Consider the following 55,643-nt stretch of genomic DNA (forward strand, 5'->3'; position numbering starts at 1 on the left):
CGGCGAGCCGACCCTCGTGCCCCGCAGCGACCTGCGCAACCATCCCCGTGCCGAGCACGCCACGTCGGTGCGCAGCGACGTCGCGACCTTCGGGTATGCCGCCCCGGACGACCACACGCTCGTGACCCTCTCGCGGGGGCTGGGTGGGCTGACCGAGGTGGGAGTCGAGACCGACCCCGCCAAGGACCACGTCGGCGCCGACATCGTCAGAGACGCGTTGACGCTCCTGCCGGAGGGCGAGGTCGTCGTCGCCGCGTGCGCCCCGGGCAACGCCCGGGCCCTGCGCGCCTTTCTGGCGGCGGGCTTCGAGCCGGTCGCGTCGGTGCAGCTCTGGCGCCCCGAGCGCTGACCGTCCGGTGACGAGCAGGTCGCGCTGCGGCACGTACCGTGGGGCCATGCTCAGGGGATCTCGCTTCAGGACTCTCGTCTCCGTCTCGCTCACGGGTGTGCTCGCCGGCACGCTCGCGGCCGGCTGCTCGATGTTCGACTCACCGCCTGAGCCCGGCGACGCCGCGCGCGCCCTCGCCGCGGGCCTGGCCTCGGGGGACCTCGGCGCCGTGACGTTCAAGGGCACGACGCCGGCCAAGGCCACTGCGTTCGTCAAGGCCGCCTACAAGGACCTCGGCACGCTGCGGCCCCAGGTGTCGCTGAACGAGATGAGCCACGCCGAGGGCTCCGACCGTGCGACGGCGACGCTCGTCAGCCGGTGGGACGTCTCGGCGTCCCCGACCGACTGGACCTACAAGACCCAGGTCCCGATGACCCTCGTCGACGGCACGTGGCAGGTGTCGTGGAGTCCCGGCGTCGTGGCGCCGCAGCTCACCGCCGACGAGACCCTGCACGTCGCCCGCAAATGGCCCCAGCGCGCCGACATCGTCGACTCCGCCGGCGGCAAGATCATGACCGAGCGCGAGGTCGCGGCGGTCGGCATCGACAAGACGAAGGTGTCCGGGGCCGAGGCCACCGCCTCCGCGAAGGCGCTGGCGACCCTCATCGGCATCGACCCCGCCCGTTTCGCCGCGAAGGTCGGGGCGGCCGGCTCCAAGGCCTTCGTCCAGGGCGTGACCCTGCGCCAGACCGACCCGGTCCTCGAGCGGAACGGCGCTGCGATCGCCAAGGTCAAGGGCGCGCTCACGGTGCCGACGATGCAGGTGCTCGGCCCGAGCCGAACGTGGGCCGCCCCGATCCTCGGCACGGTCGGCGAGGCGAACGCCGAGCAGATCAAGGCCTCGAAGGGCACCCTCGAGGCGGGCGACTCGGTCGGCCAGACCGGACTGCAGTACCGCTACGACGCGCAGCTGCGAGGCACCCCCGGGCTCGCCGTCCACGCCGTCAAGCGCGGCGCCGACGGCAGCATCCTCGACAAGCGTGAGCTCTTTGCCGAGCCGTCCACCGACGGCAAGCCGCTGACGATCACCCTCGACCAGAGGGCCCAGACCGCTGCGGAGGCGGCACTCGCCCAGCAGACGGCGCACCCCACCGCCCTCGTCGCCGTGCGGGTGTCGACGGGAGAGATCCTCGCGGCGGCCGTCGGCCCGGCTGCGAACGGCTCGACCCTCGCCCTCGCCGGCAAGGAGGCGCCCGGCTCGACGTTCAAGATCGTCAGCTCCCTCGCCAACGTGCGCAAGGGCGCCACCGCCGACACCCTGCTGCCCTGCACCCCGACGCTGACGGTCAACGGCCGTCAGTTCAGCAACTACACGACCTACCCTGCCGCGCACCTCGGGGACATCCCGATGCGGACCGCGCTCGCCTACTCGTGCAACACGGCCTTCATCAGCCAGTACCAGAAGGTGGGCCAGAACGACCTCGTCGCCGCGGCGCAGTCGCTCGGGATGGGTGAGAAGCTGGACCTGCCGTTCACCGGCTTCCTCGGCTCGGTGCCGCCGACCGACGACGTCGTCGAGCACGCGGCCTCGTTCATCGGCCAGGGCCGCGTCGAGGCGTCGCCGCTGACGATGGCCCTCGTCGTCGCGTCGGTCATGAAGGGCCAGACGGTGCGCCCGCAGCTCGTCGCCGGTGCACCTGCCCTGCCCGCGCCCGCCACCCCGCTCGCCGCCACCGAGGCCGACGTCCTGCGCCAGGAGATGCGCGCCGTCGTGGCCGAGGGGTCCGGCACGGTCCTCAAGCCGCTCGGCGTCGAGTACGCCAAGACCGGCACCGCCGAGTTCGGGACGAAGAACCCGCCCGACACCCACGTCTGGATGGTCGCCGGCCGCGGCGACATCGCGATCGCCGCCTACAACGAGGTCGGCGACAACGGCGTGACGGGCGCCGCGCCCTTCATCGTCAGCTTCCTCAAGGCATACGACCTCCGCTGACCCCCACCCCCACCCCGCTGACCCCTACCGCTGACACCGTCGAAAGGCCACGTGTGGCCGGGTCCGGACAGTCGAAAGGCCACTTCTCGCGACGAGAAGTGGCCTTTCGATGTCGGTGAGGCGGCAAATCGTGGCCTCTCGACGGTTGGAGGGGCGGGTTACTGGGCCTTGACGACGTCGACGTCCGCGGCGCGCACGAACGCGAAACGGTGGCCGAGCGAGATCTGGTAGTAGCGGTCCTGACCCACGACGTCGAGGTGGTCGTTGGGGGTGTCGGGTGAGAACGTCACGGCGCGGTAGTAGTCCGTCGGGACCGTCAGGTCACCGACGGCATACCGCTGGCCCGCCGCGAAGGAGTACTGCAGCGGGGCGAGCGCCTGCACGGGGATGCCGGCCGGGTAGGCGGACGCCTCGGGGTAGGCGCGACCGTAGACGGGCGCCTTGGCGAGGCCAGCCTTCGGCACGACGTAGGAGCCCTTGACCGGGACGGCCGTCGGGGCGGACGCCGGGTTGAGGAACCAGCCCTCGACGCCGTTGAACCAGATCGCCGTCCAGTCGCCCTGGTGCTCGGCGACGGCGAAGGTCAGGCCGGCCTGGGCACGCGCGCCGATGTCGGAGACCGACGTCGTCGACGGTGCGCCCTTGGAGTTGCGACCGATGTCGTTGACGAGCGGCGCCGACTCCGACGGCGCGGTGTGCAGGTAGACGAAGTTCGTCGGCTGCGAGCCGCAGCTGTCGGCGACCGCGCCGTCGCAGTACGTCACGGTCTGCCGGTTGTCCTCGAAGCCGGGCAGGATGCGGACGAGGTCCTTGGCGGCACCGGAGGTGTGCGACTGCAAAGGGGCACCGAGCAGCTGGAAGTAGTGCTCCCAGTTCCAGTAGGGGCCCGGGTCCCAGTGCATGCCGGCGACATTCGCGGGTGTGACCCCGGGAATCTGGTCGTGGCCGAAGATGTGCTGCATGTCGAGCGGGATGTCGTACTCCTTGGCGAGGTAGCGCACCAGACGCGCCGACGAGCGGTACATCGGCTCGCTGAACCACTGCGCCCCCGTCGCGGCGAAGCCCTCGTGCTCGAGCCCGATCGAGTGGCCGTTGATGTACCAGTTGCCGGCGTGCCAGCCGACGTCCTTGGCCTGGAGGTGCTGCGCGACGTGCCCGTCGGAGCTGCGCAGGGTGTAGTTCCACGCGAGGTACGTCGGGTCGGTCGCGAGCTTGAGGGTCGTGTCGTAGGTCGCCTCCGTGTTGTGGATGACGATGTTCGTGATCTTGGGCGCGGTCGGGCGGTTCGCGAGGTCGTGGTTGCCGTAGTCACCACCGCCGAGGTCCTGGTAGGGCGCGGGGACCCACTCGCAGTCGAGTCCGGGCGGGCAGTCGACGGGGCCGGCGTTCTGCTTCTTGTGCAGACCGAGTCGGCCGACCTGGGCTGCCTGCGGCTTCACGCTCGAGGGGACGAGCGAGACCTGCTTGCCGTCGACGGTCCGCCGCGAGGCGCCGGAGGCGATGACGGAGTAGGCGTCGTCGGCGAAGGCCGCGGCGACGTCCTGCTCGGTCGAGCCGGAGGCGTCGGCGACCGCGGCGTACCACTGCCCCGCGTCGGTGGACGCGCCCGTAGGCAGGCCGAGCCGCTTCTGCGTGGCCGCCAGCAGGGCAGCACCGCCACGGATGTTGGCGCGCTCGTCGGTGCGCAGGGCGGCCTCCGGCAGGCCGGTCAGGGTCGCGGCCCGGCCGAGCGTGTCGGCAGCGGGTGCCGGCGCCGGAGCCGGCGCGTCGCCCAGGCCCCGGCCCTCGGCTGCTGAGCCGAGGTTCGCGTCGACGAGATGCATCGGCCCGTAGCCGCCCGACGTGCTGTGCCCCGGGTTGAAGTCCCAGCGGGTCTGCGCGTACGACACGGCCTCGAGGACCGTGCGCGGCACGCCGTACTCGGCCGAGGCGGCCGCGAAGGCGCGCTCCCGGCTCGCCGGGTCGCTGCCCGCGCTCGCCCCGTTGGACGAGGTCGGGTCGGCAGCCTGCGCCGACGGACTGGCCACGGCCATCCCGGCGGCGACTGCTGCGAGCGCACCGAGCGCTGCCACGGACCGCCTCACTCTGCGGGCCCCTGGAGTTCGGTGCGGTGTGGAGTTGGGTATCACTCGATCGTCCCTTTCGTATCCGTATGACCGCAGGATCCGCAGCCGTCGACAAGGGTCATCGGCGTCGTCGTCCTGCGACTGGGTGCGCGTCCGACCCGGTCGGCACACACCTCTGAGACCGAGCATTCCCGTGCACCTTGAGGCCCGCCACTTGAAACCGTCACCCACCCGTCATCCCCGATCCACCGCGTCCGGCATGCACCGCCTTCCGGGAGGGAGCACCATGGTTCACATGGGGCGCGCACACGTGGGCGCGGGGTTGGCCATCGCAGGACTCCTTCTCGGGGGCTGCGGGGCCGACTCGCCCGGCGACCAGACTGACCCGACCTCCTCCACCGCCACGTCGTCGACACCGGCTCCACCGCGCGTCGGCGGCGGTGGGAACGATGCCCTCTCCGCCCCCTACGGGCCGGCGTTCCCGCTGACCCTGCGCCGCACCGGCGGGATGGCCGGCTTCGACGACCACGTCGTCCTCGACCTCGACGGCCGGGTCCATGTCGAGACGCGCACGGTCCACGGCCGCGTCTGCACGCTCGGCGCTCCCCAGCTGCGTCAGCTCGTGGCGCTCCTCGCCACCTTGCGCCTCGGCCCGCGCCCGAGCGAGGACCTGCCGTCCGGCGACGCGCCTGCTGGGGAGACCAGCGCGGTCAGTCCCGACCCCGTGACCGACCCGATCACCATCTCGGTGACCGACCACGAGGCGCGCCGGGTCGACCTCAGCGACCCTTCGCTCGGCGAGGTCTCGGGCCTGGTCGGCACCCTCGTCAGCGACGTCACGCTCTCGGTGCCCGCGACCACCCGCTGCACGACGTCGGCGAAGCCCGCCGTCGCGCCCGCTCCCTGAGCGCTCGCGCCCTGGGCGCCCGCTCCCCGGCGCTCGCCGTCGAGGAGTCACCCGCCACACGCACGAGGTCGGTATGCCGCGGGGCTGAGCCCGCGGCATACCGACCTCTGGGGATGGTGCGCGTGTCAGATGACCGAGCGCTCGCTCAGAAGTTCGTCGCGACGTCGTCCACGACGAAGCTCGTCTGCAGCGAGGAGTCCTCGGTGTCGGCGAGCTTCAGCGTGACGTTCGTGCCCTTGTAGGCCGTCAGGTCGATCGTCTTCTGGACGTAGGACGCCTTCGGCGTGGACAGGTTCGAGTAGCTCTGCTTCGTGACGCCGTTGATCTGCACCGTCGCCGTGTCGTAGGCGCTGGTCGTCGACGTCTCGGACGTGTCGATCCGGATCCAGTAGGTCAGGGTCGGCGAGGTGGCCGTGGACGGGACCGCGAAGGTCTGCGACTCGTTCTCCGAGCCGGAGACCCCGTTGCCACCGAGCCACATCTTGTACGAGCCGCTGTGGGCCGGGCGACCCGTGTCGTTGGTGATCGGGCCGGCGGTTCCGGTCCACCCGGTCTGGCCGGACTCGAAGCCGCCGTTCGTCAGCGCAGCACCCGTTCCGCCGCCCCCGCTCGTGCCGCACGTCTCGGTGCTGGCCGGTGCGGAGATGGCGCCCATCGCCTTGTCGACGGCGGTGCACTCGGCGGAGCCGACGCCGTAGAGGTCCTTGGCCGCCTTGATGACACCGGTGCGCGCCGCGGCGTAGTTGCTCGACGAGGTGAGGTACGTCGAGAGCGTGCGGTACCAGATCTTCTCGGCCTTGACGTGGCCGATGCCCGTCACGGTCGAGCCGTCACACGTGGGGCTGTTGTAGCTGACGCCGTTGACCGTCTTGGCGCCCGAGCCCTCGGAGGCCAGGTAGTACCAGTGGTTGAGCGGACCGGAGGAGTAGTGCGGGTCGAGGCTGCCGAGGGTCGAGCTCCAGCAGTCCTTCGAGGCGCCGTCCTTGCTCGGCTTGTCCATGTAGCGCAGCGGCGTGCCGTTGCCGTTGAGGTTGAGCTTCTCGCCGATGAGGTAGTCGGGCGTGTCGTTGGGGTTGTTCGTGTACCACTCGACGCCCGTGCCGAAGATGTCGGACGTCGCCTCGTTGAGGCCGCCCGCGTCCCCGGTGTACGCGAGACCAGCGGTGTTCTCGGTGACGCCGTGGCTCATCTCGTGACCGGCGACGTCGATCTCCACCAGCGGGGCGGCGTTGCCGGCGCCGTCGCCGTACGTCATCTGCGTGCCGTCCCAGAAGGCGTTGGAGTAGTTCTGGCCGTAGTGGACCCGGCTGCGGGCGCCGGTGCCGTTGTTCCAGATGCCGGCGCGGCCGAGCTGGGTGTTGTAGTAGTCGTACGTCTTGCCCGCGCCGTAGTGCGCGTCGACGGCGGCCGACTGCCGGTTGCTCTGCGCGCCCGTGCCCCAGACGTCGTCGGCGTCGGTGAACGTCGTCCCGTTGCCGGACGTGGCCTGGTTGAGGTCCGTCGTGTAGTTCCCGTGCGAGTCCTTCATCGTGTAGGCACCGGAGCTGCCCGAGGTCGCGAGCGACACGTTTCCGACGAAGATGCCGTTGCCGGTGCCCTCCTTGACGTCGTCCCAGCTCGTCAGGGTCTTGCCCGTGGTGGCGTCGACGATCGTGTGGAGCTTGGTCGGGGTCTGGTCGGCCTTGATGCCCTCGGTGATGACCTCATACGCCAGCTTGGGTCCGGTGGCCGACTGGAAGACGACGAGCTCACCCGGGGTGGCGGTCTCCTTGTTGGCCTTGGCGGCGGCGAGACCGGCCTGGTGCGCCTGGCTCTTGGAGACGGTCGGCGTCATCGTCGACGGGGTCACGCCCTTGCGGACGTTCCAGGTGACGCCCTTGACGGCGCCCGAGGAGTCCTTGTGGCTGACGAAGTCGCCGCCGATGACGCGGAGACCGTCGAGGGTGCGCTCGTACCGGACGTGGGTGGCACCGTCGGGGTCCGCGATGACGGACTTGACGATGAGCTTTTCGCCCGAGGCGAGGCCGAGGGCGCTGGCGGATGCCGCGGCTCGGGACTGCTCGGTCGTCTTGAGGCTCTGGGACTCGGGGGCAGGCGCCTTGTCGCGCCCTGCACCGGCCGCTGCGCCCGCCGGGATCGCCGGCGAGATGGCGAGAGCGAGGGCGAGCAGCCCTCCGGTCGCCAGCCCGGACTTCAGTCGATTCACTGGTTGCTCCTTGTCGAGTTGCGGCAGGTGGCCGCTCGAGAGAGTTCCGCCATCCCACGACTTGAGATCGGGCCGGAACGAGCGCGACGCTCGCAGCCGCGGAGAACACCGGTCAACGGCCTTGCCAAGTCTTTGCCATATGCGTTCCAAGTCCTGAGCGGCGCTTGGCGGCAAGGCGATTCGCCGCAGGGCGCGACTTGGTGATCTCTCAGAGTCGTCGGGACCCGCCGTCAGCCGGAGGTCTGAGCACCTTCCGAGCGTGCTCGGGCGCGGGCCAGGTCGGCCGGGGTGTCGACGTCGAGGGCCAGCTCGGCGGGGTCGTCGACGGACTGCGTGCGTATGCCGGATGCCAGCTCGCGCATGCTCCTTCCGTAGGCGTCACCGACCTCGTCGAGCCGGGCCCGCAGGGCCGGGAGTCGCCAGGCCGCGCAGAGCCAGTTCGTGCGGCCGTCGCGGTCGACGGTGACCCCGAGGTCGGCGTCGTCCAGGGCGCCCAGCAGTCGGTCGACGTGGGCGGAGGTCACGAACGGCAGGTCGGCGGCGAGGACCACGACGGCATCCGGAGGGGGCGCGTCGGCAGCGGCCGTCAGGGTCTCGACGGCGGTGGCCAGGCCGGCCACGGGACCACCGCCGGGCACCCGCTCGAGCACGACGCGTACGCCCTCCGGGACTCCCTGGCCGGGCCCCACGACGAGCGCCGGGCGGTGACCGGCGGCGTCGAGCACGCGCGCGACGAGCGGTCGGCCGCCCACGTCGAGCAGCGGCTTGTGCGAGCCCATGCGCCTGGACGCGCCGCCCGTCAGGACGACGACGACTGCGGACGTGGCGGCTGGGGCAGGTGGCACTCTCGGAGTCTGGCACGGAGTCTGGCAGGCTGAGTCCATGGGACGGGTGACGGTACGGCGCAGGGTCACGACGATCGATCTCGCGACCCCGTCGACGACGACCCACCCCGACACGCTCACCGTCGAGGAGCCGCTCGAGCTGCGCGTCAACGGGACGCCGCTCACGGTCACGATGCGCACGCCGGGGCACGACATCGAGCTCGTGCACGGCTTCCTCATGGCGGAAGGGCTGATCCGGTCGGCCGACGACATCGCGCTGGCCCGCTACTGCGAGGGCGCGGTCGTCTCCGGCGAGAGCGGGTTCGACGAGAACACCTACAACGTCATCGACGTGACCCTGGCGCCGGGTGTGGCGGCCCCGGCAGCCTCTGCGACGCGCGCCTTCTTCACCAACTCGTCGTGCGGGGTCTGCGGCAAGGCGAGCATCGAGCAGCTGCGGGCACAGTCGGCCTTCGACGTGCGTTCGGACGCAACGGAGTTCGCGGCCAAGGTCATCGCCGAGCTGCCCGACGCGCTGCGCGGCGAGCAGCGGTCGTTCGACAAGACGGGCGGCCTGCACGCGGCCGGACTCTTCACCGCCGACGGCGAGCTGCTCGTCGTGCGCGAGGACGTCGGTCGGCACAACGCCGTCGACAAGGTCGTCGGATGGGCGCTGCAGAGTGGCCGCGTCCCCGGCGTCGGGTGCGTGCTCGTCGTGTCGGGTCGCGCGTCGTTCGAGCTGACGCAAAAGGCGATCATGGCCGGGATTCCTTGTCTCGCAGCGGTTTCCGCACCGTCGTCCTTGGCTGTGGAGTGCGCCGAGGACGCCGGCATGAGCCTGCTCGGCTTCGTGCGCGGGAGCCGCCTCAACGTGTATGCCGGCGCGCACCGCATCACGACCGACTGACCACCGACGTCCACCCGAGCACTTGGAGGCACCACCGTGGCGATCTTCGCGATCCACTACACCTACCCCGACGACGTCACCGAGATGCTGACGATCCGGCCAGAGCACCGCGAGTTCCTCGCCGGGCTGTCGGGGCTGCTCGTCGCAGGGATGTACCAACCCGGCATCGACGAGGTGAGCGAGGGTGAGCCGACCGACCAGGAGCCTGCGAACGCTGCGCTCATCGTCTACTCGGCCGATTCGCTCGAGGCCGTCGCGGAGACGTTCGACCAGGACCCCTACTGGCTCGGCGGGCACATCCTGCGACGCGTCGTGCGCCAGTGGGACCCGCCGCTGGGGCCCTGGGTCGCGGACCCGACCAACTCCCCGGGCTGACTTCGCAGGGGGCTCATCCACCTCCAATTCGCTTGTCTTTCAGGCGAACTGGTTGTGGATGAACCTTCTGGTGTCGCCTTCGGTCAGGTAGAATCGAACACATGATCGACGACGCGACGGTGGTGACGACGGAGGGCCTCGAGGCCCTCGTGTCGGCGCTGTCGCGGGTCGGGTTGGACGACGAGTCCGATCAGGTCCGGGTCGACCAGCTCACGGCGCTGGAGCGAGTGAAGTCCGCGGTGGCGGCGGCGCAGGTGCGGGTGACGGCGGCGTTCGTGGACTCCCAGGAGCAGGTCGCGCAGGCCTGGTCGGAGCGGGCGCGGGAGTGCTCCGACGCCGGGGACTTCGACGGGTGGCGGGCCGCGCGGGAGCGGGCCCGCGCCGCATCCTTCGACGACGAGAGCGCCGGCCGCGACGCCGACAGCCGCTCCCAGCGGCGACGGCGTCGGCCGTCGGGGCTGACCGGGGTCGCGGCCCAGGTCGCGCTGGCCCGGCACGAGTCACCGTTCCGGGGCGCCGGGCACGTCCGGCTCGCGCTCGCGCTCACCCGCGAGATGCCGCACACCCTGGCCGCGCTCGAGGCCGGCGAGCTGAGCGAATGGCGCGCCCAGATCATCGTCCGGGAGACCGCCACCCTCACGGGCGAGCAGCGGTCCCTGGTCGACGCCGAGGTCGTGGGTGACCCGACCCAGCCCGTGGCGGGACTCGGTGACCGCGAGCTCGGCCGCCGGGTGCGGGCCGTCGCGTACCGGATCGACGCCGCGTCGGTCATGGCCCGGGCTGCGAAGGCTGAGGCGGGCCGCCGGGTCACGCTGCGGCCCGCGCCGGACACGATGGCCTACCTCACCGCGCTGCTGCCTGTCGCGCAGGCTGTCGCCGCGCACGCCGCCCTGACCGCTGCCGCCGACACCGCTCGTGCTGCCGGCGACGAGCGCGGCAAGGGCCAGGTCATGGCCGACACCCTCGTGGAGCGGGTCACCGGGCAGGCGACCGCCGACGCGGTCCCGGTCGAGGTCCAGCTCGTCATGACCGACGAAGCTCTCCTCGCCGACGACGACACCCCCGCGCACGTCACGGGCTACGGCCCCGTCCCAGCACAGTGGGTCCGAGACCTCCTCAATCGGGCCGAGTCCGCCGTCGGCGCCGGTCCCCTCGGAGCGAACGTGTGGCTCCGCCGGCTCTTCACCCACCCGGTCACCGGGACCCTCGTCGCGATGGACTCGGTCCGCCGCACCTTCGACGGCGGCCTGCGCCGCTACCTGCTCACCCGCGACGCCGACACCTGCCGCACCCCCTGGTGCGACGCCCCAGCCCGCCACCTCGACCACATCCACGACCACGCCGACGGCGGACCCACCACCGACACCAACGGCCAAAGCCTCTGCGTGCGCTGCAACCACACCAAACAGCTCCCCGGCTTCACCGCCACCACCATCACCGGCCCGCAGCCCGGCGCACCCCACACCGTGCAGACCACCACTCCGACGGGACACACCTACACCTCCCACGCCCCACCCCTGCTCCCCGCCCGACCACCCCGCCCACCCGACCTCAGCCCGCCCGACCTCCGCGCGCCCTACCTCAGCCCACTCGAACGCGCCCTCACCCTCGCGCTGGCCGCCTGACGCGTCCCGGGCCCAGTCAGAGCTGCTGGGCCAGGCCCACCACGTGACCCTGGGGGTCCGCGATGAGCGCGAACGACACTCCCGGGACGGTGACCGGGTCCTGGACGACACGGCCGCCGAGCCGGGTCGCGTTCTCGATGGACTCGGCCATGTCGTCGACGCCCACGAAGAACGTGACGAGGTCATCGTCGCCCTGGAGCGGGCTGATGGCGGTGTAGAGCGCGTCCGGGACGCCGGTCTCGACGAACGTGTAGCCGGGGAAGGCTCCCTCATTGGGGTAGGTCCACCCGAACAGGTCGCCGAAGAAGGCGCGGGTCGCGTCGGGGTCGCTGGAGCGGATCTCGGCGTGGACGATGGGGTGACTCATGATGACCTCCTGGGGTTCGCGGCCACCGGCCGGTGACCGCTCACCTCCTTGACGAACGAGCGGCCCCGAAATCGACACCCGTGCAGCGTCAGAGGCGGGTGACCTGACCGGCCTCGACGTGCCAGCGCTCGTCGAGGCGCACGTTCTCGAGCAGGCGACGGTCGTGCGACACGAGCAGCAGCGCCCCGTCGTAGGAGTCGAGCGCCTCCTCGAGCTGCTCGATGGCGGGCAGGTCGAGGTGATTGGTCGGCTCGTCGAGGACGAGCAGGTTGACGCCGCGCGCCTGGAGCAGCGCCATCGCCGCCCGGGTGCGCTCGCCGGGTGAGAGCCGCCCGACGGCGCTGCCGACCTGGTCGGCCTTGAGTCCGAACTTGGCGAGCAGCGTGCGCCGATCGGCGGGGTTGATGTCGGGGACGGCCTCGCCGAACGCGTCGCCGAGCGGCAGGTCCTCGCGCAGCCCGGTGCGCGCCTGGTCGATCTCGCCGATGGCCACGCTCGCGCCCAGCGACGCGCTGCCGTCGTCGGGCGCGACCCGTCCGAGCAGCAGCGAGAGCAGCGTGGTCTTGCCGGCGCCGTTGGGCCCGGTGATGCCGATGCGCCGGCGCGCCTCGACCTGCAGCGACGCCGGCCCGAACGTCCAGTCGCCCCTGCGGACCACCGCCTCGTTGAGGGTCGACACGACCGAGCTCGACCGTGGCGCGGCCCCGATCGAGAACTGCAGCACCCACTCCTTGCGCGGCTCGGCGACCTCGTCGAGCCGGGCGATCCGCGACTCCATCTGTCGCACCTTGCGGGCCTGCTTCTCGGACGACTCGATGCTCGCGGCGCGACGGTTCTTGTCGTTGTCGGGGCTCTTCTTCATCGCATTGCGCACGCCCTTGGACGACCACTCGCGCTGCGTGCGCGCCCGCGCCTCGAGGTCGGACTTGGTGCCGGCATACGCCTCGTACGCCTCGCGGGCGTGCCGGCGGGCGACCTCGCGCTCCTCCAGGTAGGACTCGTAGCCGCCGTCGTGGACCGAGACGGAGTTCTGCGCGAGGTCGAGCTCGACGATGCGCGTGACGCAGCGGGCGAGGAACTCCCGGTCGTGCGAGACGAGCACGACGCCGCCCCGCTGGCCGTGGACGAAGGCCTCGAGGCGGTCGAGCCCTGCGAGGTCGAGGTCGTTCGTCGGCTCGTCGAGCAGCACGAGGTCGAAGCGGCTCAGCAGCAGCGCGGCGAGCGCCGCCCGCGCGGCCTGCCCACCCGAGAGGGAGGTCATGAGAGCGTCCGGCCCGACGTCGAGACCGAGCTCCGCGAGCATGGGCGGGATGCGCTCGTCGAGGTCGGGCGCTCCGCTGACGAGCCAGTGGTCGAGGGCGACGGCATACGTCTCGTCGGCCGTGGGGTCGTCGCCGCCGAGGGCAGCCGCGGCCTTCTCCATGGCGGTCGTGGCGGCCGTGGCGCCGGTGCGGCGACCGATGTGGTCGGCGACGGTCTCGCCGGGCACCCGCTCGTGCTCCTGCGGCAGCCACCCGACGAACGCGTCGGACGGCGCCGTCGTCACCGCGCCCGCTAGTGGAACGTCCTCGCCGGCGAGCAGGCGCAGCAGCGTCGACTTGCCCGCGCCGTTGGCGCCGACGACACCGACGACGTCACCCGGTGCGACCGTGAGGTCGAGGTGCTCGAAGAGGGTCCGGTGGGCGTGGCCCCCGGCGAGGTCCTTGGCCACGAGGGTCGCGCTCACGCCCCACAGCCTAGGGCCGCGCGGCCGGTGCCCCGTTCACAGCAGGTGGACCGTGACGACGTCGCCGTCGATGAGCTGGTCGACGGCCTCGGGCACCTCGATGAGGCAGTTCGCGGCGGCGAGCGCCGTGAGGTGCCGGGCGTCCGGGGCGCACACGGTCCCGTCGTCGTGGAGCACGCTCGTGAGGAACTGGACGCGCCCGGCGCGCGTGTGCCGGGTCCTGCCCGCGTATGCCGCGTGGCCGGGTCGCGCCGCCGGCACCCCGTGGCGTCGGTCGAGGGCGGGACGCACGAGGACGTGGAAGGCGACGAAGGCGCCGACCGGCGTCCCCGGCAGACAGACGACCGGCGTGGAGCCGAAGCAGCCGAGCCCCTGTGGCCCACCGGGCTGCATCGCCAGGTGCACGAAGTCGAAGGTCGGCAGCGGTGAGCACACCTGGCGGACGACCTCGTAGGCACCGGCACTGACGCCGCCGGTCGTGACGACGACGTCGATGCCCGGATCGGCGTCGAGCTCGCCGAGCAGCGAGCGGAGGTCGGTGGGCTCGTCGGAGCACACCTCGACCCGGCGCACGTCGCAGCCGGCGGCCTCGGCGAGCGCGGCCACCATGTCGGAGTTCGACTCGTGGATGCCCCCCGCGCCCGGGTCGGCCTCGGGCGGCGCGAGCTCGGCGCCGGTGGCGATGACGGCCACGCGCGTCGGCACGTGCACGTCGACGGTGGTGCAGCCGGACGAGCGCCCCAGGGCGATGAGCGCCGGCGTGACGGCGGACCCGGCCGCGGCGATGACCGACCCGGCCGTCACGTCCTCGCCGCGGGACCGCACGTGCTGACCCGGCGCCGGGTCGAGGTCGACGGTGACGTGCTGCGGCGCCGGTCCGGTCGGACTCGCGTCGGTGCGCTCGACCGGGACGACCGCGACGGTGCCGTCCGGCACCCGGGCCCCGGTCATGACCCGCGCCGCCTCGCCGGGCGCGAGCACGAAGTCCGGGGCGGAGCCGGCCGGCACGTCGCCGACCACCGGATAGCTGCGCTGGTCGGGCGCACCCGGGCACACGGCATACCCGTCCATTGCTGAGTTGTCGAAGCGTGGCAGGTCGTCGGCGGCGACGAGGTCGGCGGCCAGGCGCCGCCCCGCTGCATGGCGGTCCAGTGTCAACCGCTCCAGCGAGCCGTCGCCGAGGAGCCGCGCAACGGCGGCGCGGTGATCTGCGACGGACACGTGACCCACGTGCGCCAGTCTGTCGCATCCTGCGACGGCCGGGATCCCACCCCTCGCCGGGAGTACCGTCGAAAGGACCGGACTCTTCCGAGGAGGCTGTCATGCGCCTGAACCATCTGTGCGATGCGAACTGGACCTACGACCTCGTCCAGAGGGTCGAGCCCTCACCGGGTCGCGATGGCCGCGTCTACGGCCAGGGGACGGGCACGCTCACGGGGCGCCTGTCGGGGACGGCGACGTGGTCGAACTTCCCCCGCATCCGGGAGGGCTACGCCTCGCCGCACGCCCAGGGCGTCATCGAGGTCGACGGCGGCGGCATCGTCCTGTTCGCGCTGACCGGGCTCTCGTCACTGAGCGACGGCCGCGGCCTGCACGTCCTCACCTTCCAGACGGATACGCCGTCACACCTCTGGCTCAACGACGTGCTCGCGATCGGCGAAGGAGCCGTCGACCCCGTGCGCTACAAGCTCGCCATGCGCTACTACGAGTGCGAGGTCGAGCTGCCCCTGCCCAGCCTCGACGAGACCCAGGGCCTCAGCACTCGATGACGTTGACGGCGAGCCCGCCCCGCGCCGTCTCCTTGTACTTCACCTTCATGTCGCGGCCGGTCTCGCGCATCGTCTTGATGACCTTGTCGAGGCTGACGACATGGGAGCCGTCGCCGCGCAGGGCGGTGCGGGCGGCGGTGATGGCCTTGACCGAGGCGATGGCGTTGCGCTCGATGCACGGGATCTGGACGAGGCCGCCGACCGGGTCGCAGGTGAGGCCGAGGTTGTGCTCCATGCCGATCTCGGCGGCGTTCTCGACCTGTTCGGGCGTGCCCCCCATGACCGCGGCCATGGCACCGGCCGCCATCGAGCACGCCGAGCCGACCTCGCCCTGGCAGCCGACCTCGGCGCCGGAGATCGACGCGGTCTCCATGTAGATGACGCCGATGGCTCCAGCCGTGAGCAGGAAGCGGACGATGCCGTCGCGGTCGGCGCCGTTGACGAAGTTCACGTAGTAGTGCAGCACGGCCGGGATGATGCCGGCGGCGCCGTTGGTCGGGGCGGTGACGACGCGTCCACCCGACGCGTTCTCCTCGTTGACGGCGAGGGCGTAGAGGGTGATCCAGTCCATGCCACGCAGCGGGTCGTCGCTCTCTCCCTCGAGCTGGAGGCGCCGCGCCAGCTCGGGCGCGCGACGGCGCACGCGCAGCCCGCCGGGCAGAACGCCCTCGGTGGCGATGCCGTTGCGGACGCACTCCTTCATGACGCGCCAGATCTCGAGCAGGCCGGCGCGGACCTCCTGCTCGGTGCGCCACGACAGCTCGTTCTCGAGCATGATGCGGGCGATCGACTTGCCGGTCTCCTTGCAGTGGGCGAGCAGCTCGTCGCCGGTGCGGAACGGGTGCGCGACCGGGGTCGTGTCCTGCACGACCATCGTCGAGCCGTCGACGTCCTCGCCGACGACGAAGCCGCCGCCGACGGAGTAGTACGTGTGCTCGGCGAGCGTCAGTCCGGCGGCGTCGAGAGCCGTGAACGTCATGCCGTTCGGGTGCACCGGCAGGGTCTTGCGCCGGTGCAGGGTGAGGTCCTCGTCCTCGTTGAAGTCGATCTCGTGCCGCCCGAGCAGCGAGAGCCGCTTCGTCGCGCGGATCTCGGCGAGGCGCCCCTCGACCTTGCGCGGGTCGCACAGCTCGGGCCGCTCACCGGTGAGGCCGAGGAGGACGGCCTTGTCGCTCCCGTGCCCGTGACCTGTGGCGCCGAGCGAGCCGAACAGCTGCGAGCGCACCCGCGCGACCCGGTCGAGGACGCCCTCGTCGTGGAGCCGCTCCGCGAAGAGCGCCGCGGCCCGCATGGGCCCGACGGTGTGTGAGCTCGACGGGCCGATGCCGATCGAGAAGAGATCGAAAACGCTGAGCGCCATGGTGTCCTGACTTCGTGTCGTCGTTGACGTCTGTCGCCCAGGGGTGGCGGGCGACCCGATCGAGCCTACGTCCGGCGGGCCGTCCCACGCACATGCGTGGAGGGACCTCACCGTCGCAGGCCTGCCCCCTCCTTCGATCGAGGTGATCCGCGACCGTATGCCGTCGCGCATCACCTCGACCCGCCGCCCGTTCCCCCCGCCCCGCGTGTCAGGCGCGGGTGGTGGCGACGACCTCGTCGATGGGCTGGAAGCCGTCGTTGAAGGCAAGGATCCGACGGGCCGTCGACTCCGGGTGCTCGACGACCGAGCGGATGACGTGTGCGACGTTGTCGCGGGACACCTCACCGGCGACCATTCCCCCACCCGTCGCGATGTGGCCGGTGGCAGCGCCGGTCGTCAGCGCGCTCGGGCGCAGGATCGTCCACGCCAGGTCGGTGCCCTGCAGGTGCTCGTCGGCGGCAGCCTTGGCCTCGGCGTAGGCGTGGAACGCGTTGTCCTCGGGGACGCCGTGGTCGGGGCCGGCGCCGAAGTAGGACACCATGACGTAGCGCCCGACGCCCGCCTGCGTGGCGGCGTCCATCGAGCGGATCGCGGCATCGCGGTCGACGGCATACGTCCGCTCGGGGCTGCCGCCGCCGGCTCCTGCGGACCAGACGACGATGTCGCTGCCGCGCACGAGGTCGGCGATCTGCTCGGTCGAGCTGTTCTCGACGTCGAGCACGGTCGCTGTGGCTCCCGTCGCCTCGACGTCGGCCACCTGGTCCGGGTTGCGCACGACGGAGGTGACGTCGTGACCGTCGGCGACGAGCAGCGGGGCGGCGAGCAGGGCGACCTTGCCGTGGCCGCCGATGATGATCACTCGTGACATGGCCCCAGCCTCGCAGAGTCGCGCCTCAGAGACACGAGAAGCCGATCGAAAGAGCAATCCGTCCCCTCTGATGGGGACGGATTGCTCTTTCGATTGAGCGTGCGGGGGCGGTCAGCCGCCGCTGCTGCTGCCGCGGCCGATGAGCCAACCGATGACGATCCCGATGGCGGCGGCGACCGCATAGCCGGCGTAGCGCTGGATGAGCACCGGCATGACGGTCGAGCCGAGGTCGAGCGGTGCATCCTCCTCGAGGTCTGCCGGGACCCGGCGCGGCGGATGAGCCTCGTGCGCCGCCGCCGGGGCGGCGGGTCTCGGCGCGCCCGTGTCCGCGGCGAGCGCGTCGGAGCCCGTCTCGACGTAGGCGGTCGAGGCGGCCGCGGCCGACGTGTCCCCCACGACGGCCGGGACCACGGCCACCGGCACCTCCGGCTCCGGCGCGGCCGCAGGTCCCGTCAGCTGCTTCTCGATGCAGGCGACGAAGGCCTGGAGCAGCTTGTCCGAGACGTCCTGCATGACGCCGCGGCCGAACTGCGCCGGCTTGCCGGTGACGGCGAGGTCGGTGACGACGTCGGCCCGGGCGCCACCACCGTCGCCGTCGGGGCTCAGGGTGATGGAGACCGTGGCCCCGGCCGTGCCGTTGCCGCGCTTGTCCTTGCCCTTGGCCTCGATGACGGCGTGGTGCGCCGCGTCGTCACGCTCGACGAACGCGCCCGACCCGGTGTAGACGAGGGCGATCGGCCCGAGCTTGACCTTGACCATGCCGGAGAAGGTGTCGTCGGTCACCTCCGTCACGGTCGCCCCGGGGAAGCACCCGCCGACGCGTTCGAGGTCCATGAACAGGGCCCAGGCGTCGTCGACCGAGGTCGGCACGGTGAAGGAGTGCGTCAGCTCCATCCGGCGATCACGCTCCTGCCGCGGCGAGGACCGCGCGCCGCGTCAGCACCGTGGCGAGGTGCTTGCGGTAGTCGGAGTCGCCGTTGAGGTCCGAGGGCGGGTTGGTGCCCTCGGCCACCGACGCGACCGCCGCCCGGACGGCCTCGTCGGTCGCGGGCTGCCCGACGAGGGCCTCCTCGACCGAGCGAGCCCGCAGAGGGGTCGAGCCCATGTTGGTCAGGCCGACGCGTGCCTCGGCGATCGAGCCGCCCTCGCTGCGCACCGTTGCCGCCACGCCGACGATCGACCACTGGTGGCTGACGCGGACGAACTTCTCGTAGTGCGACCCCCAGCCGGTGTGCTTCGGGACGCGGATCTGCGTCAGCAGCTCACCCTCCCCGACGGCCGTCGTGAAGAGGTCCTCGAAGAAGTCCTCCGCCGCCACGGTGCGGGTCGAGCCGTCCGTGCCGGCGATGACGAGCTCGGCCCCCAGGGCGAGCGCCGGCGCACCGACATCACCCGCGGGGTCGGCGTGCACCAGGGCGCCGCCGATGGTGCCGCGGTGCCGGATCTGCGGGTCGGCGACGGTCTGGATCGCCTTGGACAGCAGGCCTGCATGGGTGGACACGGCCTCGGAGGCGAGGACGGCGGCATACGTCGTCATGGCGCCGATGACGAGGCGGTCACCGTCCTCGGAGATGCCCTGGAGCTCGGCGATCCGGCCGAGGTCGATGACGACGCCGGGTGCGTTGAGGCGCATCCGCAGGATCGGCAGCAGCGACTGGCCGCCGGCGAGCACCTTGGCGTCGTCGCCGTGCTCGGCAAGTGCTGCCACGGCCTCCTGGACGGTCGAGGGGGCGAGGTAGTCGAACTGGGCGGGGATCATGCCTGGCTCCCTTCACTGGCCGCACCGGGATCCTGGTTGGGCGCGCCTTCATCGAAGTGCGGTGCAGCCTCACGCTCGCCCTCGTGCGAGACGGGGTGGCCGGCCTGGATGGCCTTCCACACCCGCTCCGGCGTGCACGGCATGACGATGTCGTCGACGCCGAAAGGACGCACCGCGTCGACGATCGCGTTGACGACCGCCGGTGTCGAGGCGATGGCGCCCGCCTCACCGACTCCCTTGGTGCCCAAGGTGTTGTAGGTCGACGGCGACGTCGTGTGGTCGGTGACGAAGCTGATCGTGTCGGCCGACGTCGGCAGGGTGTAGTCGACGAACGAGCCGGTCACCAGGGTGCCCTGCTCGTCGTACTCCGCCCCCTCCCAGAGCGCTTGGGCGATGCCCTGGACGAGGCCGCCGTGCACCTGGCCCTCGACGATGAGCGGGTTGATGATGACGCCGATGTCGTCGACGCAGACGTACTTGCGCATCGTCGTGGCCCCGGTCTCGGTGTCGACCTCCATGGCGCACAGGTGGGTGCCGTGCGGGAAGGAGAAGTTGTCGGGGTCGAACGTCGCGTCGGCGTCGATCGTCGGCTCCACGCCTTCGGGGAAGTTGTGGCCGGTCCACGTCGCGAGGGCGATCTCGGCCATGCCGATGCCCTTGTCGGTGCCCTTGACCCCGAAGCGGCCGGCCGTGAACTCCAGGTCGTCGGCGCTCGCCTCGAGCAGGTGCGCGGCGACGACCTTGGCCTTCTCGATGACCTTGTCGGCGGCCCGGACGACGGCCTCGGCGCCCACGACGAGGGAGCGCGAACCGTAGGTGTCCATGCCCTTGGGCGCGATCTGCGTGTCGCCGTGCAGCACCTCGACGTCCTCGAACGGGACCCCGAGCCGGTCGGCGACGATCTGGCTCCATGCCGTCTCGTGGCCCTGGCCGTGCGGCGAGACACCGGTGATGACCTCGACCTTGCCGGTCGCGAGCATGCGGATGCTGGCGCTCTCCCAGCCGCCGGCGCCGTAGTTGAGGGCGCCGAGGATGCGTGACGGGGCGAGACCGCACATCTCGGTGAACGTCGAGATGCCGATGCCGAGCTGGACCGGGTCGTTGCTCTCGCGGCGGCGCTGCTGCTCGGCGCGCAGCTCGTCGTAGCCGAAGAGCTCCTTCGCCTTGGCGGTCGCCGCCTCGTAGTTGCCGGAGTCGTACGTCATGCCGGCGACCGAGGTGAACGGGAACTCGTCGTGCGTGATCCAGTTCTGCTGGCGGACCTCGAGCGGGTCACGACCGAGCTCGGCGGCGAGCTCGTCCATCATCCGCTCGATGGCGTAGGTCGCCTCGGGCCGACCGGCCCCGCGGTAGGCGTCGACCCACGTCTTGTTGGTCAGCAGCGTCCGCACGGTGAAGTGGTAGGCCGCGAACTTGTAGATGGAGTTGTACATCCACGCGCCGAGCACCGGGACGCCACCGCCGACGACGCCGACGTAGGCACCGAGGTCGGCGAGCAGCTCGACCTTGAGGCCGGTGACGGTGCCGTCCTTGCGGGCGCTGAGCGTCAGCTTCTGCCACTGGTCGCGGCCGTGGTGGCCCGAGAGCAGCGACTCCGACCGGGTCTCGGTGTACTTGCACGGCTTGCCCAGCCGGCGCGCCACGGCGATCGTCGCGAACTCCTCCGGCGTCGTCTGGAGCTTGCCGCCGAAACCGCCGCCCACGTCGGGCGCGATGATCCGCACCTTCGACTCGGGGATGCCGGTCGTCGCGGCGACGAGGAAGCGCAGGATGTGCGGCACCTGCGTCGAGCTCCACACCGTCATCTGCTCACCAGTCGGGTCGCACACCGTCGAGCGCGGCTCCATGAAGGCGGGGATGAGCCGCTGCTGACGGAACTCGCGCTCGATGACGATGCCGCCGTCACGGGCCTTGGCGATCTCGTCCTCGACGTCGGTGCCCGACCCCTGCGCCGCGGAGTCGAGGGTCCAGACGGCGGAGGTGTTGGTGCCGAGGTCGGGGTGCGCGAGCACCTCGTCCTTGACGGCCTCCTTGAGGTCGAGGACGGCCGGCAGCTCGTCGTAGTCGACGTCGACGAGCTCGGCGGCGTCGCGGGCCTCGGCCGCGGTGCGGGCCGCGACGACGGCGACGATCTCGCCGGCGCACGCGACGTGGTCGACGACGACGGGCAGGTGGTTCGGGGTCTTTTGCTCGTTGTTGAGCGGCCACGCGTTGGCGACGGCGCCCTGGACGTCCTTGATGTCGGCGCCGGTGACGACGGCGATGACACCCGGCGCAGCCTTGGCCTCGTCGGTGTTGATCGCCGTCACGGTGGCATGGGCGAAGGGGCTGCGCACCATGGCGAGGTGCAGCATGCCGGGCAGCTGGATGTTGTCGGTCCAGCGCGTCCGGCCGGTGATGAGGCGCTGGTCCTCCTTGCGGGTGCGCGCCTTGCCGATCTCGCCCGACGGCGTGTCAGCGCGGTCCTCGGTGATGGTCATGAGGACACCGCCTGCGAGCCGGCGCCGCTCATCGCGCCGGCCGCCTGCTGCACGGCCTTGACGATGTTGTGGTAGCCGGTGCAGCGGCAGAGGTTGCCCTCGAGACCCTCGCGGATCTCCTGCTCACTGGGGTCGGGGTTGTCCTTGAGGACGTCGCACGCCTGCATGATCATGCCGGGAGTGCAGTAGCCGCACTGGAGGGCGTGGCACTCGTGGAAGGCCTGCTGAACCGGGTGGAGCTCGCCATCCTTGGCGAGCCCCTCGATCGTCGTCACCTCGTGGCCGTCCGCCTGGACGGCGAGGACGTTGCACGACTTCACGCTCGTGCCGTCGAGGTGCACGGTGCAGGCACCGCAGTTGCTCGTGTCGCACCCCACGACGGTTCCGGTCTTTCCGAGGCTCTCGCGAAGATACTGGACCAAAAGGGTCCTGGGCTCGACCTCGTCGGAGTAGCTCACCCCGTCGACGGTCACATTGATACGGGTCATGCTTGTCGGTCCTCCTGCCACGCTGCAGTTGACATCGTTGACTTCCCCACGCGCAGTCTTTGTCACAAGTGACGAGTGCACAAGGGCTTCCCCGGATTCGAGGGCCCGAGCGAAGGGGGCAGACTGGGGCGCATGACTCTTCACGCCGACGACTACCAGGCCTCGCGCAGCCGCTACGACTCGATGACCTACCGCCGCACCGGCCGATCGGGCCTCGACCTGCCCGCCGTCTCGCTCGGGCTGTGGCACAACTTCGGTGACGACGTGCCCCTCGACCGCCAGCGCGCGACGCTGCGCCGCGCCTTCGACCTCGGCGTCACGCACTTCGACCTCGCCAACAACTACGGCCCGCCCTACGGCAGCGCCGAGCGCAACTTCGGCGCCATCTACGCGCAGGACTTCAAGCGCTACCGCGACGAGCTGATCCTCTCGACGAAGGCCGGCTACGACATGTGGCCCGGCCCCTGCGGCCAGGGCGGCGGCAGCCGCAAGTACGTCCTGTCCTCGCTCGACCAGTCGCTGCAGCGGATGGGCGTCGACTACGTCGACATCTTCTACTCCCACCGTTTCGACGAGACGACGCCGCTCGAGGAGACGATGGGCGCGCTCGACACCGCCGTCCGTCAGGGCAAGGCGTTGTATGCCGGCATCTCCTCCTACTCGGGTCCGCGCACTCGCGAGGCCGTCGAGATCCTTCGGTCGCTCGGCACGCCGCTGCTCATCCACCAGCCGAGCTACTCGATGCTCAACCGCTGGGTCGAGGAGGACCTGCTCGACGTGCTCGGTGAGGAGGGCGTCGGCTGCATCGCGTTCAGCCCGCTCGCCCAGGGCATGCTCACCGACAAGTACCTAAACGGGGTGCCGGAGGGCTCGCGCGCGGCGCAGGACAAGTCCCTGTCGACCGACCTGCTGACCGAGCAGAACCTGACACACATCCGCGCCCTCAACGGCATGGCGAAGGAGCGCGGCCAGTCCCTCGCGCAGATGGCGCTCGCGTGGATCCTTCGGGACCAGCGCGTCACGTCGGTGCTCGTCGGCGCGTCGTCGGTCGGCCAGCTCGAGAACAGCCTCGGCTCGCTCGACAACCTCGAGTTCTCGCAGGAGGAGCTCGACCAGATCGACCAGCACGCCGTCGAGGGCGGCATCAACCTCTGGAAGACCTCGAGCGCCCACTGACCCCGGGCGCCACGCAACACACCCGGTAACAGTCAGCCGACGACGGTTGCAACCGCGCCGCGTTGACCCTTACCGGGTGTGTTGCCGGATGGCGGGCGTCGGCCGTAGCCGGCCGGACGTCGGCGGTCGGGCGTCAGTCGCGCGGCAGGACGGTGAGGACCCGCTCGATGTGGTCGCGGAACTCCCGCATGAAGTCGGACAGGAAGGTCGCGGTCGAGTCGTCGGTGACCTCGCCGTCGTCCGTGATCAGGCCGGGCCGGAGGCTGATGTAGGCCTCGGGCGCGGTCATCTGGCGGGCGTTGCAGAAGCTGAGGACGCCGCGCAGGCTCTGCTGGGCGAGCGCCGTGCCGATCTGGCCCGGCGAGGCGCCGATGACGGCGGCCGGCATGTGGTTGAAGGAGTTCTGACCCCACGGGCGGGACGCCCAGTCGATGGCGTTCTTCAGGGCGCCCGGGATGGAGCGGTTGTACTCCGGGGTGACGAAGAGGACGGCCGACGCCCGGCCGATGGCCTCCTTGAGGGCGCGCGCCGCCGGAGGGTAGTCGGCGTCGAAGTCCGGGCTGTAGAGCGGGAGGTCACCGATGGGGATCTCGGTGAACTGGAGGTCCGCCGGTGCCAGCTTGATCAGGGCCCGGCTCAGGATTCGGTTGATCGAGGTCGATGACAGGCTGCCCACGAAGTAGCCGACCTGGTACGTGCTCACGTTGTCCTCCTCGGGCGGGAAAGTCCTTGGCGCACCTCGTACCCTCCTCCCCCGCGCCGACGATGTCGACCGTCAGGCGCCCCGGGTCACCGGGTCGAGGGTGCGCCCGGAGTCGGTGAGCGAGGCCCACACGTCGACCGCCTGGGTGAGGATCGCGTCGGCGAGGCGAGCGGCCAGGTCGGCGTCGCGGGCGGCGATGGCGGCGGCGAGCGGCGCGTGCGCCACGAGGTCGGAACGGTCACCGGCGAGCAGGGCGTCCATGACCTCGGGGCAGCTGTCGATGGCCATGACGAGCGAGTTGAGCGCGAGCCGGAAGGCGAGGTTGCCGCTCGCCTCGACGACCTCGAGCCAGAAGTGCCGGTCGGCGTCGCCGTGGTCGTCGAGGTCGTATGCCGCCGCTGCCGCCATGATGCCCACCCGCGCCGCGTCGGACGCCCGGGTCGCTGCGACCCGGGCCGCCTCGACGCCGATGCAGCGGCGCATCTCGAGACCGTCGCGCAGGATCATCGGGTCGAGCCCCTCGCCGGATCGCGCGAGGTGAGCGAGCAGGTCGAGGCCGGCGCTGCTGCGGACGTCGAGGACCACTGCGCCGCCGCCGTGGACGACCCTGACGAAGCCAGCGGCCTCGAGGCGCTGGAGGGCCTCGCGGACCGCGTCCCGGCTGATGGCGAGGGAGACGGTGAGCTCACCCTCGGACGGCAGCGCGTCACCGGCAGCGAACCGCCCGGTGAGCACGGCGTCGCGCAGCTCGACGAAGACCTCGTCGGACTCGCCCCGGTCTCCGCGCTCGCTCACGACGACGAGGATGACACCGGCGCCTCGACTCATCAAGAGGTTCGCCCAGTTCGTTCAGGCGGGGCTTTTAGTAGCGTGACCCCATGGCGGACCTCGCACCCGACGCCGACGAGGCGCTCAGCATCCAGGAGTGGCTCTACCCGAACCTCCCGTGCTTCGGCTGCGGGCCGGCCAACGACAAGGGCCTGCGGCTCAGGAGCTACCCGATCGGCGACGGGTGGGCCGGTGGCGTCACGGCCTCGTTCACGCCGTGGCCCGAGCACGACAACGGCGTCGGCTACCTCAACGGCGGCATCATCGGCACGGTCCTCGACTGCCACAGCGCCGCGGCCGTCATGCTCGAGGCGAAGCGCCGCGGGTGGCCGGCCCTGCCGGGGGCAGACCTCGCCTACGTCACGGCCGGGCTCGACGTGCGATTCCTGCGCCCGGCCCCGCTGCACGACACCGTGGAGCTGCACGCCGTGGTCACCGCGGCGGACGAGCCGCAGATCACCGTGGCGGCCGTGCTGCGCTTCGACGGCAAGGTGCGCGCCGAGGCGACCGCCGTCTGGAAGCGGTGGCGCCCGCGGACCTGACCCACCCCGATCGAAAGAGCGATCCGTCCGCGCGCGTGTCGGACGGATCGCTCTTTCGATCATTCGGGGGTGGTGTCGTGGGCGGGATGGTGGTGGTGGATCGGCCCCTCGGTGGCGGCGAGCCGCTCACCCGCACCGCCCCAGCGCAGGGCGATGATCTCGGCCGCGATCGAGACGGCGGTCTCCTCGGGCGTGCGCGCCCCGAGGTCGAGCCCGATCGGTGAGCTCATCCGGGACAGCTCGTCGTCGGTGAGTCCGGCCTCGCGCAGCCGCTCGAGCCGGTTCTCGTGGGTGCGCCGCGACCCCATGGCGCCGATGTAGGCGACATCTGGCAGGCGCAGCGCCACCTCGAGCAGCGGCACGTCGAACTTCGGGTCGTGGGTGAGCACGGCGATGACGGTGCGGCTGTCGATGCGGCCCTCGTCGACCTCGTTCTGGAGGTAGTCGTGCGGCCACTTGACGATGACCTCGTCGGCGCCGGGGAAGCGCGTCTTCGTCGCGAAGACGGGCCGGGCGTCGCACACCGTGACGTAGTAGCCGAGGAAGCTCCCCACCCGAGCCACCGCCGCAGCGAAGTCGATGGCGCCGAAGACGAGCATCCGCGGCTTCGGCGCGTGCGCCGCCACGAAGACCCGCATCCCCTCACCACGACGCTCCCCGTCGGGACCGTAGGTGAGGATGGCCGAGCGGCCTTGCGCGAGAAGCCCCCTCGCGTCGTCGCGGACCGCGTCGTCCGCACGTCCGCTGCCGAGCGAGCCGAGGACGGATGCCGACCCACGGGGGGCTCCGCCCCCCGTGCTCCCCCCGGCCCGTTCGGTGGCCTCGTCGACTTCCTCGGGGTGCACGACGACGCGCCGACCGACCCACGACGGCTCGGGGTGCTCGATGACGGTGACGACGGCGACGGCCCGACCGGCGGCGATGTCGGCGGCGACCTCGCCGAGCTCGGGGAAGGTGTCGCGTGAGACCTTCTCGACGAAGACGTCGAGGATGCCCCCGCAGGTCAGGCCCACGGCATACGCCTCGTCGTCGCTGACGCCGTAGCGCTGGAGCACGGGGTGGCCCGACTCGACGACCTCCTGGGCCAGCTCGTAGACGGCGCCCTCGACGCAGCCGCCGGAGACGGAGCCGACGGCCTCGCCGCCGGGGCCGACGAGCATCGAGGCGCCGGCCTGGCGCGGCGCCGAGCGCCACGTGCCGACGACGGTGCCGACGCCGACGGTCTCGCCGGCCGACCACCATTGCATCAGCTCGTCCATCACCTCACGCACGGGCCACCACCTCGATCAGCTCCTCGAACGTCGCGAGCGAGTGCCCCGCGACGAAGTCGTCGATGTGCGGCAGGGCCGCGACGATCCCTTGCTGCACCGGCGCGTAGCCGGCCTTCCCGCGGTGCGGGTTGACCCACACGATCCGGTGCGAGAGGGCGGCGAGCCGGCGCATCTGCTCGCCGAGCATCTCCGGTCCTTCGCGTTCCCAGCCGTCGGAGAAGACAACGACGACGGAGCCGCGGGCCATACCCCGGCGGCCCCAGCGGTCGAGGAACGCGCCGATGGAGTCGCCGAGGCGGGTGCCGCCGGACCAGTCGGGGACGACGCGTCCGGCGGCGGCGAGCGCCCGGTCGGGGTCGCGCTCCGCGAGGGCACGGGTCACGTGGGTCAGGCGCGTGCCCATGGTGAAGACCTCGACGTGGGGCACCGTGCGCACGAAGACGTGGGCGAGGCGGAGGAGGCTGTCGGCATACGCGCTCATCGACCCGGAGACGTCGATGAGCAGGACGATCCGGCGCGGGCGGGTGCCGCGGCGGCGGTGGTGGACGCGGCCCGGCTCGCCCATCCGGCGCAGTTGCTCGCGCAGCGTCGCCGGTCCGTCGATCGCGCCGCTCCGCGCGCGCACGTGGCGGCGGGCGCGGCGCAGCGGTGAGCGCGGGTCGAGACCGGCGAACATCCGTGCGGCAGCGGCGCGGTCGGCCGCGTTGAGGGTCGCGACGTCGCGGTGGCGCAGCACCTCCTGCGCGCTCGCGCGGGCCTGGACGCTGTCGGTGTCGCCGTCCCCGGCCTCGCCTTCGCCGCTGTCGAGCGGGGCCTGGCTCACCGGCGGGCGCTGGATGTCGACGCGCTGCCCCTTCGGGATGGACTCGCCGCCGAACCAGCGCTCGAAGAGCTCGTCGTAGGCCGGGAAGTCGGCCGGGGTGCTCGTCAGCGTGGCGCGGCCGGCCCAGTAGACGCCGGTGCGCTCGCCCATCCCGACGGTGGCCGCGGCGACGAGGAAGGTGCGCTCGCGGTCGGCGGTGACGTGCAGGCCGGCGGCGCGCAGAGCGCGGGCGAAGCCGAGGAGCAGCTCGTCGACGTCGGGCTCGGGAGGTGGCTGGAGCTCGACGGTCATGCGGTGAGCAGCTTGTCGAGCGAGGCGCGGATCCTCTCGGAGTCCTCGCGGTACTTCAGGGCGGCGCCGAGGGTGGCGGCGGCGACCTCGGCGTCGAGGCGGGTGGCGCCGACGGTCTCGAGCGCGCGCGCCCAGTCGAGCGTCTCGGCGACGCCCGGGGGCTTGATGAGCTCGCCCGAGCTGCGCAGCCGCTGGACGAGGGTGACGACCTGCTCGGCGAGCGCGGCGCTGACCTCGGGCAGGCGGGTGCGCACGATCTCGAGCTCGCGGGCCAGTCCCGGGTGGTCGATCCAGTGGTAGAGGCAGCGGCGCTTGAGGGCGTCGTGCAGCTCGCGGGTGCGGTTGGAGGTCAGCACGACGATCGGGGGCGTGGCGGCACTGATGGTGCCGAGCTCGGGGATCGTCACCTGCCACGTGCTCAGGACCTCGAGCAGGAAGGCCTCGAACTCGTCGTCGGCGCGGTCGATCTCGTCGATGAGCAGGACGCACGGGGCTTCACGGAGAGCCTGCAGCACGGGGCGGGCGAGGAGGAAGCGCTCGTCGAAGAGCTCGGCCTCCAGCGCTTTGGCGTCGTGGTGCTCGTCGCGGCTCAGGGCCTCGACGGTGCGCAGGTGGAGGATCTGGCGCGGGAAGTCCCAGTCGTAGAGGGCCTGCGTCGCGTCGATGCCCTCGTAGCACTGGAGGCGGATGAGCTTGAGGTCGAGCGCTTGGGCGAGGCCCTCGGCGAGCGCCGTCTTGCCGGTGCCGGGCTCGCCCTCGAGCAGGATCGGCCGGTTCAGCCGGGTCGCGAGGAAGGTCACCGTCGCGAGCGCCTCGTCGGCGAGGTAGCCCGTGCCGCCCAGGGCGGTCGTGACGTCGTCGGCACTGGTGAACAGGTGATCCATCCCCTGAGCATCACTCATGAACCGGGCTTGGGGAAGCGGAGGGCCTTTTCAGCGGGACGTGTCGAGGTCGCCCGGGGTGTCGGCGTCGCGTCCCGTCGCGAGGTCGCCGCACTCGACGAGCTCGTGCGGGTGCGCGCGGTAGTAGTGCCGGGCGCCGTGGTCGCCGACGGCCATCGCGACGACGCCCTCCCAGTGCTCGCGCCCGATGAGCGCGGGGTGTCCCGGGTGGTGGTCGTATGCCGCCCGCCGCAGCACGCGACGCAGCGCGGGCTCGTCCTCCTGGCGCGGCACGTCGAGCACGCGGGCGACGACGTCCGGGGTGAGATCGGGCAGGTCGACGAGGGTCACGAGCACGGCGTCGACGCGCGTCTCGCCCTCGTGGCTCGCGCGGGCCAGCGCCGTCAGGCCGGACCGGAGGCTCGCGCCCATCCCCTCGTCCCAGTCGTGGCAGGTGACGACATCGATGTCCCGACCGAGGGCCGTCACGATGGAGGTGACCTCCTGGCCGGCAGCCCCGACGACGACGGTGACGCCGGCGCAGCCGCCGTCGTGCAACAGCCGGACGGCGCTCTCGGCGAGGGTCGGGTCGTTCGGGTGACGGCGGATGAGGGCCTTGGGGCCGCCCATCCGTCGGCCGGCGCCGGCGGCGAGGACGAGCCCACGCACGTGCGGGGCCCGCCCGTGAACCGAAGCCGGGTGGGGCGCGTTCTCACTCTCGCTCACATGCGGAACGTACCCCGCGGACGCAGCCCCGGCGGGCTTCCCGCGACGCCTCGAGAATCTCAGGACCCGGGGGAGGGTCAGCCGCTCGCCGGTCCCATGGAGTCGCCGACGCTCTGTAGTCTCGCCACCAACCGTCAATTCTGGAGGAATGCAGATGTCGCAGCTCAGGTCTCCCCTTCTCGGCTACGCGGCCGTCGTCTCCCTCACGGCCCTCGCCCTCGCCGCCTGCGGCTCGAACTCGAGCGGCAGCACTGGTGGAAGCAACCCCTCCGGTGGGCCGCAGCTCGTCAGCTCGGACGCCCTCACGGTGTGCACGCACCTGTCCTACAAGCCGTTCGAGTTCAAGGACAGCTCGGGCAACGTCGTCGGCTTCGACATGGACCTCGCGCAGAACGCCGCGAAGCAGCTGGGGCAGTCCAAGGTCACCATCGTCGACATCGACTTCGCCTCGCAGACCTCCGGTGCCGTGTTCGCCGCGAAGAAGTGCGACATGGCGATGGGCGCGGTCACCATCAACGACAAGCGGAAGCAGTCCGTGGCCTTCTCGACGCCCTACTTCAGCGCGACGCAGGCCCTGCTCGCGAAGAAGTCCTCCAACGTCACCGACCTGTCGTCTCTCAAGGGCAAGAAGGTCGGTGTCCAGACCGACACGACGGGACAGGCCTACGCCGAGAAGAACAAGGACGCCAACGGCTACGAGACCGTCGTCTTCGACGACCTGCCCACCGAGATCGCCGGCGTCCAGTCCGGCCGGGTCGACGCCGCCATCAACGACAACGGCCCACTCCTCGACTTCGCCAAGACCAACCCGGACTTCGCGGTGGTCAAGGAGTTCGACACCGGCGAGCAGTACGGCTTCCTCTTCCAGAAGGACGATGCCAACGCCGCCAAGATCAAGGACGCCTTCAACGCGGCCCTCAAGAAGTCGATCCAGGACGGGTCCTACAAGGACAGCTACAAGAAGTGGTTCGGCTCGGACCCGGCCGTGATGCCGACCGTGTCGTGAGGACACTGTCATGACGTCCCCTGCAGCAGCGGGGCGAGTGCGGAGGCTCTCACCCCGCAAGCGGGCCCAGCGCATCCGGTGGGTGCAGTACGCCGTCCTCATCGCCGCCGTCGCCCTGCTCATAGCGGTCGCAGACCTCCGCCAGATCCAGAAGGTCTTCTTCCGCGGTGACCTGATCGTCGACACCCTGACCCAGGGACTCGGCCGCGCGCTCTTCAACACCGTCATCTATGCGCTGGGCGCCTTCGTCCTGGGCCTGGTGCTCGGGACGATCCTCGCCCTCATGCGCCTGTCGTCCGTCGGCCCCTACCGTTGGATCGCGACGGTCTACATCGAGTTCTTCCGAGGGTTGCCGGCCATCATCGTGCTCCTGGCTTTCGGGCTGCTCCCGCTGGCCTTCCCGGGCCTGGAGATCCCGTTCGGCATCTACGGGACGGTGTGGAGCGCGCTCGGCATCGTCGCGGCGGCCTACATGGCCGAGACGATCCGCGCCGGCATCCAGGCCGTGCCGAAGGGGCAGGTCGAGGCAGCCCGGTCGCTCGGCATGCCGGCCGGCGCCGCGACGCGCAAGATCGTGCTCCCCCAGGCGTTCCGGATCGTCACGCCGCCGTTGACGAACGAGCTCATCCTCGTCGTCAAGGACAGCTCCCTCGCCTACATCATCGGACTGTCCGCGACGTCCTTCGACCTGACGAAGTACGGCCGGGACCTCGCCAACACGAACGCGAACCTCACCCCGCTCGTCATCGCGGGTCTCTGCTACCTCCTCATCACGCTGCCGCTCACCTTCGCGGTCAGGCGCATGGAAGCGAAGTCGGCGAGGGCACGATGACGGCGAACCAGACCCCCACGCATACGACCTCCTCGGACGGCGATGCCGTCGTCGTCGAGATCACGGACCTGCGCAAGTCGTTCGGGTCGGTCGAGGTCCTGACCAACATCACGACGACGATCAAGCAGGGCGAGGTGGTCTGCGTCATCGGCCCCTCCGGCTCGGGGAAGTCGACGCTGCTGCGCTGCATCAACCTGCTCGAAGAGCCGAGCGGCGGCACGGTGCTCGTCGACGGGATCGATGTCACCGACCCCGACTGCGACATCGACCGGGTGCGCAGCAAGATGGGGATGGTCTTCCAGCAGTTCAACCTCTTCTCGCACCTGACCGTGCTCGACAACTGCACGGTCGCGCAGCAGGTCGTCCACAAGCGGGGCAAGGCCGAGGCCGAGAAGATCGCGAGGGCCAACCTCGACAAGGTGGGGCTCGCGGGCCGGACCGAGGCCTTCCCCGCGCAGCTGTCAGGCGGGCAGCAGCAGCGCGTCGCGATCGCCAGGGCGCTCTCGATGGAGCCGGAGCTCATGCTCTTCGACGAGCCGACGTCTGCGCTCGACCCCGAGCTCGTCGGCGAGGTCCTGGCGGTCATGCGACGGCTGGCGTCCGAGGGCATGACGATGATCGTGGTGACGCACGAGATGGCGTTCGCGCGCGAGGTCGCCGACCGTGTCATCTTCATGGACGGCGGCGTCATCGTCGAGGAGGGGCACCCCGACCGCGTCATCGGCGACCCGCAGCACCGTCGGACCCGGACGTTCCTCAAGCGGGTCCTCGACCCCACGCACGTCGACCCGGAGGCCGACGAGGACCCCGGCGACGAACGGCGCTCCCAGATCAAGGAGGCCGAGCTGTCGGCGCGGGCGCAGCCCCATGTGCCCGACGACATCAAGGAGCAGCGGTTCTGATGCCAAGTCCGACGGGGGACGTCGCCGTCGTCGGTGCCGGGCTGATCGGTCTCTTCAGCGCGCACTACCTGCTCGAGCGTGGGTATGCCGTCACGGTCCTCGAGGCGGGCGGGCTCGGCGGGGGTGCGGCTCGCGTCAACGGGGGCTGGGTCTGTCCGGCACGCAGCGACCCGCTGCCGTCGTGGGGTGTCGTCCGCGACGGGATGCGTTCGCTCACCTCGCCGGGGAGCGGCAGCTTCTTCCTGCGGGCGAGGGCGCTCCCGCGGGTGGCGGGCTACCTCGCGCGGTTCCTCGCGAGCTCGGGCGAGGGCCGGTTCGTCCGCTCCTGGGACGAGCTCGACGTGCTGAACGGTCGGACAGCCGGGCTCGTGGACAAGCTCGTGGAGGCCGGGATCATCGACGACTTGCAGGACGAGGGCTTCCTCATGCTGCACTCGACCCGTGCGGAGGCCGAGGTGTCACGGGCGTCCCTGCTCGCGGTCTCGCGGCGCGGGCTCTCTCCGGCGCCCGATCCGATCGTGGGACGGCAGGCGCTTCTCGAGCTCGAGCCGGGGCTCGGCGAGGCATCGCAGTTCGGGTTCGTCCACCGGGGTGACCGGTGGCTGGATCCGTCGCGGTTGGTGGATCGCCTTGCCGCCTCGCTGAGTTCGCGAGGTGCACGTTTCGTGACGGACACGCCGGTCCGGGCCGTGCGGCAGCGCGGGGGCCGGGTCGAGCTCGCGACCCCTTCTGGCGTGGTGGAGGCCAGCCATGCCGTCGTCGCGGCGGGCGCCTGGTCCGAGCAGCTGCTCCGGCCGCTCGGGATCCGGGGTTACGTGACCGCCGGCAAGGGCTACAGCTTCACGATCCATCCCGAGCACCCACCGACGCACGTGCTGCGGCTCGGCGACACGCATGTCGGGGTGACCCCCATGGGTGACCGGACGCGGCTGGTCGGCATGGTCGAGTTCGACGGCACCCCGGACGGCCTGAATGCCGGGCGCATCGACGTCATGAAGCGCAAAGCCGCGCCCTACCTGTCCGGGATCGACTGGCGTGCCAGCACGGACGAGCAGGCCGGACCTCGCCCCATGACGCCCGACGGCAAGCCGCTCATCGGCTGCGCGCCGGGAGCCGAACGCATCGTCGTGGCGACCGGGCACAACATGCTCGGACTCAGCCTCGCCGCCCCCACTGCGTCACTGGTGGCTGAGCTCGTCGCGCGTGGCCCAGCCGCTTCGCTCCCGGCCTTCGACCCGATGCGTTTCACCCGACGACACCGTTAGGTTCACGTCCTTCGAAAGCAAGGCGTAGAGGACGAGTACGGCCAAGGGAGCCGCAGGACCGCCCGGCCATGCCTGCAACTGCAACGGGCTGACGTCACGCCGCGATCCGCAAGCCTTTGGCACCAGTTTCGTCCGACCCCACAGCGGCGTCCCACCGCCTCGATGCGGTGCGTGACGAAGTCGCTGCCTTCCGCCGCGTAAGCGACTGCTGTGGAATCCACGTCGCCTGCGCACGTCGACTGGACCACGGCAATGCTCGCCCATCTCGGTTCAACACCGGCCTGCCCATCTTCCCAGGTGTCCGCAGGCCACAGCAGCGCCCACATCGCGCGCTGAGGCGCGGCAGCCAGGGCAGATTCAGACTGCCGAAGCGTACCGGCGTCAGGTTGGGGTGATGACGACCTTGCCGAGGGCGCGGCCCTGCCCGACGCGGGCCAGCGCTTCCGGTACCTCTTCGAGCGGGTAGGTGCGGTCGATGTGGATGCCCACCTGTCCGGCGACGCACAGATCGGTCAACGGCTGGAAGTGGGCCGGACCCGGCTGCACGACCATCACCCCGATGCGGCGGCCCGTGATCATCCCCGCCGTCGCGCCGATCGTGAGCACCCGCAGCAGCGCTCGGACGGACCCGCCCACGCACCGGTACCGGCCGCCGGGAGCGAGCGCGCGACGGTAGGCGAACACCGACCGCTGGGCCACGAGGTCCAGGATCAGGTCGTACGGCTCGTGGCCCCGGGTGAAGTCATCGCGGCGGTAGTCGATCACCTCATCGGCGCCGAGGGTCCGCATGAACTCCAGCTTGTGGGCGTTGTCGACGCCGGTGACGTGCGCACCTGAGCGCTTGGCCAGCTGGATCGCGAAGGAACCAGAGCCACCGCCCGCACCGTTGATGAGCACTCGGCGCCCGCTCGAGGGGCGGGCCGTGCCCTGCAGCGCGATCGCGCCGGCCTGCGGGATCGTCGACGCCTCGGCGAAGGTCAGCTCCGGCGGCTTGAGAGCCAGGGCCGACGCGGGTGCCACCGAGTACTCGGCGAAGCCGCCCATCAGCGCCAGGTTGTCGCCGTAGACCTCCTCACCCGGCTGGAATCGAGTGACGCCGTGGCCGACGGCCTCGACAAGCCCGGCGATGTCCGAGCCAAGCGTGCGACGTCGCGGCGTGCGCAGCCCACCCAGGCGCGCGTACCCGGGCGAGCCACGCAAGGCCTCCCAGTCGCTGAGGTTGATCGACGTGGCCGCAATCTTCACCAGGACCTGCCCGGCAGCAGGGGACGGAGTCGGGACGTCCTGGACACGCAACACCCCGGGGCCCCCGTAGCGCTCGTAGACGACTGCCCTCATGCCCCCTCCAACCCGGCCATGCCTCGATCCTGTCAGGTCTGCTCGAAGGGCCTGCGTCACTCCGCCCCCTGTCGCTACACGACATGGAACTCGACTCTGTGAACGAGGGTGTCGTCGGCGATCGGCCCAGAGTGGGCCGCCCGGTCCCGAAGGGCCTCAAGATCAGCCTCGCCTGATGCGGCCAAGTCGTCTTCGGTCACAGCCGAGAACGGCAGCACATCGAGGGACTCGATTTCGATGACGACGCCAGCAGTCTGGTAGCGGCCCCCCACCTTGACTTGCGGCCTGCTCCATAGCCTGATCGAGACCGTGATTTCGCCACATGCAACCCGGTCGCGAAGGTCTCGACTGAACATCATCCCAATACGCTAAACCCGCTAAAACCGCCTGCAGGTGCTAGTCGATGTGGCCCCTTCCGCCGCCAAGGTCGCCGGCGCGCGAGCTCCTCCGGCCCACTTCGAGACCTCATCGGCGAAGCGCATCCTCAGCGTCCAGACTGACCGGGATCGGCCAGCTACCCGGGCCGGATGACGGCACGACGTCCTTCGGGTGCCGCTCGCGTGCATGCGCCGCCGTCAAGCGCAGGTATCCGTGGTTCCTGCCGGGCCCGGGCTCTATCGTTGACGGGAGGCTGTCTCGGCGGCCTCGCGGGCTGGAGTGCTGGATGATGAAGCCGGAGACGCAATACGCGAAGAGCGATGGGGTCAGCGTCGCCTACCAGGTCGTGGGTGACGGGTCGCATGACCTGATCCTGGTGCCGGGCTTCGTCTCTCATGTCGAGGTGGCGTGGGAGCAGCCGCGGTTGGCTCACTTCCTGAGCCGACTGGCCTCGTTCTCGCGGCTGATCGTGTTCGACAAGCGGGGTTCGGGCATGTCCGACCCCGTTGACCGCCCGCCGTCGATGGAGCAGCGGATGGACGACATCCGCGCTGTCATGGATGCCGCCGGATCGCGCCGTGCCACCCTGTTCGGCGTATCGGAAGGCGGCACACTCAGCCTGCTGTTCGCCCACAAGCACCCGGAGCGGACGCGGGCGCTGGTCCTGTACGGGTCGTGGGCACGTCGCCTTGCCGGACCCGACTACCCCTACGGCCCCTCCGCTGAGCAGCTCGAGGACACCATCGTCGGAATGGACCGGGCGTGGGCGTCGGGCACGTGGTGGGATGGTGGCCGCCCGAGTCCAGCCGACGATGCGCAGCATCGCGCGTGGTGGGCGCGGTACCTGCGGATGGCGGCGAGCCCGGCCATGGCGCAGAACGCCATCCGGATGAACATGCGGATGGACGTCCGCGACCTGCTCCCGAAGGTCGAGCAGCCAGCCCTGATCTTGCACCGGGCAGGTGACACGTGGATCGAGGTGGGCCACGCGCGGTACCTCGCTGAGCACCTTCCCGGAGCCCGTTACGTCGAGCTGTCCGGAACTGACCACCGGCCTTGGCTCGGCGACGTCGACGCGATCGCTGATGAGGTCGAGATCTTCGTGACCGGTCGAAAGAGCCGTCCGAGGCGGCGGACCAGTCTGGGGGTCGATGCGTTGAGCCGACGCGAACGCGAGGTGGCTCTGCTCGCCTCCCGCGGCGAGACGGCCAGCGCGATCGCCGGCCAGCTCGGTGTGAGCAAGCGCACCGTGGAGAGTCACCTCGTCAACGTCTACGAAAAGCTCGAGATCGGTTCGAAGACGGAACTGGTGCGCCGGGGCGCCGAGCTCGGAATCTAGCAAAGTCCCGTATCTATACGGAGGTATCTCTGACCGTCCCTGCCTACTTTGATCGACAACCCCAGATCGAGGGAGGTCGAGATGAACGAGTCAGGGTCAACGTGGTCCACGCCACGTGAACTGCTGTCGGTGGCCTTTTCGCGACGGCAGCTCAAGCGGACGGTTTCCGTCATGTTGATTGTCGGAACCGCGTTCTTCGCGATGAACCAGCTCGGCGTCATCCTGGCTGGGCGCGCGACCGTCCTGGTCTGGGTGAAGGCCGTTCTGACGTACCTGACTCCGTTTTGCGTCTCGAACTTCGGCCTCTTGTCGGCCACCCGCAGAACTGTGCACCGCTCGCGTTCAACCCAAACCGGTTGAGAGCGGCGAACTCCTCACCCACACCAGAGCAATGATGCCAAGAGCAGGAAAGGAAGAAGGACATGAACGAGGCGAGAATGACCGAATTCGTCGAGAAAGCCATCTGCGATGTCGGAGCCCTGCTCGGCGGTTCGTTGGTCGTCATCGGCGACAAGCTCGGCCTGTACCGCGCGATGGCCGGGGCCGGTTGGCTCAGCCCGGCGGACCTGGCCGGCCGCACCGGCACCGCCGAGCGGTACGTGCGCGAGTGGTCGAGCGCACAAGCGGCACGCGGCTACCTGATGTACGACGGTGACGGCCGGTTCCTGCTCCCCGATGAACACGCCATCCCCCTGACCGATGAGACCAGCCCAGCCTGCGTCATCGGAGCCTTCGAGATCGCCGTCGGATCGGTCTACGCGACGGACACGATCGCCGAGCGGTTCCGGACCGGCAAGGGCTTCTCCTGGGGCGACCACGACGGCCACGTCCTCGGCGGCTGCGAACGGTTCTTCCGGCCCGGCTACCTCAACAACCTGGCCAATGCCTGGATCCCCGCGCTCGACGGTGTCGAGGCCAAGCTCAGGGCCGGCGCCCACGTCGCCGACGTCGGCTGCGGACACGGTGCGTCCACGTTGCTCCTCGCGCAGGAGTACCCGGCCTCGAGCATCGTCGGTTTCGATGCGCACGAAGGGTCGATCGAGGCAGCGCGGAAGCGTGCCGCAGACGCAGGACTGGCCGATCGGGTTCGCTTCGAGGTCGCCTCCGCCGCGACGTTCGAAGGGGCCTTCGATCTCGTCTGCTTCTTCGACTGCCTGCACGACATGGGCGACCCGGCCGGTGCATGTGCCCACACCCGCGATCATCTGGCGCCGGGCGGGACCCTCATGCTCATCGAGCCGTTCGCCAATGATGACCTCAGCGACAACCTCAACGCGGTCGGCGCCGCCTACTACGGGTTCTCGACACTGCTCTGCACTCCGAGCTCGTTGTCCCAAGACGTGGGTGCCGCGCTTGGTGCGCAAGCGGGGGAGTCCAGACTGCGTGAAATCGTTGTCGGCGCGGGGTTCTCGACTTTCCGACGGGTGGCCGAGACGCCGTTCAACGTCGTGCTGGAGGCGAGAGTGTCGTGAAGTTTGCCCAGACGATCAACTTCAGGTCGGGTCGGATCGCAGACTTCGACCACTATCTCGATGCCTGGATGGCCAGGACCGAAGGTGATCGGATCCCGCACCGCGCCGTGTTGACAACGGACCGGGACGCCGACGACCAGTACACGCTCTTGGTGGTGTTCGCGTCGCACGAGCAGGCTATGGAGAACTCCAACCGCCCCCAGACCGCGGAGTTTGCCGCGTTCCTGGCCGGGATTTGCGAGGGTGCCCCAACCTTTCGCAACCTCGACGTGCTGCGCGAAGTAGAGCTGTAGACCTGCTGGCACCGGCGCTGGTGCGCCCTCTCCGTGGCACCCGGGAGTTCAGCCCGTGCCAAGCGGTCCGGTCCCCGCGGTAGACGCCCGCGACAAAGGGACCGCGCTCGACTCGGAATGGCGCGTCATCCCGCCGCGTGTTGGACACTGTCAACCCCGTCCTTCAATCCCTGAATCTTGCTGTTGCCGTCTGCGTTCAGGAGCCAGACTTCGATGCCTGCGCTACATATCTCGGTAACGATCTCGATGCACGCCCTGGGGTGGTCGGTGAGGTAGCAAGGGGCATCGCTGGCTCGACCTCTCTTGGACACGGAGGACGTCCAAGTCTCGGACCTGCAACAGGGCGAAGGACTTCATCGAGTCGGCCAGGACTCCTTCGTGGTCGCCATATCGCTACTGACGGAGAGCTCGCCTCTTCGAAAGGAACTCCAGGATGCGAGCGTGGCGACGGCGCACCCCATTCCCGAGTCTCGACGGGTCGCCCCGCGGTTAGTGGTCGACGACGATGACGGCCCAGGTGTCGAACTCAGGGACGTCGATGACGGCATACTCGCCGTCCAGCGCAAGGTCAACCGGCGAGAACTGAGGACCATCCATTGGCTGTCCGACTATTGCCGAGGCCGAGGTCGACGCGATCTTGACTCGGACGCGGACGCGGCTGCACAGCCCGATCTGTTGGCGGGGCACGTTCCATTGGCCGTCGTCTTGAGAGCGGAAGTCGATGAGCTGGACGATGGTCCGCCGGCCGAGAGTGCTGACGCGGACCCACACGCTGCCCGGCGATGGGCGGAGCGACGTCGGAGCGCCTTCGACCATGACGTCCTGGTTGATCCCGCCGAACAAGTGACTCGTCCCCTCTCGGATCGAGGGGTCGTAGAGCAGGTCCCCGGCCGCTACCGCGAAGTCGGCGAACTTCCGCAGCACGGCGAGGGCTTCCGCCGTCAAGGTCGCGTAGTTGGGGTAGTACGGATGGACCAGAGCGCCGTCCCGTTCGCCGAAGAGGAGGTACTGCCCACCCTCGGCCCACACCGTTGCGAGTGCGAGCTTGGCGGCACTCACCTCGGCCGGTCCGCAGGCGGCAGCGAGTGGCTCGAGGTAGGCGGCGAGGATGACCGGCCGCTCGGGGGCGAGGTCACGGGCTCGGCGCACCAGGTCGACAAGGTCGGCGTGCGTGTCGTGCGGCGACCACACCTCGATGTAGGTGGCGTCCTGCCTGGCCCGGACGGTGGCGCGTGTCGGGTAGTCGTTGACGTTGTTGAAGATCAGGGTGGAGTGCGGCAGTCGGGCACGGACCGCGTCGATGTAGGCGGGGAAAGCCTCGGCGTAGTCGATGACCACCCCGTCGGAGGCGGTGGCGTGCTTGGGGTCGCCGTACTGGTCCAGGTGCAGGCCGTCGAAGCCCACCTCGTCCACGGCGGCGCCCATCTCGGAGACCAAGTGCCGCGACCACGCCGAGTCGGGCCGCAGGTCGGTGTTCCACAGGAAGTCGCCGAGCATCCAGGGCGAACCGTCCGGGTGGCTAACGAGCTGCTCGGGATGCTCCGCCGCGTACTCCTTGCCCGCCGCGTACACGGCGGCGTACGCGAGCGTCTGGGCGCCGGCTTCGCGCGTGGCCCGGATGAAGTCGCGGACGACGGGCAGCGACAGTTCGCGGCCGAGGGTGTCGACGAACTCGTCGGTGGGTGGCAGGAGGGCGGCGTGCCGGTACATCCAGTCGTAGAACTGGATGTGGGTGAGGTGAAAGGCGCGGAACGAGTCGGCGACCGCGTCGGCGTCGGGCCGGCCGGGCCGGAAGTCGGTGACGAAGCCGTATCGCGGACGCGCGTTCGCGTCGGCGAGGACGTCGAAGGCCGTCCTAGCGACTGACTCGCCAGACCGGACGAGGACGGCATACGCACCGACGTCGAAGCGCCCGAGAGTGAGGCGGTTGCGCCCAGTCGACGTCATGAAGGACTGGGTGTCGACGACCGTGGCGAGTCTGCGCACCTCGACCACGACCTCCCCGGAGGAGGGCGCGTCGAGCAGGAGGACGACGAGAGTGCCCGGGTCGTGGCTGCCGCGTTCGCTCCGGACGTCGAAGGTGCTTGCGGTCATGCCGATCCGATCTCGTGGACGAGGGTGAGGTACATCGCGTGTGACCAGAGCAGCGGGGTCGCAACCGGGCCCCAGCGTTCGAGCCACTCCCCCACACGGGTCGGGTCCTGCGGGTGGTCGATGACCTGCTCGGGCAGGTCGAGCGTCTCGCTGGCCTGGCGCTCGACCCAGCGCAGGCGTTCGTATGCCGTGTCGACCCGACCGGCTGACAGGTGCACCCAGCCGCTCCAGGCCGTCAAGAGCAGCCACTCGCCGCCGCCGTAGTAGGTGTCGCCGAGGTAGCGCAGCACACCGCCGCCGGGAGTGAGCAGCTCGGCCTCGACCCGTGCGGCCGTGCGCGCGAAGACGGGGTCGTGGACATCGACGACCCCGAACGGGACGGCGATCCACAACAGCGAGGCGTCGACCGCGTTCGTGTCATCGTGCTTGACGAACGAGCCGTCGCTGACGAAGTCGCGCATCAGAACTGAATGGAGGTCGTCCGCGGACCGACGGTAGTGGTCATCGGCGAGAAGGGCCGCGGCGGCGCGCAATCCGGCGACGGAGGCGGCCACGGTGGCGGCGTGCCGCCGGTCGTCGGACTCTTCCCAGCAGTCGTAGCAGGCTCGGTCGCCAGTCGCGACCAGGTAGTCCGCCACCAAGCGGATGGCCTGCCGCTCGGCATCGTCGGGGGTGGCTCCGCGGCGGGCGACATGCTCGGCAAAAGCCCACAGCCAGGTGCCGTAGCCGTCGAGCTGGAAGTTGGGCCAGTTCTCCTCGCCTGACTCCACCGTCCCGTCGAGCTCGAAGCGGGTGGGGAGCATGCCGTCCGCCGGCGTCGTGGCGGCCGAGGCCGTCACGTGCTCGACGTGGCGTGCCATGCCGAGGAGGGTGCGCACGACCCAGGCATGGAACTTCGACGCCGCGTCGCCTCGACCGTGCCTGTCGAGCGCATCAGCGCAGAAGCTCCCGTCACGCAGCCAGGCGAACCGGTAGGTGGGGTAGGTGGGGGCTGCGACGAACGCACCTGATGCGGCCTGACCCGACAGCAGCACTTCCACTGCGTGCGAGACCAGTGCGTCGGTCGTGGGGGGGCTGATGGTCATCCCTTGAGGGCTCCTGCCTGGACTCCGGCGACGAACTGGCGCTGGAAGATGATGAACACGATGACGACAGGGAGCACGGCGATGACCGAGGCGGCGAAGACCAGCCCCCACGACGTGGCGTGCTGTCCCTGGAACAGGGCGATGGCGATGGGCAGGGTCCGCTTCTCCGGCGAGTCGATGATCGTCAGCGCCCAGACGAACTCGTCCCACGATCCGAGGAAGGCGAAGATCCCGGCCGTCGCGAGCGCGGGTCGGCACAGCGGGAGGATGAGCGACCAGAAGATGCGGAACGGCCCCGCCCCGTCGATGACCATCGCCTCGTCCAGCTCACGCGGTATCGACGCGATGAAACCCCGCAGCAGGAAGGTGGTGAAGGCCAGCTGCCCGGCGACGTAGAACAGGACGAGCCCGATGCGGGAGTCCAGGACGTGCAGGTCCCGGGCCACGAGGTACTGCGGGATGACGAGCATCATCCCGGGGATCATCAGGGTGGCAACCAGGCCGAGGAAGACGACCCGCTTGCCGACGAACTCGAACCGGGCGAAGGCGTAGGCCATCATCGCGCCCAGGAACAGGACGCCGACGACGGTCGCCACCGAGACGAGCAGGCTGTTGGCGAAGTAGAGGGCGAAGCCGTTGGACGCCAGCGCCTGCTGGTAGTTGGCCGCCGTCGGGTCGTGGGGCAGCAGTCGGGGCGGCACCTCGAGGACGAAGGTCTGCTTCTTGAATGACGTCGACACCATCATGAGGAACGGCACGCAGAACACGAAGGCCCCGAGGGCCAGCACCACATGCCGCCCCGCGAACCCGCCTCGACTACGGAGACTCCGACCGCCGGCATACCCGCTCATTGACCGACCTCCTGGTCGAAGCGGAACAGTCGCATCTGGACGAACGACAGGGCGAAGATGCACAGCGCAAGGAGGTAGGCGATGGCGGAGCCGTAGCCGAAGTCGAGGAACGTGAAGGCCTGTTTGTACATGTAGGTGAGCACGACCCCGGTGTCGTTGGCGGGGCCCCCGCCGGTCATGATGAAGACGGAGATGAACACGTTGAAACCGCCGATGACGAGCATGACCGTCACGAAGGCGACCACGGGACGCAGCAGCGGCAGCGTCACCGAGAAGAACTGCCGCGCCGGACCGGCGCCGTCGACGGCGGCCGAGTCGAGCAGCTCCTTGGGGACCGCCTGGAGCGCGGCGAGGAAGATCAGCATCGACCACCCGACGCCCTTCCAGATGCCGAGGAGGGCAAGGGTGATCATCGCCGGCCAGCGTGACCCCAGCCAGTCGACCGGGGCTCCGATGACGTGGAGCCAGTCGTGGAGCACGTGGTTGACCAGGCCTGCGTCGGAACCGAAGAGGTACTCGAAGACCAACGACACGACGACCCAGCTCGTGATCACCGGGAGGTAGTAGAGCGCCCGGAACACGACCCGGCCACGGATCGCCCCGTTGAGCAGCAGCGCCAGCAGCATGCCGATCACCATCTGCGCAGGGACGGTCGCGACGAGGTAGAACACCGTGTTCACTGCTGCCTTGCGCAGGATCGGGTCCTTGAGCGCCCGGGTGTACTGGTCGAGGCCGACGAACGGGCTGATCGCGCCCGGCATGACCTTCCAGTCGTAGAAGCTGATCTTCAGGGCAAGGAAGACCGGGTAGGCGATCAGGGCCAGGAAGAGGACCAGCCCCGGGGCGAGGAACGCGTATGCCGTGCCAGTGCGCTTGCCGTGCGGCTGGGTGCTGCGGGCGGCGCGCAGGTGGGGGCCGCGCGCCTCCCGCAGCCGGTTGGAAAGGGCCGTCATCCGTTCGCCAGGAGCGGGTCCACCTGGCTCGCCGCGGCGTCGAGCGCCTGCTGAACCGTCTCCTGACCCTTGAACGCCTTCTGGACCTCGTCGGAGATGATCGTCTCGATCTTCGGGTACTCCGGGTTGGGCAGCCGCGGCTTGGCCGTCTGCAGCTGCGCGACGAAGGGTGCGTAGTACGGCTGGATGGCGGTCAACTTGCTGCCGAGGTCCTTCAGGACCGGCATCTGTCCGACCTTGGCCATGGCGATCTGGGCGTCGTCGCTCAGCATGTAGCGGGCGAACTCCGAGGCCTCGGGCATGTCGGGGCAGCTGCTCGTCATGACGAGGTCCTCACCGCCGACGACCGATATCGAGCCTCCGCCCCCGTCGGGGACCGGGGCGGTCTTGAGGGCGAACGTCGGGTTCTGCTTCTGGAAGATCGGGTACATCCACGGGCCGTCGAGGATCGAGGCGTACTTGCCGTTGGGCAGTCCGACCGCGGTGTCCAGTCCGCCCTTGCCGCCCATGACGATGTTGGGCAGCTGGCCCTGCTTGTACAGATCGACGAGCAGCTGCACCCCGGCCACCGACTTGGCCGAGTTGAGGTAGCCGGTCGCCTTGGTCTGGGCGGGATCGGTGACGTCGCCGCCGGCCGACCAGATCCAGGGGAAGAGGTTCCAGCCACTCGTGCCGTTGTCGGCGAACGCGACGTCGCCGGTTCCCTTGAGCTTGGCCGCGAGCGCGCGCACGTCGTCGAAGGTCTTCGGCGGGCTGGTCATGCCCGCCTTGGTCAGCGTCGCCTGGTTGTACATGAGCACGCGCGTGTTCGTGTCCAGTGGCAGGCCAAAGTGCTCCCCCTTGTAGAGGTTCGTCGCCAGAGCGCCAGGGTAGGTCCGGCCGGCGATCGTCCCGAACTCGGGCAGCTGCTTGTCCATGTCGACGATCGCGCCGAGCTTGGCCAGCTCAGGCACCCAGATGATGTCGCTGCGCACGAGGCACGGCAGGTTGCCGCCGGCCGCGGAGGTGAGCAGCTTCTGGTGCAGCTGGTCGTAGGGGAACGCCACGTCCTTGACGGTGATGTTGGGGTGGGCCTTGGTGAAGGCCGGGATGACGACCGTCTCGAGCTGGTGCACCTCGGGACTGTCCGCGCTGTACGCGTGCCAGTACGTGAGGGTGACTTTCTTGTTGGCGTCCGTCGTCGAGGCCGACGACCCACCGGAGCAAGCCGTCAGGGCCAGAGCCGTGGCCGTGGTCCCGACCACGGCGAGCAGTGCTGTGCGGGAACTGGTCCGCATCTTCGTCCTCCAGGGGTAACGCGTCGTTGCGTCTGGTGACGACGGGCATGTCGTCGGGTATATTTTCAACATGGAACTTAGTCAGCGTCAAGACCGGGACCTTTCACCGACCCGTCGGGTGCTTTAGCATTCATCTGAAATGAAGTCTGGGCGTTTGCCGAGAAGGGAAGTACGACGATAGCCACGACGTTCGACGGCGGCCGGGGGCTCGACGAGCTCGACGGGCTGACCCGCGACCTGGTCCTCGCCGTCCTCATCCACGGCCCGATCACCCGCTCGGAGCTGGCCGACCGACTCGGCGTGTCCGCCCCCACGCTCACCCGGCTGACTGCCCCGCTCGTAAACGGTGGCCTGCTCGAATCCGCCGACGAACCCGTCGCCGGTCGGCTGGGCCGCCCAGCTCGCCCCCTCGACATCGTGACCGGCAACCATGAGTTCGTCGGAATCAAGCTCTCGGGCGACTCGATTCACGCCGTGCGCACCGACCTGCGGGCCCGGGTGCTGGAGTCGGTCGACGCGCGGCTGGAGGACCACGACCCGACTGCCGTCGTCGACGCTGTCGAGCGGCTCGTCGTGTCGCTGGCCGAGCCGAGCGCCGTGACGGCCATCGGCATAAGCCTCGGTGGGAGCACCCCCGACCACCGCGAGGTCTCGCGGGCCCCTTTCCTCGGCTGGACCGGCGTTCCTCTCGCAGCCCTGGTGACCGAACGCCTGGGACGACCCACCGCCATCGAGAACGACCTTCTCGCCATGACGCTCGCCGAACAGTGGTTCGGCGACGGCCGCGACATCGACAACTTCGCCGTGCTCACCATCGGCGCAGGCGTTGGCTACGGCCTGGTGACCCACCGACGTCTGGTGACAAGCCCCGACGCCGGGGTGGGTCTCGTCGGTCATTTCCCGGTGGCGCCCGAAGGCCCCTGGTGCGCTGACGGCCACCGCGGCTGCGCAGACACGATGCTCAGCATCAGCGGGGTGCGATCCCAGGCCGCGGTGGCGTTGAGGCGCGATCTCTCCTACGACGACGTTCTGGACCTCGCCGAAGAGGGCGACCCGGCCATGTCCGCGATCGTCCGGGAGTCGTCACTCGCGCTCGGACGGCTCGTCGCGGCCGTCGCCAACCTCACCATGAGCCAGAGGATCTTCGTGTCCGGTGAAGGCATCCGCCTTGCCCAGATCGGTGAGCAGCACGTCCGCGCGGGAATCGCACGCGACCGCGACCCCAACGCCTCCGCGGTCGACCTCGTTCTGCAGCCATACGAGTCCGACCTCTGGGCCCGGGGCGCAGCAGCCGTGGCCATCCAGCACTTCATGCTCAGCAGCGACGCACCAGCTCGCTGACGATCACGCGGAGTCACCGGCGACGCGCCCTTGTCTCGACGATTGCAAGACGATTGCAAGGTGTCGTTCAGCAAGGCTGGGCCGCCAGAGGGTCTGGCCGGGCGGGACAGCGGCTCGACCGCTTCGTTCAGGCTGCCTTGGCGATCCTCACAGTCCTTTCGCCGCGTGGCCCATTGACTTGGGGCGCCACGGATCTGCTCCGGTAGCGTGGCAGCACACCTGGCAGAACGAGGTGGCACGGGTGAGCGATGACACGATGGCACTCTCGGAGGGCCGCTGGCGCCGGGTTCCGATGGTCCGCTGGCTGCCGCGCTACCAGGCTGCGTGGCTGCGCGGGGACCTCATCGCTGGCGCAGTGGTGGCGGCGCTCGCGATTCCGCAGGCTCTCGGCTACGCGTCGATCGCAGGTGCTCCCGTTGAGGTCGGCCTGTACGCGCTCCCGGTGGCGCTCGTGGCATATGCCGTGTTCGGTTCGTCCCGACAGCTCGTCGTGGGCCCGGTGTCGACCGTGTCCGTGCTGTCCGGGTCCTTCCTGGCCAGCTTCGGGGTCGCCGGCACGGCGCGCGCCGCGTCGTACACGGCCGCCCTCGCTCTCGGCTCAGGGCTGGTGCTCGTCGCCGCGGGCTTCGTCCGGATCGGGTGGATGGCCGAGTTCCTGTCCAAGCCCATCGTCACAGGCTTCGTCCTCGGACTGACCCTGCTTGTCATCCTCAACGAGGTGCCCCATCTTGTCGGGGTGCCGACGCCCGCAGGGAAAGTGATCGAACGGGTCGGCGCCCTGGGCTCGAGTGTCACGCGCGGCGAGGCCGACCTCACGACTGTGGCCGTGTCGGCGGTCTCGCTCGTGGTCCTCTTCGGCGGGCACCATCTGCTTCCAAAGGTCCCATGGGGTCTCGTGGTCCTCCTCGGCGGCTTGGCGGCGTCGGCGGCGCTGGATCTTCAGGCACTCGGGGTCGAGGTTGTCGGCCCGGTCCCGCGTGGGCTGCCGACGCCCGGCATACCTGCCGTCGACCCCGCCGATCTGGCCGGGCTGCTCACCGCCGGAGCGGCACTCGCGCTCGTGGGCCTGGCGGAGGGCCTGAGCGCGGCCCGCCTCTTCGCGGCCCGGGGGGCCTACCGGATCGACGCCGACCAGGAGTTGCTCGCCTCCGGCGCGGCCAACGTCGCGTGCGGCCTGTTCGGTGGGCTCGGCGTGGCCGGGAGCCTGTCCAAGACGGCTGCGGTCAGCGACGCGCGCGGGCGGACGCAGCTGACTGGGCTCGCCGCGGCGGGGCTGGCCGTGGTCGTCATCGTCGCCATCGCCCCCGCGCTGTCGGTGCTCCCACGGGCGGTATTGAGCGCGATCGTGGTCAACGCGGTATGGAAGCTCATGGACTTCGAGGCCTTGGGTCGATACAGCCGGGTGCGCCGCAACGACATCGTCGCCGCGGTCGTCGCTGCGGTAGGCGTGCTGGCCTTCGGCCCCCTCAATGGCCTGCTGCTCGCCGTGGCCGGATCGGTGATCGGCCTGGTCTTCCGCTCCACCAGGGTCGACGTCGAAGTGATGGGCAAAGTGCCCCATGAGAAGGCGGCCTGGGGCAGCACGCGCAACCACGCTGAGCGCTCGACGTACCCCGGGGTGATCGTGCTTCGGCTCGACGTGCCGCTCTTCTGGGTCACGGCCGCGCCGGCCAACGACAGCATCCTCGCCCTGATCGACTCCACGCCGGGCACGCGCGCCCTGGTCCTCGACCTGGAGGCGACCAACCAGATGGACACGACCAGCGCGGACGCCCTCGCGGACCTCCGGGCTGCCTTGCTGCGACGAGATGTCGACCTCTTTCTCGTCCGAGTCATGTGGCCGGTCCGCAAGGCGCTGCGCCGCTCCGGACTGATCCCCGAACTCGGCGAAGACCACCTATGGCACAGCATCTCCCAGGGTGTGCGAGAGGCGCGCCGAGTGCACGGCCTGCTCGACCCCGCTGCCCTCGAAGGCGCGCCACCCGCCGACGAAGCCTTGGCCGCCGAACCCCTCGATGCCGACGGCGAGGAACACATCGTGGCCCGGGACCCAGGTCCAGTCCCGCCGAACGAACAGGGGTCCTCGTGATCGCGGTGCGCGAGGGAGACGATCTGCAGCGAGGTGATAGCACGGATCGTCGGGAGGCCAGACGAGTACGACACGGGTGCGGATGACGAGTCACAGACTCTGCCGGGAGAGCAAGTCGCAGCTCTCTGGACACGGCGATTTCCCTACGAGCGGCCCCGGTAGGCATCGTGGCCACTCGACGAAACCGGCCGCACCGCCGCGTGTCGGCAGTGCGTGCAGGTCCGCTGGAGCCGGCATCCTCAGCTGACCTAGGAGAGGAGGACGGGGTCAGCAATCGGATCCAGGACACGGGACAGGTCGAGCCTGGCCACGGTTCGGCGCGATGGCCACCCGCACTGAGCGACCGTCGTCCGGAACGTCGGATATCGGACGTCGCTGACGCCGCAGCGGCGTCCCGGCCCGTTGACGGGGTTGATCTGCGGCGGGACACTCAGAGCCTGGGCAAGGGAGGGTCTCATGTCGTGGAACCTGGCGGGAAGTTACGTCGAGACCTGCTCGTGCGAGCTCATGTGCCCGTGCAACCTGTCACTCGATCACGGAGCCACCTATGACTTCTGTCGCGTGACTCTCGTCTTCAACATCCACCAGGGTGCCGTCGACAGCACGGACGTCGGTGGCTGCAAGGTTGCGCTGATAGCCGATACGCCGAAGGTGATGACCGACGGCAACTGGCGCGTCGGGGTTTTCGTCGACGACCGCGCGACCGACGCCCAGTTCGACCAGCTCGTTCAGGTCTTCAGCGGGCAGCTGGGTGGGCCCATGGGGGCACTGGCTCCGCTGATCGGTGAGATGTTGGGCGTTGAGCGGGCGCGTATCGATGTTGACGATGACGGGCTGCGCCATAGCGTGCGCATCGGCGAGATCATCGACTTCGAGATCGAGGACATCGTTCCGTTCGGAGTGGAGACCGGCCAGCCGGTGAAGTTCTCGGGGATGTTCCACCCGGCCGGTTCCGACCTGACGATGGCCGAAGCCAAGCGGTCGAGAATCAAGGCCTTCGGCATCGAGTACGAAGGAAAGACCGGACTGTCCAAGTCGGACTTCTCGTGGGCCGCCTGAGGGAATGAGCGACATCGGGTCGCCCACCTCGTCCGCCCAGAGAGGCCTTCGCCCGGCGTTCGCCGCCAGCCGCGCTCATTGGGTGCTCGTCGTAGCCCTCTTCGCCCTTGCCGTAGCGGCCTGGTGGTGGACGGCCGAACAGATGCGCGGAATGGACGAGGGGCCCTGGACCGGCCTCGGCACGTTCGCATGGTTCCTCGGCGTCTGGGTGGTCATGATGGCGGCGATGATGTTCCCATCCATCGCTCCCACGGTCGCACTGTTCTCGCGGCTGAGCGGGCCGTCGTCACTGAAGCCGTGGGTGTTCACCGGCGGCTATCTCGTGACCTGGGCTGGTTTCGGAGTCGTCGCCTTCGTGCTCGGGCTCGCCGCAACCCATGCAGCGGCAGGCGAGCTGTCATGGGGACAGGCGGGGCGCCCGATAGCTGGGGCAATCCTGATCCTGGCCGCCGTCTACGAGCTGACACCACTCAAGAACGTATGCCTGGGCAAGTGCCGCAGCCCGCTCGGCACCCTTCTGGGGTCGTGGCGCGACGGCTCGCTCGGCGCCCTTCGCATGGGGCTGAAGAACGGTGCCTGGTGCGTTGGGTGCTGCTGGGCCCTGATGGCGTCACTGTTCGCGTTGGGTGTCATGAGCCTCATCTGGATGGCCATCGTCGCTGGCTTCATCGCAGTCGAGAAGATCCTGCCGTGGCGCCGAACAGCCGTCTACGGCACGGCGCTCGTCCTCTTTGTGCTCGGCGTGCTCGTCCTCGTCGCCCCGGATGCGCTACCCGGTCTCACCGTCCCAGGACACGACTCCATGTCCGTGACGACCCCGATGGGGCACTGAATGGCAAGAGCTCGACCACCTGCGTCGTAGCGCCGCCTGGCGGGCGGCACGTCACGCCCACGTGCCCTGGCCCGCGTATCGATTGGGCAGAACCGGAGGGTCTGGCGCGCCACGGTGACCTTCCACCCGAGCTCGTCGGCTCGATGACCCCCGGGCGCCTATTTCGGCGTGCGGCGCAGCGCCTGCGCGGGGTGGCGTCGTCGACGGTGACGGCGGCCTGCCCAACTGACTGCTTCGCTCGCAGCTGCCGCCGCGGCGACGGTCAGGGTCAGCGCTGTAAGGGCGAGGTCTCCCTTGTTGTGGTCCCGCAGTCGCATGCCCCCATCGTGCCCTCTGTCGGGCGCGTTCGCTGGGACGAATGGAACATGGGATCTCTGCCGCGATCCGCCAGGTCTGATGGTCACGCGAGCTGCGTCGAACCGCCACAAGCGACCAACGTGACGGCCAGTGAGCCCGGGCACTCCCTCCAGGTGGGCACGGATGAGCTGGCGAGGCCCGCTCGCTTTCGGTGGCTACTTCCACCTGAAGTGGACGAAGATGCGACCGAAGTTGTCGGAGTCCTTTTCGACCCGGTGATAGAGCGCCTTGATGTCCTTGCGATCCAGGAACCGCAGCACCCGCTTCTTGAGCTGTCCGGAGCCCTTCCCCGGGATGATCTCCACCAAGGGCGCCTTCTTATCGATGGCCTCGTCGATGATGGCCTTGAGGGATCGCTCGATCTCGTCCCCCCGGTTGTAGATGTCGTGCAGGTCGAGCTTGAGCTTCATGACGGAATCCTCCACCCGACGGGCCTCCGCCGACCCGAAGGAGGACAGCAGCGACCCGGACTTGACCCGCCCGAGGCCCGGAATCCCGAGCGGCAGAAGCGATTCGCGTCCTTACGTCGCGTCCCGGCACCCGGTAGTGGTCATCGTGCGGGACTGCCATGTCTGACTCGCTCTGTAGCGTTGCCGGAATGGCGACAGCTCCCTTTCATACCGTCCTGATCCCCGGCCTGCTGTGCTCGGCCCGACTGTACGAGCAGCTGCTGCCGCCTGTGTGGTCCTACGGCGCCGTCACCATCGCCGACAACCGCCGCGACAGCACGGTGACCGCGATGGCCCAACGGCTGCTCGCTGCAGCGCCCGACCGATTCGCACTCGCAGGTCTCAGCATGGGCGGGTACGTCGCCCTCGAGGTCATGCGCCTCGACCCGGATCGGGTCACGGGGCTGGCGCTGATCAGTACTTCGGCACGTCCAGATTCACCCGAACAGGTGGCGAGCCGACGCGAGCAGGCGCGTGCCGTGTCCGCGGGCCGTTTCGACGAGCTCGTTGATGCCGTCTACCCCGTCCTGGTCGACGCCGGCAACATCACGCGCAAGGACCTGGCCGACTTCTGGAGAACGATGGCGCACGAGATCGGTCCCGACGCCTTCCTGACCCAGCTCGCGGCTGTCATGACCCGTCCGGACTCACGCCCCGACCTCGCGTCGATCCGTTGCCCAACGGCCGTTGTCCATGGCACCGGGGACCAGCTCATCGCACCGGAGAACGCGGTCGAGATCGCCGACTCCGTCCCAGACGCCCAGCTCACCCTCGTCCCGGAGGCCGGCCACATGATCGCCCAGGAGCAACCGAATGCAGTCGCGGCCGCTGTCGGCAAGCTACTCGAAGCAGTGACCCTCTAACGACGCGACGCCTGGCCTTGGCGTGGTCGGGATGCCCGTAGAGTTCTGAGGATCGGGCCAGTCGAGAGGATCGCGCCATGGACCGTGCTCACTCTGCGAGCGAGGCGACCCGAGCCGCCTTGCACCACAGCCAGGTCATCGACCTCACGACGACTGGCCGGCGAACCGGCCAGCCCCGGCGCATCGAGATCTTCTTGCACTACGACGATGACCAGCTGTTCATCACGGGCATGCCCCGGAGCGACCGAACGCGTGACTGGATCTACAACGTCGAAGCCGACCCGCACGTCATCATCCACCTGAAGCAGTCAGTGGTCGCCGATGTCCCTGCGACCGCGCGAGTGGTGACCGACCCCGACGAGCGCAAACCGTACATCGAGGCCGCCGCCAGGCGTTGGCGTCGCACCGACGTACCGGAGATGCTGAAGCACAGTCCGCTCATCGTGCTCACGGTGCACGACCCGGCCGACCATGAACCCGACCTTTGAGAGTCCTTGCCGGGGGAGGGACCGGGCAACACTCCCGCCTGCTCACCCACCTCCACCGGCGAGCAGGGCGAGGAACCGCTCTGCATCGCCCGTGCGGGGCAGGTTGTTGAACATGACGTACGGCCTCGGTCGGCCGTCGACGAGGTCCCGCAGCCGACGCAGCTCGTCATCGGTGTGGACGTGGCGCGAGCCCGTGGTGCCGTGCAGCCGGTAGTAGGTCTGCTCCGGTGTCACCGTCTCGGTCTGCATGGGGTCCACGACGTGCACCAGGTCCAGCTCGGCGCAGAGCTCCTCGAGCAACTGCGTGGGCCACTTACCGCGGGGCTCCCAGAGCAGCCGACCGGCCGGTCGCTCCACCTGGGTCAGGAAGTCACGCAGCCGCCGGATGTTCTCCGGCGTCGGGCGAAAGCTCTTCGGGCACTGAAGGAGCACAGCGCTGGCCTGCAGGATGCGGGCGCACTCGAGAGTCCGCTCCCAACCCGCAAGGACCTCCGGCGTCGTCCGGAACGATCCCACCTGGCCATGGGCGCTCTCCGGCAGAGGCCGCTTCATGCGCCGGTACGTGGGGCTGTTGGACTCATGCGTGACGATCTGCCACGCCTTCATCGTGAACTCGAAGCCAGCCGGCACCTGGGACCGCCAGCGCGTCAGCACGGCGTCCGTCGGCGGGTCGTAGAACGTGTTCTGCACCTCGACGACGGGGAAGCGCCGCACATACGAGGCCTGCGAGACCGTCCAACCGCACAGCCCTACCCGAACGTCCACGTGCCTACCCCTCCCGGAACCGGGTCCGGCCGCCTTCACGAGGCGTGCGGATCCGGCAGGACGTCACGCCACGAGTGCTGCGGCGAGTAGCCCAGCAGATCCCGGGCCTTGTCGATGGAGTAGAACGTCTCGTTGCGCCCCATCGGCCGACGCAGCTCCACCCCGTCGTAGAAGCGCTCACGCACCTCGTCGGTCGTCGCGGCGACGGACATGTCGGCGTTGGCGACGTTGAAGACCTCGTAGCCCAGCCCGTCCGCCTCGAGGCAGCGCTGCACCATCTGGCCCAGGTCGCGGGTGTCGATGTAGGCGAAGACGTTGCGCCGCCGCAGCGCCGGGTCGGCCAGGAACGGCGGGAACATCTCGGCGTACTCGTGCGGCTCGATGACGTTGTTGATCCGCAGCCCGTAGATGTCGGCGCCGGTGCGAACCTGGAACGAGCGCGCCGTCACCTCGTTGGCCACCTTCGACATCGCGTACGCGTCCTCCGGCACCGTCGGGTGCTCCTCGTCGACCGGCACGTAGAGCGGCCGCCGCTCCCCCTGGGCGAAGCAGATGCCGTAGGTCGTCTCCGACGACGCGAAGATCACCTTGCGGATGCCGAGCCGGGTCGCCGCCTCGAGCACGTTGTACGTGCTGAGCACGTTCGTCGCGTACGTCTTGGCCTCCGACGTGAGCAGGATCGCCGGCACCGCCGCGAAGTGCACGACGGCGTCGTATGCCGGCTTGGCCGCAAGCTCCAGCTCGTCGAAGCGCGCCAGTCCCGCGAGGGCGGAGTACGTCTCTCCGATGTCGGTGAGGTCGACCTTGAGGTCGCCGACGCCCGGGTGCCCCAGCGGGACGAGGTCCGCGTTGGTGACCTGGTGACCCTGCTCGGCGAGGAAGGGTGCGACGTGCTTTCCGGCCTTGCCGCTGCCGCCCGTGAAGAAGATGCGCATGAACCCGATCCAATCACCGATGCGCTTTGCGACTCCGGATCGTCCGCCTCCGGCAGCATGCTGGGTGACACCCGCGACGACGCGTCGCGGCCCGGCGAAGGAGGGACCGTTGACGGACTACGAGGTCAGGGCGCTGGCCCCGGACACCTGGGACGCGTACGCCGCGATGATGGAACGGCACAACGGCGTCTTCGGCGGGTGCTGGTGCACATGGTTCCAGACGATGCCCGCCGAGAAGGAGCGCACCTACGACGCCAACTGCGCCCTCAAGAAGCGCCTCGTCCACGAGGACCGCGCCCACGCGGCGCTTGTCTTCGATGGCGACGAGGCCGTCGCGTGGGCGCAGTTCGGGTCGCCCGCCGAGCTGCCCAACATCTACCACCGCAAGCAGTACGACGAAGAGCTCGACCTCCTGCCCGACTACCGGGTCACGTGCATCTTCGTCGACAAGCGCTACCGCCGGAAGCACCTGTCGGACCTCGTCCTGCAGGGCGCAGTCGACCTCATCGCGGCGGCGGGTGGCGGCACCGTCGAGGGCTACCCGCACGACAACGCGGGCATGAAGAAGTCGGTCCTCTACGACGGGACTCGGGCTCTCTTCGAGCGAGCCGGCTTCACCTACGTCCGCGCCAAGGGCCAAGGCAACTGCGTCATGCGCCGGACCGTGCCCTGACGTTCGTCTGGGACTGGTGGAGGTTTCGGCACGTCACTGCGACGCCACCCAGGCGTCGATGGCCTCGAGCACGGTGTCGGTGACGCTGTGCTTCGGGACGAAGCCGAGCAGCGCGCGGGCCTTGTCCATCGAGAACATCGGGGACCGCCCGATGTGGTCCATCGTCAGCGCGGCCTGCTCCGGGTCCAGCCTCGTCACGAACTCGGCCCACGGCACGAACTCGAGCCGGGGCTCGTGACCAAAGTGGCGCGCGACGAGCTCGGCGTAGCCGCGAAGGGTCAGTGCCTGCGTACACACGCTGTTGAAGCTCTCCCCCGTCGCGGCCTCCGGACGCTCGAGGCAGGCCTGGTGGAGGCCCGCCACGTCCTCGGCGTGCACGTGGTGGATGGTCTCGCCGCCACGGTCGGGGAGCACGCACGAGCCGTCCGCGCGCAGGGACTCGATGACGGCCGGGTCGACGTTGCCGGCCGGCCCGATGGGCATCCACCCGGGGCCGCTGATGTGGCCCGGGTGCACGACGCTGGCGCGCACCCGGTCCTGGGCCATGAGGTACTCCTCGATGGCGAGCTTGCCCACGCCATAGTCCCCGTAGGGGTGCTTGGGCGCGTCCTCCGTCGTCGGGACGAGCGTGCTGGGTCCGTAGGACCAGACGCTGCCGGTGTGGACCAGGTGCTGGCCGTCGAGCGCCTCGACGAGCTGCTCGGCCTGGGCGGTGCTGAAGCACGTGAGGTCCACGACCGCATCGGGTCGCAGGTCGGCGACGAACGTGCCGAACCGGCCGTCGCCCTCCGCCGCTTCCCGGTCGCACGTCACCATCTCGACCTCGCCCCACAGCGGATCCTCCCGGTAGGGCTGCCGGGACCCGCGGCTGATGACGACGACCTCGTGCCCGGCATCCACCAGGCTCGGGACGAGATAGGTGCCGATGTGTCCGGTGCCGCCGATGACCACTATGCGCATGCCGGCAACACTAACCAGCACCGATCCCCGGTCGAGTCAGCCGACGTGGCAGGCCGACTCGGCCTGCCACGTCGAAGCGCTGGCGTCGCGCTACAGCCTCAGCCTCAGCCTCAGTCGGCGGGGGCCTCCGGGCCGTTGGAGATCTGGCGCAGCGTCGAGATCACGGTGACCTCAGGCCAGTACTTGGCGTGCAGCTCGGCGAACTTCTCCTGGTCGGCCACGGCCTCCTCGAGCGTGTCGTACTGCAGGATCGACCAGCCTCCGACGACCTCCCGCGCCTCGGCATACGGTCCGTCGTGCCGGCTGACCTCGCCTTGCCGGACCACGAAGTTCACCGCGTCCTCCGTCCCGTACAGGCCACCGCCGTCGAGGAACACACCTGAGGCGGCCCGTTCGCCGATGTGGGCGTCCATCGCGTCGAACAGTGCCTGCGGTGGGGTGCCGATCCCCTCTTCCAT

At 70.0% G+C, this 55,643-nt stretch carries 53 protein-coding genes and 1 pseudogene (2 of these 54 only partly in view); 24 read left to right on the plus strand and 30 right to left on the minus strand.

Annotated elements, in window-relative coordinates; genetic code table 11:
* Positions 1–349, plus strand: the 3' portion of a protein-coding gene (locus AC1DIW_RS05990; protein ID WP_442278623.1) for an N-acetyltransferase. Its footprint begins 284 nt before the window's first position; 349 of the gene's 633 nt are visible here — the last part of the coding sequence; its start codon lies beyond the left edge, outside the window; it ends in the stop codon at positions 347–349.
* A gap of 46 nt (positions 350–395) precedes the next feature.
* Entirely contained in the window at positions 396–2,321 is a 1,926-nt protein-coding gene (locus AC1DIW_RS05995) for a penicillin-binding transpeptidase domain-containing protein (RefSeq protein WP_478106839.1), read from the plus strand.
* Positions 2,322–2,479: 158 nt separating this feature from the next.
* On the opposite strand, the gene AC1DIW_RS06000 is transcribed toward AC1DIW_RS05995, so the two are convergent.
* Positions 2,480–4,393: an N-acetylmuramoyl-L-alanine amidase gene (locus tag AC1DIW_RS06000; protein WP_478106840.1), complete on the minus strand. Its 1,914-nt coding sequence runs from the start codon at positions 4,391–4,393 to the stop codon at positions 2,480–2,482.
* A 289-nt stretch (positions 4,394–4,682) separates the two neighbouring features.
* Between AC1DIW_RS06000 and AC1DIW_RS06005 the strand changes: the two genes are divergently transcribed.
* Positions 4,683–5,294, plus strand: a complete 612-nt coding sequence (locus AC1DIW_RS06005; protein ID WP_478106841.1) for a hypothetical protein — start codon at positions 4,683–4,685, stop codon at positions 5,292–5,294.
* Between the two features lie 145 nt (positions 5,295–5,439).
* Here AC1DIW_RS06005 and AC1DIW_RS06010 read toward each other — a convergent pair whose 3' ends face one another.
* Both AC1DIW_RS06010 and mobA read right to left on the minus strand, forming a co-directional pair.
* Positions 5,440–7,500 carry a M4 family metallopeptidase gene (locus AC1DIW_RS06010; RefSeq protein ID WP_478106842.1) on the minus strand — a complete coding sequence of 687 codons (2,061 nt, stop codon included), beginning with the start codon at positions 7,498–7,500 and terminating at the stop codon, positions 5,440–5,442.
* A gap of 230 nt (positions 7,501–7,730) precedes the next feature.
* Positions 7,731–8,345 (minus strand): molybdenum cofactor guanylyltransferase, encoded by a 615-nt coding sequence (mobA, locus tag AC1DIW_RS06015; protein ID WP_478106843.1) that lies wholly within the window; start codon positions 8,343–8,345, stop codon positions 7,731–7,733.
* 37 nt (positions 8,346–8,382) lie between these two features.
* Here mobA and fdhD point away from each other — a divergent pair, with 37 nt between their 5' ends.
* The 3 genes from fdhD to AC1DIW_RS06030 all read left to right on the plus strand — a co-directional run bounded on the left by fdhD (position 8,383) and on the right by AC1DIW_RS06030 (position 11,231).
* Positions 8,383–9,231, plus strand: a complete 849-nt coding sequence (gene fdhD, locus AC1DIW_RS06020; RefSeq protein ID WP_478106844.1) for a formate dehydrogenase accessory sulfurtransferase FdhD — start codon at positions 8,383–8,385, stop codon at positions 9,229–9,231.
* A 36-nt stretch (positions 9,232–9,267) separates the two neighbouring features.
* Positions 9,268–9,606, plus strand: coding sequence for a YciI family protein (locus AC1DIW_RS06025; RefSeq protein WP_442278616.1), 339 nt, complete (start codon positions 9,268–9,270; stop codon positions 9,604–9,606).
* Between the two features lie 101 nt (positions 9,607–9,707).
* On the plus strand, positions 9,708–11,231 hold the full coding sequence (locus AC1DIW_RS06030) for an HNH endonuclease (protein ID WP_478106845.1): 1,524 nt from the start codon (positions 9,708–9,710) through the stop codon (positions 11,229–11,231).
* A gap of 16 nt (positions 11,232–11,247) precedes the next feature.
* Here the strand turns inward: AC1DIW_RS06030 and AC1DIW_RS06035 are convergent, their stop codons facing one another.
* The 3 genes from AC1DIW_RS06035 to AC1DIW_RS06045 all read right to left on the minus strand — a co-directional run bounded on the left by AC1DIW_RS06035 (position 11,248) and on the right by AC1DIW_RS06045 (position 14,554).
* Positions 11,248–11,598: a VOC family protein gene (locus AC1DIW_RS06035; protein ID WP_442278614.1), complete on the minus strand. Its 351-nt coding sequence runs from the start codon at positions 11,596–11,598 to the stop codon at positions 11,248–11,250.
* Between the two features lie 88 nt (positions 11,599–11,686).
* Positions 11,687–13,324, minus strand: coding sequence for an ABC-F family ATP-binding cassette domain-containing protein (locus AC1DIW_RS06040; protein ID WP_478106846.1), 1,638 nt, complete (start codon positions 13,322–13,324; stop codon positions 11,687–11,689).
* A 36-nt stretch (positions 13,325–13,360) separates the two neighbouring features.
* Positions 13,361–14,554, minus strand: coding sequence for a molybdopterin molybdotransferase MoeA (locus tag AC1DIW_RS06045; protein WP_478106847.1), 1,194 nt, complete (start codon positions 14,552–14,554; stop codon positions 13,361–13,363).
* Between the two features lie 92 nt (positions 14,555–14,646).
* Here AC1DIW_RS06045 and AC1DIW_RS06050 point away from each other — a divergent pair, with 92 nt between their 5' ends.
* Entirely contained in the window at positions 14,647–15,093 is a 447-nt protein-coding gene (locus tag AC1DIW_RS06050) for a hypothetical protein (protein WP_478106848.1), read from the plus strand.
* Here the strand turns inward: AC1DIW_RS06050 and AC1DIW_RS06055 are convergent.
* From AC1DIW_RS06055 to AC1DIW_RS06080, 6 genes are all read right to left on the minus strand, one after another.
* Positions 15,080–16,453 (minus strand): L-serine ammonia-lyase, encoded by a 1,374-nt coding sequence (locus AC1DIW_RS06055; protein WP_478106849.1) that lies wholly within the window; start codon positions 16,451–16,453, stop codon positions 15,080–15,082. The two genes, AC1DIW_RS06050 and AC1DIW_RS06055, sit on opposite strands and share 14 nt — an antisense overlap.
* A 208-nt stretch (positions 16,454–16,661) precedes the next feature.
* Positions 16,662–17,321, minus strand: a complete 660-nt coding sequence (locus AC1DIW_RS06060) for an NAD(P)-dependent oxidoreductase (RefSeq protein ID WP_478106850.1) — start codon at positions 17,319–17,321, stop codon at positions 16,662–16,664.
* A 111-nt stretch (positions 17,322–17,432) separates the two neighbouring features.
* Entirely contained in the window at positions 17,433–18,215 is a 783-nt protein-coding gene (locus AC1DIW_RS06065; protein WP_478106851.1) for an SRPBCC family protein, read from the minus strand.
* 7 nt (positions 18,216–18,222) lie between these two features.
* Complete coding sequence (locus AC1DIW_RS06070) at positions 18,223–19,080, minus strand: FAD binding domain-containing protein (RefSeq protein ID WP_478106852.1); 858 nt, start codon at positions 19,078–19,080, stop codon at positions 18,223–18,225.
* Entirely contained in the window at positions 19,077–21,560 is a 2,484-nt protein-coding gene (locus AC1DIW_RS06075; protein ID WP_442278606.1) for a xanthine dehydrogenase family protein molybdopterin-binding subunit, read from the minus strand. The genes AC1DIW_RS06070 and AC1DIW_RS06075 overlap by 4 nt, the downstream gene beginning before the upstream one ends.
* Positions 21,557–22,048 (minus strand): (2Fe-2S)-binding protein, encoded by a 492-nt coding sequence (locus AC1DIW_RS06080; protein WP_442278605.1) that lies wholly within the window; start codon positions 22,046–22,048, stop codon positions 21,557–21,559. The genes AC1DIW_RS06075 and AC1DIW_RS06080 overlap by 4 nt, the downstream gene beginning before the upstream one ends.
* Before the next feature lie 132 nt (positions 22,049–22,180).
* On the opposite strand from AC1DIW_RS06080, the gene mgrA reads away from it, so the two are divergent.
* On the plus strand, positions 22,181–23,224 hold the full coding sequence (mgrA, locus tag AC1DIW_RS06085) for an L-glyceraldehyde 3-phosphate reductase (RefSeq protein WP_478106853.1): 1,044 nt from the start codon (positions 22,181–22,183) through the stop codon (positions 23,222–23,224).
* Between the two features lie 133 nt (positions 23,225–23,357).
* On the opposite strand, the gene AC1DIW_RS06090 is transcribed toward mgrA, so the two are convergent.
* Both AC1DIW_RS06090 and AC1DIW_RS06095 read right to left on the minus strand, forming a co-directional pair.
* Positions 23,358–23,927: an NADPH-dependent FMN reductase gene (locus tag AC1DIW_RS06090; protein ID WP_442278603.1), complete on the minus strand. Its 570-nt coding sequence runs from the start codon at positions 23,925–23,927 to the stop codon at positions 23,358–23,360.
* A gap of 72 nt (positions 23,928–23,999) precedes the next feature.
* Complete coding sequence (locus AC1DIW_RS06095; RefSeq protein WP_478106854.1) at positions 24,000–24,722, minus strand: FadR/GntR family transcriptional regulator; 723 nt, start codon at positions 24,720–24,722, stop codon at positions 24,000–24,002.
* Between the two features lie 83 nt (positions 24,723–24,805).
* Between AC1DIW_RS06095 and AC1DIW_RS06100 the strand changes: the two genes are divergently transcribed.
* Positions 24,806–25,297, plus strand: coding sequence for a PaaI family thioesterase (locus tag AC1DIW_RS06100; RefSeq protein ID WP_442278601.1), 492 nt, complete (start codon positions 24,806–24,808; stop codon positions 25,295–25,297).
* Positions 25,298–25,356: 59 nt separating this feature from the next.
* Here AC1DIW_RS06100 and AC1DIW_RS06105 read toward each other — a convergent pair whose 3' ends face one another.
* Genes AC1DIW_RS06105 through AC1DIW_RS06120 form a run of 4 tightly spaced genes read right to left on the minus strand, consistent with a single transcriptional unit; the run spans position 25,357 to position 29,289 of the window.
* Positions 25,357–26,568 carry an XdhC family protein gene (locus AC1DIW_RS06105; protein ID WP_478106855.1) on the minus strand — a complete coding sequence of 404 codons (1,212 nt, stop codon included), beginning with the start codon at positions 26,566–26,568 and terminating at the stop codon, positions 25,357–25,359.
* Positions 26,561–27,682, minus strand: coding sequence for a vWA domain-containing protein (locus tag AC1DIW_RS06110; RefSeq protein WP_442278599.1), 1,122 nt, complete (start codon positions 27,680–27,682; stop codon positions 26,561–26,563). The genes AC1DIW_RS06105 and AC1DIW_RS06110 overlap by 8 nt, the downstream gene beginning before the upstream one ends.
* Positions 27,679–28,566, minus strand: a complete 888-nt coding sequence (locus tag AC1DIW_RS06115; protein ID WP_478106856.1) for an AAA family ATPase — start codon at positions 28,564–28,566, stop codon at positions 27,679–27,681. Before AC1DIW_RS06115 ends, AC1DIW_RS06110 begins: the two co-directional genes overlap by 4 nt.
* Positions 28,567–28,614: 48 nt before the next feature.
* A complete protein-coding gene (locus AC1DIW_RS06120; RefSeq protein WP_478106857.1) occupies positions 28,615–29,289 on the minus strand; it encodes a nucleotidyltransferase family protein in 675 nt (224 codons plus the stop codon).
* Between the two features lie 154 nt (positions 29,290–29,443).
* On the opposite strand from AC1DIW_RS06120, the gene AC1DIW_RS06125 reads away from it, so the two are divergent.
* The 4 genes from AC1DIW_RS06125 to AC1DIW_RS06140 are packed head-to-tail and all read left to right on the plus strand — an operon-like array spanning position 29,444 to position 33,294.
* On the plus strand, positions 29,444–30,295 hold the full coding sequence (locus AC1DIW_RS06125) for an ABC transporter substrate-binding protein (RefSeq protein WP_478106858.1): 852 nt from the start codon (positions 29,444–29,446) through the stop codon (positions 30,293–30,295).
* 10 nt (positions 30,296–30,305) lie between these two features.
* On the plus strand, positions 30,306–31,127 hold the full coding sequence (locus AC1DIW_RS06130) for an amino acid ABC transporter permease (protein WP_478106859.1): 822 nt from the start codon (positions 30,306–30,308) through the stop codon (positions 31,125–31,127).
* Complete coding sequence (locus AC1DIW_RS06135) at positions 31,124–32,029, plus strand: amino acid ABC transporter ATP-binding protein (RefSeq protein ID WP_478106860.1); 906 nt, start codon at positions 31,124–31,126, stop codon at positions 32,027–32,029. The genes AC1DIW_RS06130 and AC1DIW_RS06135 overlap by 4 nt, the downstream gene beginning before the upstream one ends.
* Positions 32,029–33,294 carry an NAD(P)/FAD-dependent oxidoreductase gene (locus AC1DIW_RS06140; protein WP_478106861.1) on the plus strand — a complete coding sequence of 422 codons (1,266 nt, stop codon included), beginning with the start codon at positions 32,029–32,031 and terminating at the stop codon, positions 33,292–33,294. The genes AC1DIW_RS06135 and AC1DIW_RS06140 overlap by 1 nt, the downstream gene beginning before the upstream one ends.
* 381 nt (positions 33,295–33,675) lie before the next feature.
* Here AC1DIW_RS06140 and AC1DIW_RS06145 read toward each other — a convergent pair whose 3' ends face one another.
* Both AC1DIW_RS06145 and AC1DIW_RS06150 read right to left on the minus strand, forming a co-directional pair.
* On the minus strand, positions 33,676–34,632 hold the full coding sequence (locus tag AC1DIW_RS06145; RefSeq protein ID WP_478106862.1) for an NAD(P)-dependent alcohol dehydrogenase: 957 nt from the start codon (positions 34,630–34,632) through the stop codon (positions 33,676–33,678).
* Positions 34,633–34,706: 74 nt separating this feature from the next.
* The gene (locus AC1DIW_RS06150) at positions 34,707–34,991 is read right to left on the minus strand and encodes an ASCH domain-containing protein (RefSeq protein WP_442278591.1); all 285 of its coding nucleotides are present in this window, start codon (positions 34,989–34,991) and stop codon (positions 34,707–34,709) included.
* A 305-nt stretch (positions 34,992–35,296) separates the two neighbouring features.
* On the opposite strand from AC1DIW_RS06150, the gene AC1DIW_RS06155 reads away from it, so the two are divergent.
* The 4 genes from AC1DIW_RS06155 (at position 35,297) to AC1DIW_RS06170 (ending at position 38,114) form a co-directional block, all read left to right on the plus strand.
* Complete coding sequence (locus tag AC1DIW_RS06155) at positions 35,297–36,349, plus strand: alpha/beta fold hydrolase (protein WP_478106863.1); 1,053 nt, start codon at positions 35,297–35,299, stop codon at positions 36,347–36,349.
* 81 nt (positions 36,350–36,430) lie between these two features.
* Positions 36,431–36,709 carry a nitrate/nitrite transporter NrtS gene (gene nrtS, locus AC1DIW_RS06160; protein ID WP_442278589.1) on the plus strand — a complete coding sequence of 93 codons (279 nt, stop codon included), beginning with the start codon at positions 36,431–36,433 and terminating at the stop codon, positions 36,707–36,709.
* Positions 36,710–36,786: 77 nt separating this feature from the next.
* Positions 36,787–37,821, plus strand: a complete 1,035-nt coding sequence (locus AC1DIW_RS06165) for a class I SAM-dependent methyltransferase (protein ID WP_478106864.1) — start codon at positions 36,787–36,789, stop codon at positions 37,819–37,821.
* Positions 37,818–38,114 carry a hypothetical protein gene (locus AC1DIW_RS06170; RefSeq protein WP_478106865.1) on the plus strand — a complete coding sequence of 99 codons (297 nt, stop codon included), beginning with the start codon at positions 37,818–37,820 and terminating at the stop codon, positions 38,112–38,114. The genes AC1DIW_RS06165 and AC1DIW_RS06170 overlap by 4 nt, the downstream gene beginning before the upstream one ends.
* Positions 38,115–38,603: 489 nt before the next feature.
* Here the strand turns inward: AC1DIW_RS06170 and AC1DIW_RS06175 are convergent, their stop codons facing one another.
* The 5 genes from AC1DIW_RS06175 to AC1DIW_RS06195 are packed head-to-tail and all read right to left on the minus strand — an operon-like array spanning position 38,604 to position 44,374.
* Entirely contained in the window at positions 38,604–40,208 is a 1,605-nt protein-coding gene (locus AC1DIW_RS06175; RefSeq protein ID WP_478106866.1) for a glycoside hydrolase family 66 protein, read from the minus strand.
* Positions 40,205–41,293 carry a glycoside hydrolase family 15 protein gene (locus tag AC1DIW_RS06180; protein WP_478106867.1) on the minus strand — a complete coding sequence of 363 codons (1,089 nt, stop codon included), beginning with the start codon at positions 41,291–41,293 and terminating at the stop codon, positions 40,205–40,207. The genes AC1DIW_RS06175 and AC1DIW_RS06180 overlap by 4 nt, the downstream gene beginning before the upstream one ends.
* The gene (locus tag AC1DIW_RS06185; protein WP_442278584.1) at positions 41,290–42,084 is read right to left on the minus strand and encodes a carbohydrate ABC transporter permease; all 795 of its coding nucleotides are present in this window, start codon (positions 42,082–42,084) and stop codon (positions 41,290–41,292) included. Before AC1DIW_RS06185 ends, AC1DIW_RS06180 begins: the two co-directional genes overlap by 4 nt.
* A gap of 56 nt (positions 42,085–42,140) precedes the next feature.
* Positions 42,141–43,097, minus strand: coding sequence for a carbohydrate ABC transporter permease (locus AC1DIW_RS06190; protein ID WP_478106868.1), 957 nt, complete (start codon positions 43,095–43,097; stop codon positions 42,141–42,143).
* Positions 43,094–44,374: an extracellular solute-binding protein gene (locus tag AC1DIW_RS06195; protein WP_478106869.1), complete on the minus strand. Its 1,281-nt coding sequence runs from the start codon at positions 44,372–44,374 to the stop codon at positions 43,094–43,096. The genes AC1DIW_RS06190 and AC1DIW_RS06195 overlap by 4 nt, the downstream gene beginning before the upstream one ends.
* A 237-nt stretch (positions 44,375–44,611) precedes the next feature.
* Here AC1DIW_RS06195 and AC1DIW_RS06200 point away from each other — a divergent pair, with 237 nt between their 5' ends.
* From AC1DIW_RS06200 to AC1DIW_RS06215, 4 genes are all read left to right on the plus strand, one after another.
* Positions 44,612–45,715: an ROK family protein gene (locus AC1DIW_RS06200; protein ID WP_478107072.1), complete on the plus strand. Its 1,104-nt coding sequence runs from the start codon at positions 44,612–44,614 to the stop codon at positions 45,713–45,715.
* Between the two features lie 241 nt (positions 45,716–45,956).
* On the plus strand, positions 45,957–47,804 hold the full coding sequence (locus AC1DIW_RS06205; RefSeq protein WP_478106870.1) for a SulP family inorganic anion transporter: 1,848 nt from the start codon (positions 45,957–45,959) through the stop codon (positions 47,802–47,804).
* 456 nt (positions 47,805–48,260) lie between these two features.
* The gene (locus tag AC1DIW_RS06210) at positions 48,261–48,863 is read left to right on the plus strand and encodes a DUF1326 domain-containing protein (protein WP_478106871.1); all 603 of its coding nucleotides are present in this window, start codon (positions 48,261–48,263) and stop codon (positions 48,861–48,863) included.
* 4 nt (positions 48,864–48,867) lie between these two features.
* Positions 48,868–49,695 (plus strand): DUF2182 domain-containing protein, encoded by an 828-nt coding sequence (locus AC1DIW_RS06215; protein WP_478106872.1) that lies wholly within the window; start codon positions 48,868–48,870, stop codon positions 49,693–49,695.
* A 512-nt stretch (positions 49,696–50,207) separates the two neighbouring features.
* On the opposite strand, the gene AC1DIW_RS06220 is transcribed toward AC1DIW_RS06215, so the two are convergent.
* Entirely contained in the window at positions 50,208–50,462 is a 255-nt protein-coding gene (locus AC1DIW_RS06220) for a Smr/MutS family protein (protein WP_478106873.1), read from the minus strand.
* Between the two features lie 188 nt (positions 50,463–50,650).
* Here AC1DIW_RS06220 and AC1DIW_RS06225 point away from each other — a divergent pair, with 188 nt between their 5' ends.
* A complete protein-coding gene (locus AC1DIW_RS06225) occupies positions 50,651–51,364 on the plus strand; it encodes an alpha/beta fold hydrolase (protein ID WP_478106874.1) in 714 nt (237 codons plus the stop codon).
* 74 nt (positions 51,365–51,438) lie between these two features.
* Positions 51,439–51,852: pseudogene (locus AC1DIW_RS06230) on the plus strand (nitroreductase family deazaflavin-dependent oxidoreductase); the annotation flags it as partial.
* A gap of 42 nt (positions 51,853–51,894) precedes the next feature.
* On the opposite strand, the gene AC1DIW_RS06235 reads toward AC1DIW_RS06230, so the two are convergent.
* Both AC1DIW_RS06235 and AC1DIW_RS06240 read right to left on the minus strand, forming a co-directional pair.
* Positions 51,895–52,617: a DUF72 domain-containing protein gene (locus AC1DIW_RS06235; protein WP_478106875.1), complete on the minus strand. Its 723-nt coding sequence runs from the start codon at positions 52,615–52,617 to the stop codon at positions 51,895–51,897.
* A 35-nt stretch (positions 52,618–52,652) separates the two neighbouring features.
* The gene (locus tag AC1DIW_RS06240) at positions 52,653–53,552 is read right to left on the minus strand and encodes an NAD-dependent epimerase/dehydratase family protein (RefSeq protein WP_478106876.1); all 900 of its coding nucleotides are present in this window, start codon (positions 53,550–53,552) and stop codon (positions 52,653–52,655) included.
* Positions 53,553–53,661: 109 nt separating this feature from the next.
* On the opposite strand from AC1DIW_RS06240, the gene AC1DIW_RS06245 reads away from it, so the two are divergent.
* Positions 53,662–54,225 (plus strand): GNAT family N-acetyltransferase, encoded by a 564-nt coding sequence (locus AC1DIW_RS06245; RefSeq protein ID WP_478106877.1) that lies wholly within the window; start codon positions 53,662–53,664, stop codon positions 54,223–54,225.
* Between the two features lie 33 nt (positions 54,226–54,258).
* Here AC1DIW_RS06245 and AC1DIW_RS06250 read toward each other — a convergent pair whose 3' ends face one another.
* Positions 54,259–55,185, minus strand: a complete 927-nt coding sequence (locus AC1DIW_RS06250) for an NAD-dependent epimerase/dehydratase family protein (protein ID WP_478106878.1) — start codon at positions 55,183–55,185, stop codon at positions 54,259–54,261.
* 110 nt (positions 55,186–55,295) lie between these two features.
* Positions 55,296–55,643, minus strand: partial view of a YciI family protein gene (locus AC1DIW_RS06255; RefSeq protein WP_478106879.1) — the 3' portion only. Its footprint extends 15 nt past the window's final position; 348 of the gene's 363 nt are visible here — the last part of the coding sequence; its start codon lies off the right edge, out of view; it ends in the stop codon at positions 55,296–55,298.

Source organism: Terrabacter sp. 01T434, from assembly GCF_056398545.1.

Bases quoted from the DNA above. Each gene is read 5' to 3' on its own strand.
- AC1DIW_RS05995 (WP_478106839.1), top strand. From the start codon at position 396: ATGCTCAGGGGATCTCGCTTCAGGACTCTCGTCTCCGTCTCGCTCACG.
- AC1DIW_RS06005 (WP_478106841.1), top strand. From the start codon at position 4,683: ATGGGGCGCGCACACGTGGGCGCGGGGTTGGCCATCGCAGGACTCCTT.
- fdhD (WP_478106844.1), top strand. From the start codon at position 8,383: ATGGGACGGGTGACGGTACGGCGCAGGGTCACGACGATCGATCTCGCG.
- AC1DIW_RS06030 (WP_478106845.1), top strand. From the start codon at position 9,708: ATGATCGACGACGCGACGGTGGTGACGACGGAGGGCCTCGAGGCCCTC.
- AC1DIW_RS06035 (WP_442278614.1), bottom strand. From the start codon at position 11,598: ATGAGTCACCCCATCGTCCACGCCGAGATCCGCTCCAGCGACCCCGAC.
- AC1DIW_RS06050 (WP_478106848.1), top strand. From the start codon at position 14,647: ATGCGCCTGAACCATCTGTGCGATGCGAACTGGACCTACGACCTCGTC.
- AC1DIW_RS06055 (WP_478106849.1), bottom strand. From the start codon at position 16,453: ATGGCGCTCAGCGTTTTCGATCTCTTCTCGATCGGCATCGGCCCGTCG.
- AC1DIW_RS06060 (WP_478106850.1), bottom strand. From the start codon at position 17,321: ATGTCACGAGTGATCATCATCGGCGGCCACGGCAAGGTCGCCCTGCTC.
- AC1DIW_RS06065 (WP_478106851.1), bottom strand. From the start codon at position 18,215: ATGGAGCTGACGCACTCCTTCACCGTGCCGACCTCGGTCGACGACGCC.
- AC1DIW_RS06070 (WP_478106852.1), bottom strand. From the start codon at position 19,080: ATGATCCCCGCCCAGTTCGACTACCTCGCCCCCTCGACCGTCCAGGAG.
- AC1DIW_RS06075 (WP_442278606.1), bottom strand. From the start codon at position 21,560: ATGACCATCACCGAGGACCGCGCTGACACGCCGTCGGGCGAGATCGGC.
- AC1DIW_RS06080 (WP_442278605.1), bottom strand. From the start codon at position 22,048: ATGACCCGTATCAATGTGACCGTCGACGGGGTGAGCTACTCCGACGAG.
- mgrA (WP_478106853.1), top strand. From the start codon at position 22,181: ATGACTCTTCACGCCGACGACTACCAGGCCTCGCGCAGCCGCTACGAC.
- AC1DIW_RS06100 (WP_442278601.1), top strand. From the start codon at position 24,806: ATGGCGGACCTCGCACCCGACGCCGACGAGGCGCTCAGCATCCAGGAG.
- AC1DIW_RS06110 (WP_442278599.1), bottom strand. From the start codon at position 27,682: ATGACCGTCGAGCTCCAGCCACCTCCCGAGCCCGACGTCGACGAGCTG.
- AC1DIW_RS06115 (WP_478106856.1), bottom strand. From the start codon at position 28,566: ATGGATCACCTGTTCACCAGTGCCGACGACGTCACGACCGCCCTGGGC.
- AC1DIW_RS06125 (WP_478106858.1), top strand. From the start codon at position 29,444: ATGTCGCAGCTCAGGTCTCCCCTTCTCGGCTACGCGGCCGTCGTCTCC.
- AC1DIW_RS06130 (WP_478106859.1), top strand. From the start codon at position 30,306: ATGACGTCCCCTGCAGCAGCGGGGCGAGTGCGGAGGCTCTCACCCCGC.
- AC1DIW_RS06135 (WP_478106860.1), top strand. From the start codon at position 31,124: ATGACGGCGAACCAGACCCCCACGCATACGACCTCCTCGGACGGCGAT.
- AC1DIW_RS06140 (WP_478106861.1), top strand. From the start codon at position 32,029: ATGCCAAGTCCGACGGGGGACGTCGCCGTCGTCGGTGCCGGGCTGATC.
- AC1DIW_RS06145 (WP_478106862.1), bottom strand. From the start codon at position 34,632: ATGAGGGCAGTCGTCTACGAGCGCTACGGGGGCCCCGGGGTGTTGCGT.
- AC1DIW_RS06150 (WP_442278591.1), bottom strand. From the start codon at position 34,991: ATGATGTTCAGTCGAGACCTTCGCGACCGGGTTGCATGTGGCGAAATC.
- AC1DIW_RS06155 (WP_478106863.1), top strand. From the start codon at position 35,297: ATGATGAAGCCGGAGACGCAATACGCGAAGAGCGATGGGGTCAGCGTC.
- nrtS (WP_442278589.1), top strand. From the start codon at position 36,431: ATGAACGAGTCAGGGTCAACGTGGTCCACGCCACGTGAACTGCTGTCG.
- AC1DIW_RS06165 (WP_478106864.1), top strand. From the start codon at position 36,787: ATGACCGAATTCGTCGAGAAAGCCATCTGCGATGTCGGAGCCCTGCTC.
- AC1DIW_RS06175 (WP_478106866.1), bottom strand. From the start codon at position 40,208: ATGACCGCAAGCACCTTCGACGTCCGGAGCGAACGCGGCAGCCACGAC.
- AC1DIW_RS06180 (WP_478106867.1), bottom strand. From the start codon at position 41,293: ATGACCATCAGCCCCCCCACGACCGACGCACTGGTCTCGCACGCAGTG.
- AC1DIW_RS06190 (WP_478106868.1), bottom strand. From the start codon at position 43,097: ATGACGGCCCTTTCCAACCGGCTGCGGGAGGCGCGCGGCCCCCACCTG.
- AC1DIW_RS06195 (WP_478106869.1), bottom strand. From the start codon at position 44,374: ATGCGGACCAGTTCCCGCACAGCACTGCTCGCCGTGGTCGGGACCACG.
- AC1DIW_RS06210 (WP_478106871.1), top strand. From the start codon at position 48,261: ATGTCGTGGAACCTGGCGGGAAGTTACGTCGAGACCTGCTCGTGCGAG.
- AC1DIW_RS06215 (WP_478106872.1), top strand. From the start codon at position 48,868: ATGAGCGACATCGGGTCGCCCACCTCGTCCGCCCAGAGAGGCCTTCGC.
- AC1DIW_RS06220 (WP_478106873.1), bottom strand. From the start codon at position 50,462: ATGAAGCTCAAGCTCGACCTGCACGACATCTACAACCGGGGGGACGAG.
- AC1DIW_RS06225 (WP_478106874.1), top strand. From the start codon at position 50,651: ATGGCGACAGCTCCCTTTCATACCGTCCTGATCCCCGGCCTGCTGTGC.
- AC1DIW_RS06240 (WP_478106876.1), bottom strand. From the start codon at position 53,552: ATGCGCATCTTCTTCACGGGCGGCAGCGGCAAGGCCGGAAAGCACGTC.
- AC1DIW_RS06250 (WP_478106878.1), bottom strand. From the start codon at position 55,185: ATGCGCATAGTGGTCATCGGCGGCACCGGACACATCGGCACCTATCTC.